At 47.9% G+C, this 57,671-nt stretch carries 44 protein-coding genes and 1 riboswitch (2 of these 45 cut by a window edge); of the genes, 33 read left to right on the forward strand and 11 right to left on the reverse strand.

The features are described 5' to 3' along the window. From NLBNIHML_RS18555 to NLBNIHML_RS18615, 13 genes are all read left to right on the forward strand, one after another. Nucleotides 1–267, forward strand: the final stretch of a protein-coding gene (locus NLBNIHML_RS18555) for a Gfo/Idh/MocA family protein (RefSeq protein WP_494352481.1). The gene continues 792 nt to the left of window position 1, outside the view; the window shows 267 of its 1,059 coding nt (coding positions 793–1,059); its start codon lies beyond the left edge, outside the window; its stop codon occupies nt 265–267. 830 nt (nt 268–1,097) lie between these two features. Next, nucleotides 1,098–2,510 carry an alpha-L-fucosidase gene (locus NLBNIHML_RS18560; protein ID WP_494352482.1) on the forward strand — a complete coding sequence of 471 codons (1,413 nt, stop codon included), beginning with the start codon at nt 1,098–1,100 and terminating at the stop codon, nt 2,508–2,510. A 379-nt stretch (nt 2,511–2,889) separates the two neighbouring features. Then, nucleotides 2,890–3,867: an ABC transporter permease gene (locus NLBNIHML_RS18565; RefSeq protein WP_339239074.1), complete on the forward strand. Its 978-nt coding sequence runs from the start codon at nt 2,890–2,892 to the stop codon at nt 3,865–3,867. A 15-nt stretch (nt 3,868–3,882) separates the two neighbouring features. Continuing rightward, a complete protein-coding gene (locus tag NLBNIHML_RS18570) occupies nt 3,883–4,791 on the forward strand; it encodes a carbohydrate ABC transporter permease (RefSeq protein ID WP_413374484.1) in 909 nt (302 codons plus the stop codon). 128 nt (nt 4,792–4,919) lie between these two features. Continuing rightward, nucleotides 4,920–6,557: a type 2 periplasmic-binding domain-containing protein gene (locus tag NLBNIHML_RS18575; RefSeq protein WP_339239076.1), complete on the forward strand. Its 1,638-nt coding sequence runs from the start codon at nt 4,920–4,922 to the stop codon at nt 6,555–6,557. 178 nt (nt 6,558–6,735) lie between these two features. Continuing rightward, the gene (locus tag NLBNIHML_RS18580) at nt 6,736–8,955 is read left to right on the forward strand and encodes a helix-turn-helix domain-containing protein (protein WP_342571593.1); all 2,220 of its coding nucleotides are present in this window, start codon (nt 6,736–6,738) and stop codon (nt 8,953–8,955) included. 50 nt (nt 8,956–9,005) lie between these two features. After that, nucleotides 9,006–11,318 carry a glycoside hydrolase family 3 N-terminal domain-containing protein gene (locus NLBNIHML_RS18585; RefSeq protein ID WP_494352483.1) on the forward strand — a complete coding sequence of 771 codons (2,313 nt, stop codon included), beginning with the start codon at nt 9,006–9,008 and terminating at the stop codon, nt 11,316–11,318. Then, entirely contained in the window at nt 11,315–14,422 is a 3,108-nt protein-coding gene (locus NLBNIHML_RS18590) for an alpha-mannosidase (protein ID WP_494352484.1), read from the forward strand. The genes NLBNIHML_RS18585 and NLBNIHML_RS18590 overlap by 4 nt, the downstream gene beginning before the upstream one ends. 17 nt (nt 14,423–14,439) lie before the next feature. Further along, nucleotides 14,440–15,315: a sugar phosphate isomerase/epimerase family protein gene (locus NLBNIHML_RS18595; protein ID WP_494352485.1), complete on the forward strand. Its 876-nt coding sequence runs from the start codon at nt 14,440–14,442 to the stop codon at nt 15,313–15,315. A 12-nt stretch (nt 15,316–15,327) separates the two neighbouring features. Then, nucleotides 15,328–16,200, forward strand: coding sequence for a sugar phosphate isomerase/epimerase family protein (locus tag NLBNIHML_RS18600; RefSeq protein ID WP_494352486.1), 873 nt, complete (start codon nt 15,328–15,330; stop codon nt 16,198–16,200). A gap of 187 nt (nt 16,201–16,387) precedes the next feature. Further along, on the forward strand, nt 16,388–16,615 hold the full coding sequence (locus tag NLBNIHML_RS18605) for a hypothetical protein (RefSeq protein ID WP_062837704.1): 228 nt from the start codon (nt 16,388–16,390) through the stop codon (nt 16,613–16,615). 79 nt (nt 16,616–16,694) lie between these two features. Beyond that, complete coding sequence (locus tag NLBNIHML_RS18610; RefSeq protein ID WP_494352487.1) at nt 16,695–17,255, forward strand: hypothetical protein; 561 nt, start codon at nt 16,695–16,697, stop codon at nt 17,253–17,255. Between the two features lie 167 nt (nt 17,256–17,422). Beyond that, on the forward strand, nt 17,423–17,851 hold the full coding sequence (locus tag NLBNIHML_RS18615; protein WP_339258317.1) for a VOC family protein: 429 nt from the start codon (nt 17,423–17,425) through the stop codon (nt 17,849–17,851). A gap of 101 nt (nt 17,852–17,952) precedes the next feature. Here NLBNIHML_RS18615 and NLBNIHML_RS18620 read toward each other — a convergent pair whose 3' ends face one another. Continuing rightward, nucleotides 17,953–18,810, reverse strand: a complete 858-nt coding sequence (locus tag NLBNIHML_RS18620; protein ID WP_494352488.1) for a hypothetical protein — start codon at nt 18,808–18,810, stop codon at nt 17,953–17,955. 223 nt (nt 18,811–19,033) lie between these two features. Here NLBNIHML_RS18620 and ytxJ point away from each other — a divergent pair, with 223 nt between their 5' ends. The 8 genes from ytxJ (at nt 19,034) to NLBNIHML_RS18660 (ending at nt 29,271) form a co-directional block, all read left to right on the forward strand. Beyond that, a complete protein-coding gene (ytxJ, locus tag NLBNIHML_RS18625) occupies nt 19,034–19,573 on the forward strand; it encodes a bacillithiol system redox-active protein YtxJ (protein ID WP_494352489.1) in 540 nt (179 codons plus the stop codon). A gap of 245 nt (nt 19,574–19,818) precedes the next feature. Beyond that, the gene (locus NLBNIHML_RS18630) at nt 19,819–19,929 is read left to right on the forward strand and encodes a potassium-transporting ATPase subunit F (protein ID WP_494352490.1); all 111 of its coding nucleotides are present in this window, start codon (nt 19,819–19,821) and stop codon (nt 19,927–19,929) included. Nucleotides 19,930–19,987: 58 nt separating this feature from the next. Then, nucleotides 19,988–21,667: a potassium-transporting ATPase subunit KdpA gene (kdpA, locus tag NLBNIHML_RS18635; protein WP_494352491.1), complete on the forward strand. Its 1,680-nt coding sequence runs from the start codon at nt 19,988–19,990 to the stop codon at nt 21,665–21,667. Between the two features lie 208 nt (nt 21,668–21,875). Continuing rightward, a complete protein-coding gene (kdpB, locus tag NLBNIHML_RS18640) occupies nt 21,876–23,876 on the forward strand; it encodes a potassium-transporting ATPase subunit KdpB (RefSeq protein ID WP_494354725.1) in 2,001 nt (666 codons plus the stop codon). 99 nt (nt 23,877–23,975) lie between these two features. Next, nucleotides 23,976–24,536, forward strand: coding sequence for a potassium-transporting ATPase subunit KdpC (kdpC, locus tag NLBNIHML_RS18645; RefSeq protein WP_494352492.1), 561 nt, complete (start codon nt 23,976–23,978; stop codon nt 24,534–24,536). Between the two features lie 92 nt (nt 24,537–24,628). Next, nucleotides 24,629–26,968 carry a histidine kinase gene (locus NLBNIHML_RS18650; protein ID WP_494352493.1) on the forward strand — a complete coding sequence of 780 codons (2,340 nt, stop codon included), beginning with the start codon at nt 24,629–24,631 and terminating at the stop codon, nt 26,966–26,968. A 4-nt stretch (nt 26,969–26,972) separates the two neighbouring features. After that, entirely contained in the window at nt 26,973–28,568 is a 1,596-nt protein-coding gene (locus tag NLBNIHML_RS18655; RefSeq protein ID WP_494352494.1) for an ATP-binding protein, read from the forward strand. A gap of 1 nt (nt 28,569) precedes the next feature. Continuing rightward, nucleotides 28,570–29,271 (forward strand): response regulator, encoded by a 702-nt coding sequence (locus NLBNIHML_RS18660; protein WP_494352495.1) that lies wholly within the window; start codon nt 28,570–28,572, stop codon nt 29,269–29,271. Nucleotides 29,272–29,386: 115 nt separating this feature from the next. Here the strand turns inward: NLBNIHML_RS18660 and NLBNIHML_RS18665 are convergent, their stop codons facing one another. Continuing rightward, a complete protein-coding gene (locus NLBNIHML_RS18665; RefSeq protein ID WP_047841509.1) occupies nt 29,387–30,688 on the reverse strand; it encodes an alpha-glucosidase/alpha-galactosidase in 1,302 nt (433 codons plus the stop codon). A gap of 204 nt (nt 30,689–30,892) precedes the next feature. Here NLBNIHML_RS18665 and NLBNIHML_RS18670 point away from each other — a divergent pair, with 204 nt between their 5' ends. The 6 genes from NLBNIHML_RS18670 (at nt 30,893) to NLBNIHML_RS18695 (ending at nt 37,205) form a co-directional block, all read left to right on the forward strand. Continuing rightward, complete coding sequence (locus NLBNIHML_RS18670) at nt 30,893–31,720, forward strand: AraC family ligand binding domain-containing protein (protein WP_339258333.1); 828 nt, start codon at nt 30,893–30,895, stop codon at nt 31,718–31,720. A gap of 77 nt (nt 31,721–31,797) precedes the next feature. Beyond that, a riboswitch (cobalamin riboswitch) is annotated at nt 31,798–31,990 on the forward strand. A gap of 110 nt (nt 31,991–32,100) precedes the next feature. Continuing rightward, nucleotides 32,101–33,096 (forward strand): nickel ABC transporter permease, encoded by a 996-nt coding sequence (gene nikB, locus NLBNIHML_RS18675; protein ID WP_494352496.1) that lies wholly within the window; start codon nt 32,101–32,103, stop codon nt 33,094–33,096. Further along, nucleotides 33,097–33,930 carry a nickel transporter permease gene (gene nikC, locus NLBNIHML_RS18680; RefSeq protein ID WP_494352497.1) on the forward strand — a complete coding sequence of 278 codons (834 nt, stop codon included), beginning with the start codon at nt 33,097–33,099 and terminating at the stop codon, nt 33,928–33,930. A gap of 14 nt (nt 33,931–33,944) precedes the next feature. Then, nucleotides 33,945–35,537 carry an ABC transporter substrate-binding protein gene (locus NLBNIHML_RS18685; protein WP_494352498.1) on the forward strand — a complete coding sequence of 531 codons (1,593 nt, stop codon included), beginning with the start codon at nt 33,945–33,947 and terminating at the stop codon, nt 35,535–35,537. Then, nucleotides 35,537–36,334: an ABC transporter ATP-binding protein gene (locus tag NLBNIHML_RS18690; RefSeq protein ID WP_494352499.1), complete on the forward strand. Its 798-nt coding sequence runs from the start codon at nt 35,537–35,539 to the stop codon at nt 36,332–36,334. Before NLBNIHML_RS18685 ends, NLBNIHML_RS18690 begins: the two co-directional genes overlap by 1 nt. Further along, complete coding sequence (locus tag NLBNIHML_RS18695; RefSeq protein ID WP_494352500.1) at nt 36,324–37,205, forward strand: ABC transporter ATP-binding protein; 882 nt, start codon at nt 36,324–36,326, stop codon at nt 37,203–37,205. Before NLBNIHML_RS18690 ends, NLBNIHML_RS18695 begins: the two co-directional genes overlap by 11 nt. Nucleotides 37,206–37,373: 168 nt before the next feature. Here NLBNIHML_RS18695 and NLBNIHML_RS18700 read toward each other — a convergent pair whose 3' ends face one another. Together NLBNIHML_RS18700 and NLBNIHML_RS18705 are read right to left on the reverse strand one after the other, a co-directional pair. Further along, the gene (locus NLBNIHML_RS18700; RefSeq protein WP_494352501.1) at nt 37,374–40,280 is read right to left on the reverse strand and encodes a DUF5704 domain-containing protein; all 2,907 of its coding nucleotides are present in this window, start codon (nt 40,278–40,280) and stop codon (nt 37,374–37,376) included. A gap of 478 nt (nt 40,281–40,758) precedes the next feature. Continuing rightward, nucleotides 40,759–42,039: an S-layer homology domain-containing protein gene (locus tag NLBNIHML_RS18705; protein ID WP_494352502.1), complete on the reverse strand. Its 1,281-nt coding sequence runs from the start codon at nt 42,037–42,039 to the stop codon at nt 40,759–40,761. A gap of 1,123 nt (nt 42,040–43,162) precedes the next feature. On the opposite strand from NLBNIHML_RS18705, the gene NLBNIHML_RS18710 reads away from it, so the two are divergent. Then, a complete protein-coding gene (locus NLBNIHML_RS18710; RefSeq protein ID WP_494352503.1) occupies nt 43,163–44,005 on the forward strand; it encodes a hypothetical protein in 843 nt (280 codons plus the stop codon). Between the two features lie 411 nt (nt 44,006–44,416). Here NLBNIHML_RS18710 and udk read toward each other — a convergent pair whose 3' ends face one another. Genes udk through NLBNIHML_RS18735 form a run of 5 tightly spaced genes read right to left on the reverse strand, consistent with a single transcriptional unit; the run spans nt 44,417 to nt 47,507 of the window. Further along, nucleotides 44,417–45,049, reverse strand: a complete 633-nt coding sequence (udk, locus tag NLBNIHML_RS18715; protein WP_017691162.1) for a uridine kinase — start codon at nt 45,047–45,049, stop codon at nt 44,417–44,419. Between the two features lie 19 nt (nt 45,050–45,068). Then, a complete protein-coding gene (locus NLBNIHML_RS18720; RefSeq protein WP_494352504.1) occupies nt 45,069–45,242 on the reverse strand; it encodes a hypothetical protein in 174 nt (57 codons plus the stop codon). A 7-nt stretch (nt 45,243–45,249) separates the two neighbouring features. Next, entirely contained in the window at nt 45,250–45,831 is a 582-nt protein-coding gene (locus NLBNIHML_RS18725) for a VanZ family protein (protein WP_494352505.1), read from the reverse strand. A 31-nt stretch (nt 45,832–45,862) separates the two neighbouring features. Then, the gene (locus NLBNIHML_RS18730) at nt 45,863–46,987 is read right to left on the reverse strand and encodes a DUF4179 domain-containing protein (RefSeq protein WP_494352506.1); all 1,125 of its coding nucleotides are present in this window, start codon (nt 46,985–46,987) and stop codon (nt 45,863–45,865) included. Then, nucleotides 46,971–47,507, reverse strand: coding sequence for an RNA polymerase sigma factor (locus tag NLBNIHML_RS18735; protein ID WP_339239107.1), 537 nt, complete (start codon nt 47,505–47,507; stop codon nt 46,971–46,973). The genes NLBNIHML_RS18730 and NLBNIHML_RS18735 overlap by 17 nt, the downstream gene beginning before the upstream one ends. Nucleotides 47,508–47,837: 330 nt before the next feature. Here NLBNIHML_RS18735 and NLBNIHML_RS18740 point away from each other — a divergent pair, with 330 nt between their 5' ends. The 4 genes from NLBNIHML_RS18740 to NLBNIHML_RS18755 all read left to right on the forward strand — a co-directional run bounded on the left by NLBNIHML_RS18740 (nt 47,838) and on the right by NLBNIHML_RS18755 (nt 53,224). Then, on the forward strand, nt 47,838–48,683 hold the full coding sequence (locus NLBNIHML_RS18740; RefSeq protein ID WP_311768645.1) for a PRD domain-containing protein: 846 nt from the start codon (nt 47,838–47,840) through the stop codon (nt 48,681–48,683). 138 nt (nt 48,684–48,821) lie between these two features. Continuing rightward, nucleotides 48,822–50,750, forward strand: a complete 1,929-nt coding sequence (locus tag NLBNIHML_RS18745) for a beta-glucoside-specific PTS transporter subunit IIABC (RefSeq protein ID WP_494352507.1) — start codon at nt 48,822–48,824, stop codon at nt 50,748–50,750. A gap of 50 nt (nt 50,751–50,800) precedes the next feature. Next, nucleotides 50,801–52,258: a glycoside hydrolase family 1 protein gene (locus NLBNIHML_RS18750; RefSeq protein ID WP_472475120.1), complete on the forward strand. Its 1,458-nt coding sequence runs from the start codon at nt 50,801–50,803 to the stop codon at nt 52,256–52,258. A gap of 6 nt (nt 52,259–52,264) precedes the next feature. Next, nucleotides 52,265–53,224, forward strand: a complete 960-nt coding sequence (locus NLBNIHML_RS18755; RefSeq protein ID WP_494352508.1) for a 2-keto-3-deoxygluconate permease — start codon at nt 52,265–52,267, stop codon at nt 53,222–53,224. Between the two features lie 101 nt (nt 53,225–53,325). Here NLBNIHML_RS18755 and NLBNIHML_RS18760 read toward each other — a convergent pair whose 3' ends face one another. Next, nucleotides 53,326–54,009 carry a type 1 glutamine amidotransferase domain-containing protein gene (locus NLBNIHML_RS18760; RefSeq protein ID WP_339239112.1) on the reverse strand — a complete coding sequence of 228 codons (684 nt, stop codon included), beginning with the start codon at nt 54,007–54,009 and terminating at the stop codon, nt 53,326–53,328. Nucleotides 54,010–54,391: 382 nt separating this feature from the next. On the opposite strand from NLBNIHML_RS18760, the gene NLBNIHML_RS18765 reads away from it, so the two are divergent. After that, nucleotides 54,392–54,856: a hypothetical protein gene (locus NLBNIHML_RS18765; RefSeq protein ID WP_339239113.1), complete on the forward strand. Its 465-nt coding sequence runs from the start codon at nt 54,392–54,394 to the stop codon at nt 54,854–54,856. A 138-nt stretch (nt 54,857–54,994) separates the two neighbouring features. Here NLBNIHML_RS18765 and NLBNIHML_RS18770 read toward each other — a convergent pair whose 3' ends face one another. Further along, nucleotides 54,995–57,671 carry the 3' portion of a DEAD/DEAH box helicase gene (locus NLBNIHML_RS18770; RefSeq protein ID WP_494352509.1) on the reverse strand. Its footprint extends 353 nt past the window's final position, so only the last 2,677 of its 3,030 coding nucleotides appear in the window; the start codon falls outside the window, past its right edge; it ends in the stop codon at nt 54,995–54,997.

Below are 57,671 nucleotides of genomic sequence, written 5' to 3' on the forward strand. Positions count from 1 at the left end.
CTATATGGTGACAAAGGCGGTGCCGAGCTGGAGCCGGAAATTTCGATTATCGGCGAGAAATTCAACACCATTTTAAACATGACTCCACAGGTGGATTTCAAATCATTCGACTTTATGGGCTCGTTCCGCAATGAAATCAACCATTTTATCGATAGTACACAGGGCCGCAAAGAAACACTTAGCCCAGTTGAAGACGGCGTCGAAGTAATGAAAATGCTCTGTGCCATCTACGAATCAGCCCGTCAGGGACGCGAAATTACGTTGTAAATAGTGGTATTGCATCGCGTGGATGTGGGTGCTCCATGTGGCTACTTCACGTTGATACTTAACTAATCCCATGGCATTAAAGGTTGTGAGCATTTCGCTCCCTTCTCAATGATGCCCCCCTCCGGGCGAGGTTCGGAGTCGTCCTCTTAGCTTGCTGCTGGAGCAGAGTGGGGAGCGAGTGCTAACGAATCTGATCCGTCTTATTTAAGGATATGGAGCGTGAGCAGAAACCTAAAGAACCTGAGACACGCTATATGAGAATAAACAGCAGTTTACAGCATTATTATCAGCTAATTTCGGGAAATAACGTGTCTGACGTTCCTTACAATTTAAAAAGAGGATCAAAAGGCTAAATAAGACGCCCTGAGTTCCTTAGAAAGTTTCCTGCGATTCGCGAAGGTGCCAGTTTATATTCCTCTGGAGGCAAGCGGAGAATGTGGGATTCATAGGAATTGAAGATGGCACCGCAATCGAAATAACAAAGTTACTACGCCCCATAATAGTTAAACATACCGTTTACGCCATAACGAAGAGTGCAGAACCAATCTGAAGAAGCGAAAACAAAAGCTTCGGAAAATCCTACCACACTAAAAATGACAGGATTTAATATGTCCTTTTTAGTTGAACTAAACGTTTACACGATAACGGAGAGGGCAGAAAAAATCTGAAGAAGCGGAGCGCTCGCCTTTATCCCCGGATTTTCCCTCTAGGAAAATAATCAAAGAAATCTGGGGATAACAGCGATCGGAAGATTATTCTGACCGCGTAGTGGCCGAGTGTAAACCTATGTGTTCAGCGTTTGACATGAAATCCAAAGGAGATGAATCAGGATGAGCGAAACCAAAGAAACCGTACTGGAGCAGGAAGAGCAGATTGTCGAAGCCGGGGTGCACAATTTTAGCAAAGAGGAAGAGTGGATCAGACCAGAGGAACCGCTGCTGAATGAACGGTTGGAGTGGTTCAAGGACCAGAAGCTGGGGCTGATGATGCACTGGGGGCCGTATTCCCAGCTTGGTCTCGTCGAGTCCTGGGCGCTGAGTGACGAGGATGGCGATTGGTCGCGTGATGACATCGACTGGACGGATGACATGGAAGACTTCAAACGGGAATACTTCGATCTCAACAAAACCTTCAATCCGATTCGTTTCCAACCCGAGGAATGGGCACAGATGGCGGCAGATAACGGGTTCAAATACTTCCTGTTCACCACCAAGCACCATGACGGCTTCTGCATGTGGGATACCAAAACGACGGATTATCGGATTACGGGTAAGGATACCCCTTTTCATACCCATAAGTATGCGGACATCTGTCGAGCATTATTTGACGCATTTCGGGCTAAAGGGCTGGGCATCTCAGCGTATTTCTCCAAAGCGGACTGGCATACCCCGTATTACTGGGCACCCGGTATGGAGCGTGGGCGCCATATGTGGCGCGGTCCCTCGTATGATCCCCATAAGTATCCATGGCTGTGGGAGCAATTCGTAGAGTTCACACATGAGCAGATCATGGAGCTGCTGACGAATTACGGACGGATCGAGTGTCTGTGGCTGGATGCCGGCTGGGTGCGCGAAGGTCGCCATGGGCAGGATATCAGGCTCGGAGAAGTCGTGGAACGTGCACGTCAGACCACACAACCGTGGCTCCTGTCCGCAGATCGCACCGTGGGTGGGCCGTATGAGAATATCGTTACCCCCGAGCAGACCATACCGGAACATCCGATGAACATTCCATGGGAGAGCTGTATTACCGTGGGCAACTCCTTTGCCTTCGGATTCGATGATCAGTACAAAACGGGAAGACAGCTGGCACATATTCTACTCGAAGTCGTGTCCAAGGGTGGTAACCTGGCGCTGAATGTAGGACCACAACCCGATGGGCGTCTGCCCAAAGGGGCAATTCGAGGCATCAAGGGCCTCGGTGAATGGCTGGGTACTCATGGAGAAGGGGTCTATGGAACCCGGATCTGCGGGCCATATTTTACGAAAGATTGGGCCTTCACGCAGAAGGAAGAGATCAACACCGTATATGCCTTCCGTTTATACCGAAACGAACATGAGAGCGTACAACCACAGCTAGTCATTCCTTATCTGGAAAAGGTAGAGCGGGTCGAACTCATCGATAGCGATGACGTACTTACGTATCAGCATACGGAAGACGGACTTCTCGTGGAACTTCCACAATCGGTTACAACCAGTGCATTACCCATCACACATACGTTCAGATTGATCACAAGCGCATAGAGATTTTTCCCGTGTGTTCCCCTTCTCGGTGCTGAATCGTTAACTTTTTGAACATGCATGTACAGAACGCTATGTCAATTCCGGGGGAGATCTAACCACCTCCGGGATTTTTTTATTCATACATAAGGAACATAATTTCCACTCAAAACAGCTCGTAATCGCTTGCTATACAAGGGTTTATGGAATAAAGAGAAGTCGGAGAAAATTGCAAATTGATAAAAGTTTACCGTGCGATGTACTATCAAATCAAGAAAGCGCTACCTGATATGAATGTTTACATCAATTATGTTTTACAAGGAAATAAGATCAGGAAAAAGGATATTTAAGGGATGTAAATGTAATGTATTATTACACTTGAGGTGTAGAAGGAGTGACGCAAATGAGTCGAGTTACGGAAAGCATACCCGCTAAGTTGGAACTCCAGCAGAGGAAACATGTGGAGCCCAAGCGGCAGCATCCATTCATCAAAAGCCTCAAGAAGCACTGGGAGCTCTACCTGCTCGTGCTGCCTCCCGTGTTGTATCTGTTGATCTTCAAGTACATCCCTATGGTGGGTGTCCAGATCGCCTTCAAGGACTTCAGTGTAGTCAAAGGAATCTGGGGAAGCCCCTGGGTTGGCTTCAAACACTTCGAAGCCTTCTTCCAGTCTCCAAACTTCTGGCTGTTGATCAAAAATACGATAGGCATCAGTTTCTATTCCTTAATCGCGGGTTTCCCCATTCCAATCCTGCTGGCGCTGGCGCTGAATGAGATTCGTACGGGTTACTTCAAGAAGACTGTGCAGATGGTCACTTACGCTCCGCATTTTATCTCCACCGTTGTCATGGTATCCATTATCATTCTGATGCTCTCCCCACATGTGGGCGTGGTAGACAAGCTGTTCACACTGCTCGGCTTCCCAATGACCAACTTCATGGGCATTCCGGAATACTTCAAATCAATCTACGTCTGGTCAGGTGTGTGGCAGGGAATGGGATATTCATCCATCATATATATCGCAGCTCTTGCTGGTGTTGACCCATCTCTGTATGAAGCAGCGAAGATGGACGGCGCATCAAGACTTCGGAAAATCTGGCACATTGACCTTCCAACACTCGTTCCAGTCACCGTCATCATGCTGATTCTGAGTCTGGGCAGCATTATGGGCGTGGGCTTCGAGAAAATATACCTGATGCAGAATCCGCTCAACACAAGCGCTTCAGAGGTCATCTCCACGTATGTGTACAAGGTGGGTCTGATTGGTGCGAATTTCAGTTTCTCCTCGGCAGTAGGGTTATTCAACTCCATTATCAACCTGATTCTGCTGGTTATCGTCAACGGCATATCGCGCAAAGTATCCCAGAACAGCTTGTGGTAAAGGAGGAGCTTATTCATGTTCAACCTGATTAATCGGAACCGGATCAAGGACCCGCTCGGTGACCGCATTTTTATGACATTTAACTATATCTTTCTGTTTGCCATACTGCTAACGGTGTTTTATCCGCTCTTGTATATCATCAGTTCTTCGTTCAGCTCTTCACGGGCCGTCACATCCGGTCAGGTGTGGCTGTTCCCGGTCGATTTTAACATCAAGGCTTATATCTCCATATTCAAAAGCCAACAGCTGATGCTCGGTTTCTACAACACAATCATCTACACCGTGGTGGGCACGTTCATTAACGTGGCACTGACCGTCATGCTGGCGTATCCCTTGTCACGCAAGTCATTCTATGGACGAGGTGCCATTATCATTTTCATGATGATCACGATGTTCTTTGATGGCGGTCTGATTCCCACCTATCTCCTGATGAAGGACTTGCACCTGCTGGATACACGTTGGGCGATGTGGTTGCCCGGGGCGCTCGCGGTGTTCCAAGTCATTGTAGCAAGGACGTTCTTCCAATCTTCCATTCCGGAAGAGCTTGGAGAGGCCGCAGAGATGGATGGTTGCCGGGATATCCGGTATTTGATCAGCGTGGTTCTTCCTTTATCAAAGCCTATTCTGGCAGTCATGACACTCATGTATGCCGTAGGTCACTGGAATGCGTACTTTGATGCACTGATCTACCTGCGTTCTGAGAAATTGTTCCCTCTCCAGTACGTGCTGCGCAATCTGCTTATCCTGAACGCGGCTGATCCGGCGATGCTTGCCAATACCAGCCAACAGTTGCGGGATCAAGGGTTTGAGCAGGTGTTGAAATATGCACTGATCGTTGTCGCGAGTATCCCCATTCTGATCATGTATCCATTTGTACAGAAGCATTTTGTTAAAGGAGTCATGGTTGGTTCCCTCAAAGGTTAATCCTTGTGAGTTAAGCCCGGTTGCCTCTTGAAAGGAGGTGGAAGGAACACGCCGGCTTCCGGGAGTGATTGGATACGTGTGCACTACAACCAATGGTTTGCCGTTATGAACAAAAAGGAGGAGTCAGATTGAGAAAATCTTGGATTTCGATGTTGTTTCTGGTCTTTGCTTCGATGGCTTTGTTGTCCGCATGTAGTTCATCCGAGGAATCGGGTGGAAGTAGCGACGGTAGCGGGGAGAGCGGCGGTCCTGTAACCATGACCTTCTTTGCTCCGCAAGGCAAAGCGTCCATGGAAGAGAATGAATTTACCCAATTTATCGAAGACAAGTTCGACGTTACCCTAAAATGGGATCTGGCCCCTACAGACGCCTTGCAGGATCGCAGACAATTGCTGCTGGCCAGTGGTGATTATCCGGAAGTGTTTCTTCACGGCAAGTTCACCACTTCAGACCTTCAAACCTATGGAAAACAGGGCGTGTTCCTTCCGCTACAAGATCTGATTAAGGAGTATGGTCCGAACCTGACCAAGATTATGGAAGAGAAACCATATTTCAAAGAAGCCATTACGGCACCGGATGGCAACATCTATGCACTGCCGATCTTCAATGAATGTTACCACTGTACGTATGCACAGAAATACTGGATCAACACAGAATGGCTCGATAATCTGGGTCTGAAAATGCCAACAACAACCGATGAACTGTACACCGTTCTGAAGGCGTTTAAGACACAGGATCCCAACGGTAACGGGAAAGCGGACGAGATTCCACTTACGGGTGCACCGAACAAGTATGTATGGAATGGCAACATTGATGCCTATCTGATGAATAGTTTCATATACAATGACAACGACAAATACCTGATCGTGAACGATGGCAAGGTGAGTTTTGCCGCCAATCAGGAAGGATGGAAGAAAGGGCTGGAGTACATGAACAAGCTGTATGCAGATGGCCTGATTGATCCAGCTTCCTTCACGCAGAACGATCAGGCGATTGGACAACTGGGCAACAAAGAAGGCGATGAGGTGGTCGGCTCCATTACAACGGCGCTGGTCAGCTATCTCGTAAATACCTATGACAAAGACATCACTCGTCACCAGCACTGGGATATTGTCCCTCCATTGAAAGGGCCGGATGGCGTGCAGACAACAGGCGCCACGCAGAGCGTCGGTGAGTTTGAGTTTGCCATTACCAACAAAGCGACAGAAGCACAGCAGATTGCCGCTATCAAAATTGTGGACTACATGTTCAGTGAAGAAGGTGCACTATACGCGGAGTATGGACCTACCGAAGGCAAGGGCTGGAAAAAGGCAGATGCCGATGAGAAAAACATCAATGGCGAGCCTGCCAAATACAGTTACTACAACCTGCCTGAGCGTGATCCAAACGTTGTTGTGAATGAGAGCTGGTCACAGATCGGAGCGCATGACTTGTCCAACACATTCCGTAATCTGTTTGCCGAAGGGCAGAACCCTTTGGAAGCAGAGGGTTATGGTACACGTCTGGCTCAAGCTACCAATGTGTATGAACCCTATGCACCAAAAGAAGTATATCCTGCGAACGTGTTTATCCGTCCAGAGGATACGGAATCAGCTGCACAATTGACTACGGCCATCAAGGATTATGTGCAGACGAATATGGCACAGTTCATTATCGGTAGCAAGAGCATTGATAAGGAATGGGATGCATATGTCAAAGGTTTCGATGGTCTTGGGCTGAGTAATTACCTTGAGATCTACCAGCGCGCCATTGAGAAGAATCAATAATTGTTGAAGGATTCCATATAGAGGCTGTCCCGTCTGTCACCCGTGACCGGGACAGTCTTCTCCTATGACAACCCCACGTCATCCGATATAATGTACTGAATATTTATGGGAAATTAGCGATCAGCACAAATGATTGTCGTCATTCAGCATGAACAGTAATGGTGGGGGGATCTCGGAGATGAACAACAATTGGTTTAGACGTTTGCTGTTATCGTATCTGCCTGTTTTCTTTATTGTGACGACCATTCTATTCTTTATTTTTTTCCAGGTCTTCAATGAACAGAACCGTAGAGAAGCGCTTAAGGCCAATGAATTCCTGGCCTCACAGGTCACACAATATCTGGACAACTCTCTGCGCTCCATTGATTTCAAGGTACTGCGTGAGATTTTGACCAACCCTAACTTGAAGAATTATTTCTCGGTATCTGGCAGCGATGATGTGTATGCCGGCATTCAGGCGGTCCAGGTGGTTGATGAATTGAAAATAGAGTATCCGCTGATTGATTCGATATATCTCGTTCGATATGGAGATGGCACGGTCTTCAGTAACGGGAAGGCTGTTCCGATTGAAGAGTTCCCGGATGCAGACTTTATTGCAGATAGCCGGACGAGGGATGAACAAAAGTGGGCAGGGGCACGAGCATTCCGGGCTTTCCCTTCACAAGCAACGGAGCAGGTAATTACGATTGTGCGAAGTGTAGGGAACGGCAAAGGACTTGTAGTCACCAACGTGGATCTGAGTACCCTGAGGAAGTCCATCATGCAGATGTATGATCCGGAATTTACGTTTGTGAACATCTTCAACCGTTCGGGCGGCAATCTTTGGGATAGCAGCAGACCAGAAGGGATTACAGCTTCCACTAAAACCACGTCGGGAGAAGTCTTCTCTGAATTTACATCGAGTTATAGCGGCTGGAAGGTGCAGACGGGACTCAATAACGGCAAAATCGTCAAATGGGCTCTGCAATTTTATAATATCTGGTTTGCCTTTGCTGTAGTGGTTGTGTTGATTGGCGTGGTGTGGGTGATCTATGTGACCCGCAGAAACTACAAGCCGATTCAGCAGATTGTCACGTTAATTCAGACCGTCTCTTCGCAGAAGCAATCCGGACTGAACTATGGCAAAGAGAATGAGTTCCGCTTCATCCATGCCACGCTGGAACGCATGATTGATCAGACGAGACAATATCAGGAGGAGCATGAAGAGAATCTGATTTTGCAGAAAAGGATGTTCTTTCAGGAGTTGCTGGAAGGCACACGAGACTTTACGAGCACGGAGCTGACAGCAGAGATGAAGAAGTTCAAACTGCCTGAGCTGGAGCATCGTTGGGCCGTCATGGTAATTGAAATGGATCGGTATGATGCATTTGCGACGGAGTATCATCATCAGGACCAATCCCTCCTGAAATTTGTGTTGTCCAGTATTCTGCAAGAGAGTGCACGCCATGAAGGAACGGAAGTATGGGCTGAATGGATCTCCGATCAGCGTCTGTACGCCATCCTCTGGATGCCGGATATGGAACAGGCCGAGGAGATGGAGCATCGATTGCTGGCTGGTTATCTGGATAGAATCGATCAGTATCTCAACTTCACCGTAACCATTGGGGTGGGTCGAGTTGCTGTCGATATTCGGGGATTGAGAGCTTCATTGAAAGAAGCTGTGCACGCGCTGGAGTACAAGGCTGTACTGGGAATAAATCGCATCATTCCGTGTAGCGATGTGCCGAATTCGACCAATGATGTGTATGAGTTCCTGAAAACCATCTCACTGCTGGTACAGGCAATGCGTTTATCGGACGATGTCTGGGAAAAGCATTTTGAAAGACTGTTTGAACAAATCAGTGAGTCCGTCTTGTCCCGCCAGGAGATTATGAATACGATCCAATTGTTATTTCAACATTACAATCGGGAGTTCGCCGAACTTCCACGGGAGTACCAGGATTCGTGGGCCGCTATATTCACCCCGCTTCTCCCAAGGCTTGAGGGCTGGGAGACGTTAGATGATTTGCGTGAGCTGTGCTGGGAAGGGTTCCGGGAACTGGCCCTACAGATGAAGACGCTGCAATGTTCGCGTAAACACAGATCTCATATTCTAGAGATTCGCAAATACATCGAAGAGCATTACAATAATCCCGATCTGTCGCTGAACTACCTTAGTGATCGATTCGATATTAATCCGAAGTATCTGAGCAAGCTTTTCAAGGATGAGATTGGGGAGAAGTTCGTGGATCTGCTCATTAGTCATCGCATCGAAAAAGCCAAATTGCTCATGCAGGAGACCGATAAGGCTATTCAGGAAATCAGTGAAGAAGTGGGATATACCAACTATAATTCCTTCAATCGGGCTTTCAAAAACGTGGTGGGTGTAGCGCCAAGTGACTACCGTAAGGCCATGTGATGTAAGTGCACGAGCCTAACTAATTCCGAACGCATAAGGAGAATGTGCATATGGACTACAAAGATGCTTCGCTTCCCATTCAGGAGCGGGTTCAGGATCTGATCGGACGGATGACAACGGCAGAGAAGATTGGACAACTCATACAGCCAATGGGCTGGAAGACGTATGTGAAGGCAGCAGATGGCACAGTACAGGTCACGGAAGAGTTCGAAGCGGACATGGAACAGGGCGGAGTCGGTTCTCTGTATGGTGTGCTTCGGGCCGATCCATGGACTGAAGTAACGCTGGAGACAGGTCTGACACCACGACAAGGAGCCGTTGCCACGAATGTCATCCAGCAGTATGCCTTGGAGCATTCCCGACTGGGCATTCCCATTCTGTTCGGGGAAGAGTGCTCCCACGGTCATATGGCGATTGGGGCGACTGTATTTCCGGTACCTTTAACCGTGGGCAGCACGTGGAATATGGAATTATACCGCAAGATGTGTGAAGCCATCGCTGTGGAGACCCGGAGCCAGGGGGGAGCGGCAACGTATTCCCCGGTGCTTGATGTCGTGCGTGACCCGAGATGGGGACGGACGGAGGAATGTTTTGCCGAAGATCCCTATTTAATCGGTGAATTTGCTGTAGAAGCCATGAAGGGACTACAGGGTGACCGCCTCGATTCCAACCAGACGATTGTAGCTACACTCAAGCATTTTGCAGCTTATGGCAGTTCAGAGGGGGGGCGTAATGCCGCACCAGTGCATATGGGATTACGTGAATTGCATGAAATAGATCTGTTGCCGTTCAAAAAGGCAGTGGAAGCCGGGGCCTGCTCCGTGATGACCGCTTATAACGAGATTGATGGCGTACCGTGTACGTCCAGTACGTATCTGCTGAATGACCTGCTGCGCGAGCAGTGGGGTTTTGATGGATTCGTCATTACTGATTTTGGCGCCATTCAGATGCTGGTCCATGGACATAACACCGCCGAGAACGGGGCGCAGGCCGTAGCACAGTCCCTTCAGGCAGGTGTGGACATGGAGATGTCCGGGTACATGTATCGCAAACATCTCGGTCAGGCGCTGGAGCAGAGACTGATCGAAGAGAAAGATCTGGACTTGGCTGTGTGGCGGGTGCTGGAGATGAAATTCAGACTCGGGTTATTTGAACAGCCTTTTGTAGATCCTGACTTTGCAGAACGGGTCATCGGATGTGAAGATCATGTGCGGCTGGCGAGGGAAGTTGCGCAAGAGGGGATTATTTTACTGAAAAATGAAGGGGCGACATTGCCACTCTCCAAAACTGGCACGAAGCTGGCTGTCATTGGTCCGAATGCGAACCATATCTATAACCAGCTTGGGGACTACACCTCGCCACAGCCGAGAGAACAGATCGTCACCGTACTGGATGGCATTACGCGCAAGCTTGGCGCGGATTCGGGTCAGGTATTGTACGCACCAGGTTGCCGGATTAAAGGCGATTCCAGAGAGGGCTTTGCACAAGCGCTCGCCTGTGCGGAACAGGCCGATGTCATCGTGATGGTGATGGGTGGTTCCAGCGCCCGCGATTTTGGTGAAGGCACGATCGACTTGCGGACAGGAGCGTCTGTGGTAACGGATGACCCATGGAATGATATGGAGTGCGGCGAGGGCATTGACCGGGCTTCCCTGAATCTCATGGGTGTTCAATTGGAGCTGGTGCAGCAGGTACATAAGCTGGGGAAACCGGTTATCGTGGTCTATATCAACGGCCGTCCCATAGCTGAACCTTGGATTGATGAGCATGTTCACGCCATTGTGGAGGCTTGGTACCCAGGACAGGAAGGTGGTAACGCGATCGCAGATATTCTGTTTGGCGATGTGAATCCATCTGGCCGTCTTACGGTTTCCATTCCCAAGCATGTTGGGCAACTTCCGGTCTATTATCATGCCAAACGCACGCGTGGCAAGCGGTATCTGGAGATGGATCTGGCGCCGCAGTATCCGTTTGGCTATGGACTGAGCTATACCGAATTCAAATACGAGAACGTAAGAGTAATGCCAGAAGTGATCGGGCCAGAAGATGAAGCGCAGGTGATGGTTGAAGTCACAAATACCGGAGCGGTTGCGGGAAGTGAGGTTGTACAGTTGTACATCACGGATGTGTCGGCTTCAGTCACCCGGGCTGAAATGTCATTGAAGGGTTTTCGTAAAATCCATCTGGAGCCAGGAGAGACCCGGACCGTTACATTCCCTGTGCAAAAAGAGCACCTCGCACTGATCGACTCCCGTCTCCAGTCTGTTGTGGAACCAGGTGAATTCAGACTCATGGTTGGCCGCAATTCTGCTGACTGGACCGCTTGCAGTCTGCACATTCAGAAGGTGGGGGTGGAGGTATGATTCGAATTCAACGATTCATTGAGGACATGAACCGGTCGCAGTGGCTGGATACGATCGAGCTTCCAACGTGGGAGATGCAGAAGGCCAGATACATTCGGCCAGGGGAATACGAGTATGAGCAGGCGGACAAGGCAATGCAGAGCTTGAATCCGCTGAACAGCGTACACGGAACGACGTATTTTCTGAGTAAATGTATGGAGATTCCAGACAGTTGGCAGGATCAAGCCATTGGGTTGATTTTTGAGACTGGAGGAGAAGGGTTACTGAAGGTGAATGGCTTGCCTTATCACGGACTGGATCGGAATCACGGATTCGTACCTCTTCCGAGAAGTCGAGTAGGCAATGCGCCGCAGTTGGAGATTGAACTCTACGACCCGATCCCGGAGCCACATGATCCACTCAATCGACAAGCCGTGATTCAACCGCCTATTCAGGGCATTCGCACAGCCCTGGTTCATATCAATCAGCCCTTGCAGAGCCTGATGTACAGCGTGACGGTACTCGCCGAGTCGCTCCGGGCATATAACGAGAAGGAGCCCAAGCGGATGGCACTTGTTCAGGCCATTCACCAGGTGATGGATGAGATGTACAATAATCCGGACCGCTGGACGGATGCGGCATGGATACAGAATTTTGAACATGGACTGGTACAGTCAGTGCAGCAGGAAGACCCGGAGGAGTATCGAAGTGGCTTCATGCATCTGGTTGGACAATCCCACATTGATATTGCCTGGCTGTGGCCTGTACGAGAGACGGTTCGCAAGTCCAGTCGCACGTTCTCGACCATGTGTACCTTGATGGACACGTATCCGGATTTTGTGTATTCCCAGAGCCAGCCGCAGCTGTATGCCTTCGTCAAGGAGCATTACCCGGAGCTGTACGAGCGAGTTAAAGCACGCATTGCTGAAGGTCGCTGGGAGTTGGTCGGGGGCATGTGGGTGGAGCCGGATCTGAACATTCCGAGTGGGGAGTCGCTCGTCCGGCAGATTCTGTATGGACAGAACTTCTACCAGGCGGAGTTTGGCAGACGCTCCAACATCGAGTGGCTGCCCGATACCTTTGGCTACTGTGCTTCCTTGCCGCAGATGTTAAAGCTTGCGAATATTCCTTATTTTATGACGACCAAGCTGAATTGGAATGACACCAACGCGTTTCCTTATGACCTCTTCGACTGGGTAGGCATTGATGGAACTTCAGTGCTGGCCTATCTGAATCATGGTGTGAATGAGCATACGCGGCCCAAAGATGTGGATGAACATTGGCAATCGTACAAACAGAAGGATGTGCATCCTGAGCAGATGTTGCTCTACGGACATGGCGATGGTGGCGGCGGTGTGACGAATGAGATGGTGGAGTTTGCAGAGCGATCCCATTTGATGGTCGGGCAGCCAATCAGCAAATTCAGCACGGCAGGTGCTTTTTTTGAAGACATATCGTCCAATAATCCAACGTTGCCGAAGTGGCACGGGGACTTGTACCTGGAGTTACACCGGGGAACCTATACGACCCATGCGAGGAACAAACGTAGCAATCGAAAGGCAGAGGTATTGTACCGGGAAGCGGAGATCTGGGGGCAATTTGCCGGAGCTTGCGCTGCACACACGAAGAATGATCTGGATGAAGGCTGGAAGCTGATCATGCTTAACCAGTTTCATGATATTATTCCGGGAACATCGATTCCTGAAGTATATGTAACGTCCACCGAGGAGTACACGAAGGTATTTTCACTCGGTACATCCGCACTGCGAGAAACGCTGGATATCCTTGCGGAGAACATTGTAACCGATGAAGTTGAGGGTCTTCCCTACATTATATTCAACAGCCTCGGTTGGGAACGTGGAGAAAATATCACCATTACAGGCGATGAACACCTCGCCGGGATGGCCGCATTCGATCGTCAAGGAAACCGTCTGGCCAGTGATCTGGAGCAAAAAGAAGACAAGTATACGCTGCTTGTGCATGTTCCATCGATTCCTGCTTTTGGGTATACAACCATATGGCTGCGCGAGGCACCGGATGTTATCCTTCCAGGAAGGGAAGAAGAACCCTTCCCTTCCACATGGGAAACTGAATTTTACACACTTGAGTTCAATGACTTGGGAGAGATCACCAAGTGGTATGACAAAACGGTAGGACGCGACTGGCTGAAGCCCGGTGATCGGGCGAATGAGTGGCAGTTTTTCCACGATAAGCCGACGTACTGGGATGCCTGGGATATCGATCCACGGTTTGAATCCCAGCGGGCAGGTGCGGTGCAGTTGGTCTCCAGAGAGGTTGTACAGCGCGGAGCTACGCGAGATGTGCTGCGTTATGTGTGGAAGCTGAATCAATCGGAGATCAGCCAGGATATTATTTTGCATCACCACCAGCGGCGTGTTGATTTCCATACGAAAGTGAACTGGAATGAGAGTCATAAGCTGCTCAAGGTGGCATTTCCGGTGGATCTGGTGGCAGCGAAAGCAGCCTATGAGATTCCGTTTGGAGCATTGGAGCGTCCAACCCATAACAACACCAGTTGGGAGCAGGCGCAGTTCGAGGTCTGCGGGCATCGCTGGGCGGATATCTCAGAAGGCAATAGTGGTGTCAGTTTGCTGAATGATTGCAAGTATGGATACGACATCAAGGATCGGACGATTCGCCTGTCCCTGCTTCGTGCACCCAAATGGCCGGATGAACATGCTGATCAGGGCAACCATGAATTCACATATTCGTTCCTGCCACATCAGGGGGATTGGCGACAAGCTGCTGTCGTTCGCCGCGCAATGGAGCTTAATCATCCGGTGGAAGTTGTTGCAGTGAGTCCGTCTTCGGGTCACTTGCCGTCTGAACACGCTTGGGTTCAGTTCCATAGTGAGCATGTCATTCTGGATGCAATCAAGCCCGCAGAAGATGGCTCGGGAACGGTGCTGCGTTTCTACGAATCTTCAGGAGGTCGGGAAACGGTACATGTCGAATGGGTTAAAAGGGAAATTAAGGCGTCTGTCATTAATCTGCTGGAGGATGAGATCCATCCGTTGGCTTGTCCGAACGGTACATTCGAACTGACATTTAAACCGTATGAAATTAAGTCAGTGAAACTTGTTCCAGTGAATCCAAATACGTAATCTTCAGGAGGTATGACATGAAATTAACGAATAAGATCGGTGTCATCGTGGATAGCTTTGGCGTAGGTGTACGGGAAGGGTTGAACAAGGCGAAGGACGTAGGTGCAGAAGGTGTGCAGATATACGCCGTCAAGGGAGAGATGGACCCTGAAAATTTGTCACCTGCGGCGCGCAGGGAGCTGAAGAGTTACATCGATTCATTGGGCCTCGAAATTTCAGCCCTGGTTGGTGACCTTGGCGGACATGGTTTTCAGGTCAAGGAAGATAATCCGTGGAAAGTGGAAAAATCGAAGCGGATCGTGGATCTGGCCCTCGATCTGGGTACCAACATCGTCACGACACATATCGGCATTGTTCCACATGACCCTTCATCGGAAGTCTACGCTACGCTGCATGCTTCTTGTGAGGAACTGGGTCAGTACGCCAAAAGTGTTGGCGCTTATTTTGCCATTGAGACAGGTCCGGAAACGGCAGCTGACTTGAAAGGGTTCCTGGATACACTGTCGACCAACGGGGTATCGGTGAATTTTGACCCGGCAAATATGGTGATGGTGACTGGAGATGATCCGGCGCAGGGCGTTCGTCTGCTTAAGGATTACATCGTACATACCCATGTGAAGGATGGTGTGCGGTTGAAGGAAGTCGACCCACGAGACGTATACGGAGCGGTCGGTTATGCGCCTATGGATCACGATAAGATCGCTGAGATGGTCTCGTCCGGAACGTTCTTTCGTGAAGTGCCACTGGGCGAAGGTGGTGTTGATTTTGACGGATACTTTGCAGCGCTTCAGGAGATTGGTTACACCGGTTATCTGACGATTGAGCGCGAGGTAGGTAATCAGCCGGAGGAGGATATTCGCAAGGCGGTTCGATTCATTCAACAATATCGATAGGGAGCTGAGCAGATGAAAGTGGGCCTGAGCACGTACAGTTTGTTGAACGATTTGAATTCCGGTGAGATGACGGTGCTGGATGTGATTGACTGGATTGCGGCAAACGGCGGAGAGCATATGGAGATGGTACCTTACGGTTACACCGTGGAGGACAATCACGATCTGGCGGATGCGATTCGGGAACGGGCAGCGTCTGCAGGTATTGAACTGTCCAACTATTCGATGCCAGCCAATTTCGTTCAGGAGACGGAAGAGGCGTTTGAAGAAGAGATGGCCCGGGTCAAAAGGCATGTGGATGTCGTACACCGGATGGGTGTAAAACATATGCGTCATGACGTCACGGCATTTACCCTGCCGAAGGAGAAGATGACCATTGCCTGGTTCGAGGAGCATCTGCCTCTGATGGTACGGGGAAGCCAGATCATTGCGGACTATGCAGCGCAGTTTGGGATCACCACAACCATTGAGAATCACGGCTTCAGTGTGCAGGCGAGTGACCGGGTGCAGCGTGTACTGCATGCGGTGGATCGTCCCAACTTCAAGACAACACTCGATATTGGTAACTTCATGTGTGTGGATGAGAACCCGATCATTGGTGTCATGAAAAATCTGCCGTACGCTTCTCTGGTTCATTTCAAAGATTTCTACTTCCGTCCTTATGATGAGCATCCGGGTGAGGGGGAATGGTTCACGACAGCTTACGGCAACTTCCTGCGTGGGGCCATCGTTGGGCAAGGGGATATTCCGATCCGCAAAATTGTAAAGCTGATCAAAGACTCCGGTTATGATGGCCACATTACGGTGGAGTTCGAGGGCATGGAGGAATGCAAATCTGCATCCAAAATTGCCATGGACAACCTGCGTCGCTTCTGGGAAGAGGCGTAACGAACATTATGGAGAGCAATCAAGGGCCGCGTCCAGACGTGGCTCTTTTTCTCATACTACAGCAAGTGAAAAAGCCTATCAGAATATGGTTCTGCGCAAGGATTAAGTTACGAGCATCCCAAGTGTGGTATACTGAATATATTCAGCCTGATAATAACTGGCTATGGATAGGAGAGGTCACTGATCTATGCAGGTATTCGAGGACTGGAATCAGAAGGTAAAGAAGACGTTTAATGCTACGAACCCAGAGGTAGTATTGACGGTATCGGAAGCTGGAAGTTTGCTTGGATTGACCAAAGACCAGATGAAACTGTACGTGGACAAGAACAAACTTACGAAGGTCCCGATCATGAGAAGTGTTCACCGATACCTCTTATTGAAAAGTGAAATAGATAACATCGTTCAAGCACGATAACTTCATAGGATTGAACACAACCATTTGACCGACAGGCTTCGGGAGAGTGGTCTTTTTTTTATCGGAAAGGGGACAGAACGTGCTGAAGAAAGTGTCAGACTGGTTCTATCAGAGGGTAAACTGGTTTTGGGTTGTAGCTGCGGTTGTTGTATTTGCCTGCTTTATTGCATTTATACTGCCTTGGCAGGCGGCAAAGTCGGAGGAAGCCACAGGTGGCGGGCAGTCCCCGGATTCCTCTTTTTTGTACACGGCGGATGATCTATATCAGATGGCTGAGCAGTATGGTGAAGCAGGGCGGAGCGCCTATATCCATGCACGGTTCACATTTGACCTCATATGGCCGTTGGCCTATCTGTTCTTATTGGTCGTTCTGTTATCCGTACTCTATCGTGTGCTTCCGGTAAAGAGTCGCTGGCGCTGGGTGAATCTCATTCCAGTCTTAGGTTGGGCTATGGACATGTTTGAAAATGTAGGTGCATCCCTGATCATGTATCGTTATCCTGAACGTACGCCTGTGGTTGCTGAACTCACTCCGATATTTACCTTGTTGAAATGGTGTCTGATCTATGCCAGTTTTGCAGCACTGGTTCCGGGTGTTCTGATCCGTGTTCTCTACTATATACGCAAGCGAAAGAACTAGTGGAGAGAGGGATGGATTAAGAATATGTTGGTAACCCTAATCGTGTAAAAGTCGCCAGAGATGAGTGCAGAAATATACGCTTGTCAAAGGACAACCTGTTCATATATACTCATGTCGCAAGTGGCGTGAATTGTATAATTACATGAGCCCAAGGAGATGAAGAACGCATGTCGATCAGCTTGAATGTGTATGTGATAACAGACGGTAATGGACGTGAAGCGGTAGATTTTTATCAAAAGGCATTTGGAGCGGAAGTGCTCGCACTTCAAACATTTGGTGACGGTCCATCTGACCCGAATCATCCCATCCCGCCAGAAGCGAAAGACCGTATTATGCATGCTTCTTTGCAGATTGGCAGCTCGGTATTAATGTTGTCTGACACATTTCCAGGCATGCCGTACACTATAGGTAATCATGTTAGTATTACTGTGAACACGGATACTGTGGATGAAGCCAAAGCTATTTTCAGCCAACTGGAAGATGGCGGCGTAGTGGAAATGGCGATACAAGAGACGTTCTGGAGTCCAGCCTACGGCACGGTTGTCGACAAATTCGGCGTACATTTTCAAGTCAGTGCTAAACCGGGACAAGCTTAAGGGCGTACTCTTCGCTAATATAGCCTACAAACGGCAAAACCTCCGCGATCTGCTTTGAGCAGTTCTGGAGGTTTTTTTGTTTTTCCCTATACGGCGTGGGATTACCCTTCCTTCTGAATCTTGGAAGGGTTGTTGATTTTATAGGGAACCGGGTTACGTGTCAGCTTTTTCTTGATGATTTTGGCTTCAAACGTGATAACGTCTCCCACTTCGAGTTCTTGTTTCTTAACGGTGGCACTGTGGCTCGACCAGGCTTCCCCAACGTCAATGACGTCTGGCTCCGTGATGGTAACTGCTTCATAGATGATGACTTCATCGTCATTGTCAGAGAAGTGATTCGGCACAGTGGTGAATTCTTTGACAACGGCGCTCATCTTCACTTTGCCTTCTGGCAGATCAATCTTAACGGTCTTGGCCTTGCTCGCTGTTTTGGTCTTGGGTTTGGCTTCACCGGATGCCCCGGACTGAGGTCCAACATACGCTTCTACTAATCCATCCGGATCACCCTTCATCCCCGAGGAGAAATCATCGGTGTCCGTGTCGTCCGAATCATCCAGATTAGCCGGAATTTCATCCGGGTTAACCAGCATATCTTCTGGAGTTGGCGTAACATCAGCAGAGACTGGTGCGATTGTATCCGAAGTTGACGATTCTGTGCTGCGATCTGGCCCCGCAGTACTTACGCTTCTGGCGCTGTAACTGGACGCTTGCATTTCCTTTAGATACGACGGGTGAATGCAATGTTTTTGTCCATTATCCAGTTGAATGACGGCTGCCATGTGATCAACATATCCAATGATGGTGCACGGCATATTTAATCCGTTTCCTTTATAATAGAACGTTTTGAGTTTGGTTGCTTTACCGGAAAGCAGGCCCCACTCCTGACATTTCTCAATCAGTTCATCTTCATTATCCAGCGTGATAAAATCCTGTGGTTCAATCATAAACGCGTATGTCATATGGAATTTCCGCCCTTCCAATCCATTCTTCATGTTCATCGTTTCCAAATTACAACCAGTGTATCACAAATGAGCATTTTGCTTAAATCCAATCACTGAAATCTGTACCTCAGAGACGAAGATTATCTACGCCTGCTCACAGAGGCCTATGCTATAATTTGATCAGAATGTAAGGTGGGAAGGTATAGCCTTGATATACATATTTCGTGAAGGGAAGATCTGTATGGATAAAAAGGTAAATCATCAAGCCGTATGGCTTGCTATAGGTGTTGCCCTGGGAGTCAGCATTGGTACGGCTACACAGCAACTTGGACTTGGGATTGCTTTTGGCTTGGCGCTTGGCATTGTCATTGGTTCGGTGGTTAGCAAACGTGTGGGTTCGGACCAGGAAGATATGCTCAGCGAACATGTTCGAGAATTGCACAAACCGGGTGATTGGCAAGAGGCCCTTCAACGCTCGCAGGATCATCCGGTTCTTATCCTGAAGCACAGCACAACGTGTCCGATAAGTGCGAGAGCGTACAGAGAATTTATCGCGTTTGTAGGCACCAATGCGTCAGATCCCAAACATCCCATGGATTACCGCATCGTCAAAGTGATTGAAAATCGCTCTTTGTCCCGCCATATTGCGGAAGAGACAGAGATTCACCATGAGTCACCACAGGTACTTCTGCTCGATCAGGGGCAAGTTGTCAATCATACCTCCCATGGCAAAATCACGAAAAAGAGATTATTGCAGTGGGCACAGCATCCGTTTGGATAAATAGATACCCTTCAAAGACCCGTTCTTTTCAGCCCATAGCTGAGAAGTGCGGGTCTTTTTTTACGCTTTTTTTACACCTGTGAAGGCAATTCTTTACCCCTTTTTTACAGCGTTTCATATTACGATTTTACATGTAGCAGGTGCAGAGAACGGTAGAGGGAGGGAGGGCCGCATGGTGAATGATGCCACGATGATTGGATTGGTTGTGCTGCTGTTTGCGGTGTTCTGGGGATTTGTGAAATTCTGTGAAAAGGCTTGAGGGTAGAGGGGGGAACGGAATGATTGCCATCGGCATAATTGTGCTCGCACTGGTGATGTATCTCGGTTATGTGCTGGTGAAGCCAGAGAAATTCTGATGCTGACACTGTACGTAATGCGGAACAAGGGAACGTCGAATAGGGAGGAAATGCGGATATGGGTATCGGTGTAGTGCAAGTAGCGGTAACGCTGCTGATCATCCTGCTGCTGGTGAAGCCGGTGGGAAAATATGTAGTAAACGTGTTCGATGGACAGCGAACGGGAATGGATCAGTTTTTTGGCCGGCCGGAGCGATTGCTCTATCGCGTGATGGGGGTACGGGAGAATGAGTCCATGGGGTGGAAAAAGTACCTCACGGCCGTTCTCCTCTCCAACTTCGTAATGTTGGTGTTGATGTTTCTAGTACTGCGACTGCAAAAATATTTACCGCTCAATCCGGATGGGATTGACAATATGCCAGCGGCGCAGGCATTTAATACAGCCGTTTCGTTCATGACCAATACGAACTGGCAGTCTTATACGGGCGAGAACGCCCTGTCGTACCTGTCACAGATGCTGGCCGTGACATTCCCGATGTTTACGTCGGCAGCGACGGGATTCGCGGTAGCCATTGCGTTCATTCGCGGGCTGGTAGGCCGCCGGGATGAACTGGGGAACTTTTACGTCGACCTTGTACGGTCGATTACACGTATTTTTTTACCGCTGAGCTTCATCGTGGCCCTGTTCCTCGTGTTCCAGGGTGTGCCTCAGACGCTTGCGGGAGCGGTGAACGCCACCACGCTGGAAGGCGCCCAGCAGACGATTACACGTGGACTGGTCGCCTCACTGGAGTCGATCAAACACATTGGCACCAACGGTGGTGGCTGGTTTGGAACCAATGCTGCGCATCCCTTCGAGAATCCAACGGCCCTGAGCAATTTGGTGCATATCGTCTGCATGATGCTGTTGCCAACTGCGTTAGTCTACGCCTTCGGCTTGATGGTCAATAACCGGAAGCAGGGTTGGGCCTTGTTCGCAGCAATGAGTTTTCTTTTCCTTGTGATGTTGACCACGGTATTTGTCTCCGAATATCGCGGTGTGCCTGCGCTGGATGCAGCAGGTCTGCAGGGCAATATGGAAGGGAAAGAGGTCAGGTTCGGCATACCCGAGTCTGCTTTATTTACGGCAGTAACGACAGCGGCTACTACAGGTTCAGTCAACAATATGCACGAATCGCTTACCCCGCTTGGAGGTCTGGTGTCACTCGCCCAGATGATGCTTAATAACGTGTTTGGCGGCAAAGGGGTAGGGCTGATCAACGGACTGTTGTACGTGATTCTGGCTGTGTTTATCTGTGGATTAATGGTGGGGCGTACACCGGAGTTCCTAGGCAAAAAAATCGAGGGCAAAGAAGTGAAACTCGCATCCATCGCCTTGCTCATTCATCCTTTGATTATTCTTGCGCCAACGGCACTCGCACTTATGCGGCCTGAAGCTATTGCGTCCATCTCGAACGGGGGCATGCATGGCCTGACCGAAGTTCTCTATGCTTTTGCCTCGGGTGCAGCCAATAATGGATCGGCCTTTGCCGGACTGAATGCCAATACAGACTTTTACAACATCGCGATTGGTATCGTTATGTTGCTGGGAAGGTACGTTTCGATGATCGCCATGCTCGCTATCGCGGGTTCACTTGCTGTGAAACGGGTTGTACCTGTAACCACAGGTACCTTGCGGACACACACACCTCTCTTTGCTGGCATTCTGGTTATGATGATCGTTGTTGTCGGCTCACTTACGTTCTTCCCTTCGCTTGCTCTTGGACCGATTGCAGAGCATCTGGCGATGATTCAATGAGGGATGTGACAGGGGGACTACAGAGGAATTGGTGTAAGGACGTAATGTATGGAGGTGGCAATGTACGATGAATGCAGTCGAACGAAAGAAGGAACAGACGATGCAACACATGGATACAGAAATGTTTAGAACGAAGGGCAATGAGCCGGATAACAATCGCGGTCATATTCAACATGATCCCGGATCGAAACGGTCGTTAAGCAAAGATATGATACTTCAGGCTTCACGGGATGCGTTCAAGAAGCTTAATCCAGTGGTCATGATCAAAAACCCGGTTATGTTCATTGTCGAGGTAGGTACATTCATTACGCTCTTGTTATGCATCAATCCCGATCTGTTCACCGCATCCGAAGCGGGGCGCGGTTACAATATCGCCGTATTTTCCATTTTGCTGTTCACACTGCTGTTCGCCAACTTCGCGGAGGCACTAGCTGAAGGTAGAGGTAAAGCGCAGGCGGATACGTTACGCAAGACGAAGTCGGACACCATGGCCAATCTGGTACAGAAGGATGGAACCATCCGACACGTGTTTTCGACCCAATTGAAAAAAGGAGATATGGTACGTGTGGAAGTTGGTGAACTGATCCCGACGGACGGTGAGATTATGGAGGGCTTGGCCTCTATTGATGAATCGGCTATTACGGGAGAATCTGCCCCGGTTATCAAGGAAGCAGGAGGCGATTTCTCTTCGGTTACCGGAGGTACTCGCGTCGTATCGGATTACATCGTCATGCGTGTTCAGACCGATCCGGGGGAGTCATTCCTTGACCGGATGATCTCTCTGGTTGAGGGTGCACAGCGCCAGAAAACACCTAATGAAATCGCGCTGACAACCCTGCTCGCCGTATTAACCCTGATCTTTCTGATCGTCATTCTGACAATGGTTCCGATGGCGAATTACTTGGGTATTCGACTGGATCTGGCGACCCTGATCGCATTGCTCGTCTGCTTGATCCCCACCACCATTGGTGGATTACTGTCTGCTATTGGTATTGCCGGTATGGACCGTGTTACGCAGTTCAATGTGCTCGCCATGTCGGGTAAAGCGGTGGAAGCAGCCGGGGATATCGACACATTGATTCTGGACAAAACGGGGACGATCACATACGGAAACCGCATGGCATCTGAGTTTATTCCCGTTCAGGGCATTACTTCGTCAGAGATGACGCAAGCTGCTTTACAGGCTTCTGTGCGAGATGAGACCCCGGAAGGGCGTTCTGTTGTAGAACTGGCAGGCAAACAAGGCCAAAGCTGGCCTGAGACGGAGTATGCACATGCAGAAAATGTGGAATTCACGGCAGAGACCCGGATGTCCGGTCTCAATCTGAGTAGCGGAATGAAGATCCGCAAAGGTGCGGTGGATGCGATCAAAAGATATATTGCTTCCGAAGGAGGCCGTATACCGGGGGATCTGGATGAGATCGCAAATCGAATTGCAAAGGCTGGGGGTACGCCGCTTGCTGTAGCTATCGATGAACATATCTACGGTGTGATCTATCTGAAAGACACTGTGAAGCCAGGGCTGAAAGAGAAGTTCGCTGAGATGCGCGCCATGGGCATCAAGACCATTATGTGTACAGGCGACAATCCGCTCACCGCAGCGACCATCGCGCTAGAAGCGGGCGTGGATGATTTTATTGCCGAAGCGAAGCCCGAGGATAAGATTGCGGCGATCAAAAAAGAGCAGCAGGAGGGCAAACTCGTCGCCATGACGGGCGACGGTACCAACGATGCTCCTGCTCTGGCGCAGGCCGATGTGGGCCTGGCGATGAATTCGGGCACCATGGCGGCCAAGGAAGCGGCCAACATGATTGACTTGGACTCTGACCCGACCAAGCTATTGTCGGTCGTCTCCATTGGCAAGCAGCTGCTGATTACACGCGGTGCGCTCACAACCTTTTCGATATCCAATGATATCGCGAAATATTTTGCCATCATCCCAGCCATGTTTATTCTCGCCATGCCGCAGCTTCAGGCACTGAATATTATGAATCTGGCTTCACCGCAGTCTGCGATCCTGTCGGCGCTCATCTTCAACGCCATTATCATCCCGCTACTCATTCCTATCGCAATGAGAGGGGTCAAGTATCGGGCGATGTCAGCGGAACGGCTGCTTGGTCGCAATGTGTTCATCTATGGTGTAGGTGGTGTGATTGTACCTTTTATCGGCATTAAGCTCATCGATATGGTTCTGTCGGGGATTCTTTGAGAAAACGATGTGATCTTGAAACCCTGAACTAAAGAGTGATACACCGCAACGCTTATCAACATTATTCTTTTATCCTAATGAATTCAGGAAGTGATTTGTATGAACATGTTCTTACCCGCCGTACGGCTATCCGTCGTGCTGATGGTGATCTGCGGTCTAATCTACCCGCTTGTAACGACTGGCGTAGCCCAACTTCTCTTCCCTGCGCAGGCGAATGGCAGTCTGATTACGCAAAATGAGAAAATTATCGGCTCGTCACTGCTGGCGCAGGAAATCCAATCGCCGGGGCTGTTCCAGCCCCGGGCATCGAATGCCGGTTATGACCCAACGGCTTCAGCCGGTTCGAATCGTGCCGTAGCTTCAGAGGAGTATATTAGCGAGATGAAGGAAAAGATGGCTAAGCTTCAGCAGGAAAACCCCGGATTAAAGCAAATTCCTGCTGATCTCGTGACGGTTTCAGGCTCTGGACTTGATCCGGATCTCTCTCCCGAAGCCGCTGAGGCACAGATCCCGCGTATTAGCGAAGCTACTGGGCTTAGTGAACAGCAGCTTGTACAACTTGTACATGAGTATACGGAAGGCCGTCAGATGGGTATATTTGGGGAACCTCGTGTGAATGTAACGGCTCTGAATCTGGCGCTGACAGCCGAACTGAACTAACGAGTTAACATATTAGCCTGCTCACGACATATCGTGAGGGGCTTTCTCCGTTTTTTTTAATCCTATTATAAAGGGAAGGGGAAGAGAGACGGATGGAAGACAGCTTCAAGCGCAAGTCACCGGAAGAGATGCTGAAGATGATTAAGAAGCTGCAGCAGGGTACGCTCAAAATCTACATCGGCCCCGTCAGCGGATCGGGCAAAACGTATCACATGTTACGTGAAGGAAATGCGTTGCGCGACCAGGGCGTTGATGTGGTCATCTGTGCCGTATCGACGATGCGCAGACCGGAAACGGTAGAGCAGCTTGGCACACTCGAACGGATTCCAAGCATTCACTGGTTGCGCCAGAGTGATGATGCAGAGATGAAGGATCTGAACTTGGATGCACTCCTGGGGCGTAATCCGGAGGTGGTGCTGGTGGATGGTTTGGCACATCACAACCGGGAAGGCGCCCGACATGCTACCCGGCTGGAGGACATTCAATTCTTGCTCCGACACAATATCAGTGTCATGACAACGGTGAATGTGTATGAGTTGGAGGGTTATACCGAGCTGGCACGGCAGCTCACAGGTATCGCAGCAGAACATACCGTACCCGCGGATACACTGGAACTTGCGGATGAGGTCAAGCTGATTGACGTCACGCCGGAAACGATACTGAGCCGTCTGGCAGAAGGTCACTTGAAGGGGCGTGAGGGAGAAGCTGTATTTCGTCAAGGCAATCTGGGTATTCTGCGCGAATTGGCCCTGAGATTGGTTGCAGAAGGGGTGAATGAATCCCTGCGTGAGCATCGGGAGGAGATGGGAATTACGGTGACAACAGGCATCGCGGAACGGATTCTGGTGTCCACGCAATATCATTGGAATGGTTCGATCTATATCCGGCGGGGACAACAGATTGCCAAACGACTGAATGGTGATCTGTGCGCCGTGGTTTTTCGGAATATGAAGCAGCCATTAACCAAAGAGGCAACCGTATTTCGGCGGAATATGATCAAGCTGGTGGAGAAGTTTGGCGGCCATATGGAGGAGCTGTCTGTATTACACCGTCGGAACATCCCGTCTACACTGGCACGTTACGCAATGGAGCATCAGATTACCCGGATTGTGATGGGACATTCCCGGCGTACGCGCTGGCAGGAACTGTGGCAAGGGTCCGTTGTTAATTCGCTGCTACGCAGATTACGTGGTGTGGATCTGTTTCTGGTTGCTGATCGAGCGGCCCGGGAGGGTGAACGTGTGGTCCCGGCCAAAGTAAACGAAGTGGAGTCACTGACATACCGCAGACTAAGTGAGCAGGAGATGAAGGAACAGATTGGCCAGATCCAGCGGGGTACATTCAAAATATATATCGGAGCCGCACCCGGTGTAGGCAAAACCTACATGATGCTGCGGGAAGGCAATGATTTGCTCCGTAAGGGCATCGATGTGCGGATTGGCTTGTTGGAGACACATGGACGGGCGGAAACCGTGGAGCAGATAGGTCATTTATCTGTGATCCCTCGCGTGCAGCGAGTTTATCAGGAAACTCGTCTGGAAGAGATGGACACAGAGGCCATTCTGCATCTTTGCCCAGAAGTGGTGCTTGTGGATGAACTGGCACATACGAATATACCCGGGAGTGTCCTGCAAAAGCGTTATGAAGATGTCCTGCTCCTGCTGAATGCAGGCATCTCGGTGATTACCACAATGAACGTACAGCATCTCGAAAGTCTAAATGATGCCGTTGAACATATTACAGGTGTTCGTGTCCGCGAGACCGTACCCGATCGGATCATTCAGATGGCGGATGAGGTGCAGCTGATTGATGTGGCGCCCCAGGCCTTGCGGCAGCGCATGAGGGAGGGTAAAATCTATGCAACTGCCAAGGTCGAGCAAGCCCTTGCGAATTTCTTCAAAATCGGTAATTTGATTGCTTTGCGAGAACTTGCCCTGCGCGAACTGGCGGACGATGTCGATGAACGGCTTGAAACACAACAAGCTAAAATTGCACTTCGAGGACCTTGGCGCAGACAGGAAGCGGTCTTTGTATGTGTAAGCAGTGATCATCATGCCGAGCGGCTGATCCGGCGTGGATTCCGCATGGCTTTCCGTCTAAAAGCCATCTGGCACGTACATCATATCCACATCGGTGAATCCATGAGTGCCGAAGTGAAGTGCCATCTGGACGCGTTGGAGCAACTGACGATTCGGCTTGGCGGTCAATTTCATATCCATCACAGTCCAAGGTTGCGCGAAGTACCTGAGATTTTGGCAAGAAAGGCATCGGAGGCGAGAGCAACCCAGTTGGTAGTCGGGCAGGCAAGACGGGTGTGGTGGCTGAATGGCTACCGCGGCTCAGGTTCGGTGGTCAACCGACTTGTACGGTTGTCGCGGCATCTGGATGTATTAATCGTTGCAGATTACGATGAGGAACGGAGCGGGATGTGAATAGATGTTGTCTGAACGAATAAAAAAAGAAATGCAGGCATCCCATGGAAAACGGGTTCCGGCATATGTATGGGTGACCCTCGGGGTGACGCTGCTAACTTTGCTGCTTCATGCCATTGGCATGAGTGGTGATCTGGTTAACGTAGCGCTTGTATACCTGTTTCCCGTTCTGGTGAGTGCTGTGTATTGGGGAATGGGTCCCGCTGTATATGCCGCGAGTTTTAGTGTCATTATGTTTGACTTCTTTTTTGTCCCGCCATATCTGAGCTTTACGGTCGAGGATTTGAGATATCTCATCTCTTTTGTCGTGTATCTTGCGGTGGCGATCCTGACAGCAAGTCTTGCAGGTCGGTTGCGACAACAACTGGAGATGGTAAAAGCACGTGAAGCCACAACTAACTCCCTGTACGCATTGAGTCGTCAGATGACAGCCATTACCGATCTGAATACGCTACAGGTGAATATAGCAACCCAGGTTTCGCTCACCTTGGGCAAACCAGCAGCGGTGTATCTTCCCGATGGTCAGGGGGACCTACTGGTTACAAGCTCTTCTTCACCCGCATTAGAAGGGGAAATGGATAGCTGGGGGGGTGGAGAGTCGGAGATTGCCATTGCCAAATGGGTGTATCATCACGGACAGATCGCAGGTAAGGGATCATCCGCTTTACGGGAATCTCCCGGACTATATGTGCCGCTGCGTACAGAGGAGCAGATACATGGCGTGCTCGCCGTGAGTATGGACGCTGGCGAGTCTCATGAGCAGCAAGAGCAGCTTCGTCTGTTGGAGGCGTGCGGTGGACTGGCGGCAGGTGCCATTGCCCGAGTGAAGCTGGCGGAAGAGGCCCGATTGGCGCAGATCACTGCTGAATCAGAGCGTATACGCACAGCGCTGCTGGACTCTGTCTCTCATGAATTGCGTACGCCCCTAACTGCCATTATCGGCTCGGCTACGGGATTGTTGGAGAATGATACTCTTTTTACACCCGAGGATCGGAGAGAATTAACAGGCAACATTCGGGATGGGGCCTTGCGCATGAATCGTCTTGTCACGAATTTGTTGGGTATGGTTCGGCTGGAGAGCGGCATGTTGCAACTGAACCGGAAATGGTGTGACGTGGGAGACATAATAAGCGTTGTACTGACACAAGTTCGGGAATTCAGTCCGCATCGCAACATTCAAGTTGAACTGCCTGATGATCCGGCCTTCATCTACGGAGATGAAGTCTTGCTGGAGCAGGTGCTGGTCAATATCGTCAGCAACGCCATCAAATATTCGCCCGATGAGAGCCAGATTGTTATCATTGTGACGAGTAATAAGAGTCCAATTCAATTGACGATCCGGGTAGATGATCAAGGTGTCGGTATACCGGAAGCGGAAAGAATACGTATATTTGATAAGTTCTATCGCTCAGAGTCTACTCGGCATGTGACAGGAACAGGGCTTGGTCTGGCGATCTGCAAAGGCATTGTGGAAGTCCACGGAGGTACCATTGTGGCAGAGCCGAATCCGGGCGGGGGAACGAGAATGCGCATAGAACTCCCCATGGAGGCCCACGGATCGCGGTTTCCCTATTCAGAACAAGGAGAGGTTGAAGAATAAGATGAATGCACCACTAGGGGCTCGCATACTGGTGATCGATGATGAGCCGCAGATTCGCAAATTGCTCAAGGTCACTCTTCAGGCACATCAATTCGAACTCCACGAGTGTGGGGAGGGCGCAGAGGGTGTTATTCAGGCGAGTATTGTACATCCGGATCTGATCATCCTTGATCTGGGTTTGCCAGGCATGTCTGGTATGGAGGTACTTCGCCGCATTCGCGAATGGTCACAAGTGCCCATTATCGTGCTGACAGCGAAGGATCAGGAGGGAGACAAAATTGCCGCGTTGGATGGTGGTGCAGATGATTATGTGACCAAACCATTCGGGATGGGTGAGTTGGTCGCCCGTATTCGGGTGGCGCTGCGTCATGTAGCCAAAACGACGGATGAGCCGATACTGCGCTTCGGATCACTCACAATTGATCTGGCCCAAAGGCAAGTCGAACTGGAGGGGACTTTGGTCAAATTAACACCAACGGAATATGAGATGCTGAAGGTGCTCGCCTCGAATGCGGGGAAGATCATCACCCAGCGTCAGCTTTTGCAGCAAGTATGGGGAGGGCATCATCATGAGTCCGACAGCCATTATCTTCGGGTATATGTGGGACATCTGCGCAAGAAATTAAATGAAGATCCAACCAAGCCCCGGTATATTCAGACGGAGCCTGGCATTGGTTATCGCTTTTTGCTTCCTGCCGAATAAGGTTTAAGGGGGCGAGACATTTCATAATAGTGATGTGATGCACGCCTCAGTGGATGAGCGTTATTGAAGAGCAAAACACCGTCCCCTTTGGCTGCAAAGGAACGGTGCTTTTATATTATGACGTGTATTTTGGCAACCAATCGCCGTGAGCTTCAATCAGCTCATCACACATCGCTACGATGTCATCGATAGACAGCTCAGCAGCCGTGTGTGGATCAAGCATGGCCGCATGATAGATATGTTCCTTTTTGCCGGTGATTGCCGCTTCAATGGTCAGCAGTTGCGTGTTGATGTTTGTCCGGTTCAATGCCGCGAGTTGTGGAGGCAGATCCCCAATGTAGGTAGGACTGATTCCTGATCCATCGACCAGACAAGGTACTTCGACACATGCCTCACGCGGGAGGTTCGTAATCAGTCCGTTGTTCATGACGTTGCCGCCAATCTTGTACGGGTTATTCGTCTCCATGGCTTCAATAATATGCGATGCGTATTCACGGCTGCGGGTATGTTCAATATTTTCGCTGGCAAACAGCTTGGTACGCATTTCTTTCCAGCCTTCAATCTGGTTCACACAGCGGCGTGGATACTCATCCAGTGGAATGTTGAAGCGTTCAATCAGCTCCGGGTAATTCCGCTTGATGAAGTAAGGGTGGTACTCGGCATTATGCTCGGACGATTCCGTTACATAATAGCCAAATCGCTGCATCAATTCATAACGAACCATGTCGTCATGCTGTTCTTTCTGCTTTTCCTTCGCCAGACGTTTAATCTCGGGGTACAGATCCTGCCCGTCTTTGGTAACTTCGAGCAACCACGCCATGTGGTTGATCCCTGCAATTTTAGCAACAACACCTGTCTGATCGATCCCCAGTGCATCAAACAGATGTGGTACACATACCTGCACACTATGACACAAACCTACGGTTTTGATCCCGCCATGCACATTCATGACGTTGGTAAGTACGGCCATTGGGTTGGTGTAATTCAGGAACCATGCATCCGGACAGACTTCCTGCATATCCCGGGCAAAATCCAGCATAACCGGAATCGTCCGCAAGTTACGGAAAATCCCTCCTATTCCGAGTGTATCTGCAATCGTTTGACGCAGTCCGTATTTCTTCGGAATCTCGAAGTCCGTAATGGTACATGGATCATATCCACCGACCTGGATGGCGTTGATGACATATTTGGCTCCGCGCAGTGCTTCCTTACGGTCATGATATACGTTCACGACGCAACGACTTCCAAGTGAACGGGCCAGACTGGTCAGCAAACGCTCGGAATCGCTCAAACGTTCAGCATCGATATCAAACAATGCCAATTCAAAGTCCTGCAGTGCTTCGGTCATCATGACATCACCCAATACATTTTTGACAAAGACGGTGCTTCCCGCACCGAGAAACGTAATTTTGTTCATCTTAAATTCAGCCTCCCTGAAAAATGTTGTACCCCAACTATAGGCCGATTCGGCACATATAACTATGGCTCAACCCCTCTCAAACATGGCATAATCCCATTTTTGTTTCCGTTTTCAACTAATATTTATGTTCTTTAGCTGTTATAATTTAATTAGGCATATAGATGGTGAGCCTCGGAAGGAAACAAGAAGGGAGGGCATAAAATGAGAAAAATAGAGATGAATGTGGTAGCCACGGACTGGACACAGATGGAACTGGTCTTGTTGTTCTTCGGGTGGGAGGCGTGTGAACCCGCCCATTATTGGGGACCGGGTGTACGTGATTCCTATATTGTGCATTACATCCATGAAGGACGGGGCATCGTGTACATGGGGGACCAGGAATACAAGCTTAGCGAGGGACAGGGTTTTATCATTTTCCCGGATACGCTTATTCATTATGAGGCAGATCCCAAGGAGCCCTGGACGTATTCGTGGTTCGGCTTCAAAGGTGTACAAGCCAAAGCATTCATGCAACGTGCCCAACTGAGCCCGGAGCGCCCGATATATGATGTCCATGATACGATTACGATGGAACAGTTGTATACGGAGATGGTCCAAGCTTCCACGCGACCGGAAGGTGATGTGTTGAACCAGAGTCTCTTGTACCGCTTGATGGCAGAATTAATCTCTTCTTCACCTGTGAAGGAAGAGGTCGGGCAGCTCCTTTCAAACAAAGAAACATACATCCGGCAGGCGGTGCAATTTATGGAGAACAGGTACAGTCAGCGAACTTCCATACTGGATATTGCCCAAGCCGTGGGGCTGGATCGCACGTATCTATCGGGATTATTCAAAGAGCGATATGGCATGTCGCTACAGTCATTTTTTCTGGAGTACCGTATGAATCGTGCTGCCCAACTTCTTCAGAATCCAGGGCTGTCGGTCAGTGAAGTGGCCCATTCTGTCGGTTATACGGACCCATTATTGTTTTCCAAGATGTTTAAGCGTGTGACGGGCGTATCTCCGAAGGGGTCGAGAATTCGCGATTAGACGCACCTAGTGTTTCAAATTTGAAAGAAAAGTTTTGATCATTAAACGTTGTCCCGCTATACTGATACAGAAGTGTAATTGAATATGTGGAACTTGGTGCTTTGCCCGTCAGGGTGGAAGCTTAATAGGGAAGTCCGGTGTAATACCGGCGCGGTCCCGCCACTGTAACAGAGGAGTCAGGTAGCGATAATCCACTGGTTTAGACCGGGAAGGAGCTGCAAGTGACGATGATTCTGGAGCCAGGAGACCTGCCAGGTTTAACAAACACAGTAGTACCCTACGGGAGATAGGAAGGTGTTTAGAGAGCATGATTTTTTCTGAAAATCTGTTTGTTTAAGGCGTCCTCATCCAGTAACACGGAGAGGGACGCTTTTTTTGTTATGAACGAAGAACATCATGGCACATACATAGAGTTTTGGGGAAGGACGTTAGAGCAATTGAGCAGATATATCGTTAAACGATTATTACAACTGGTAGTTGTGTTGTTCGGCATCACGTTCCTGACGTTCCTGCTAACCTACCTGTCTCCTGGAGATCCAGCCAGACTTATGCTTATGTCTACAGGGGTAACGCCATCCGATGAGCTGGTCAGGCAGGTGAGGTCTGAGCTTGGATTGAATGAGCCTTTTTTCTACCGATACGGGACATGGTTGGGACAGGTGGTAACTGGAGACTTCGGTACATCATATAAATACAATCGTCCAGTACTGGACGTGCTGATGGCACGGCTCCCGGCAACGCTTTGGCTAACAGGAAGCGCTATGCTTCTGGTTATTCTGGTTTCCTTTCCACTGGGGATGCTGTCGGCTGTCTACCGTAACCAATGGCTTGATCACGTCATTCGTCTGTTCTCTTTTGCCGGATTATCGATGCCCAGCTTCTGGTTAGGTATGTTACTCATGTTGGTCTTCGGTGTACAACTGAAGCTGCTGCCAGTAATGGGCAACTCCGGATGGTACAGCCTGATTCTGCCTGCATGTACTCTCGCGATTCCACTTGTTGCCCAGTACAGCAGACAGATTCGTGCGATCCTGCTTGAGGAGACAAGCCAGAACTATGTGATCGGAGCCAGATCCAGAGGTGTGAAGGAATCGATCATTATTTTGCGTCATATTCTTCCCAATGCCCTGCTGCCGATCGTTACCCTTATGGGTATGACAACAGGTGCTTTGTTAGGTGGTGCAGCGATTGTGGAAAGTTTATTTGTGTGGCCGGGTGTTGGACAGATGGCTGTAGATGCGATTTTCACAAGGGATTATCCGCTGATTCAGGGATATGTCATCTGGATGGCGATCATATATGTCACCCTGAATCTGCTGGTTGATGTATGGACTCATCTTCGTGATCCCCGAATCCGACTGGAAGTGGATATATAGATGAGAGCCTTCAGACTGGTATTACTGCAGAATCGCTGGTTCACCTTCCTGCTGTCTCTGACCGCCTTCTGGATTATTCTTGCCATGGTTGCACCGCTGCTTGCACCACACGACCCACTTGCAACGAACTTTGCCAAAGTATTGCACCCATCCAGCATTGAATATCCCCTTGGAACCGATCAGCTGGGTCGATGTGTATTATCTCGTCTTCTGTACGGTGCTCGTACCTCGCTGCTGCTCACCTTTATGATGATTGGCATCGTGTTTGTGCTAGGTGTAGCGATTGGAGTCATCGCCGGTTTCGCTCGGGGGGTAACGGATATGGTGCTCATGCGCCTGTCTGATACCTTAATGGCATTTCCGGGCCTGATTTTTGCGATCGCTGTGGTGGGGATGCTTGGGCCGGGATTGTTCAATACAGTGCTGGCACTGTCGGTTGTCTGGTGGGCGAAGTATGCAAGGATGGCCAGAAGCCTGGTGATTTCCCTTCAGCAAAAGGAATATGTGGCTGCCGCTGCTTTCAGCGGAGCACGTAAGATACAGATCATTGGCAGGACGATCCTGCCTAATATGATGTCTCCAATCATCGTCATGGCGATGATGGATGTGGGTGGTATGATGCTGTCGATCTCGGGGTTGTCCTTTCTTGGGCTTGGCGCGCAGCCACCGAACCCCGAGTGGGGGGCCATGTTAAATGAAGGCAGAAGATATCTGCAGACTGCACCATGGCTTTTAATATATCCGGGTCTGGCGATATTCAGCACCGTCATTATTTTTAATTTACTGGGAGACAGTCTGCGAGATGTGCTTGATCCCAAGAAAAATACAGCTTAACTGGAGGAACCGGAATGAAGGGGAATTTTCAAAAATCAATGTTGCTCACCATCGTATCCATGTTCGTTGTGTTCTTGCTTGCAGCTTGCGGCACTGCCAATAATCCATCGACCTCGTCTGGTGCAACGGAGAAGTCAGCGGCTACGGACAAGGGTACGACAAGTGCACTGACTCATCTGAATGTGGCCCTGTTCTGGCTTGGCAGCAGTCTGGACCCGGCAGAAGAATGGAATGGCTGGACGCTGACGCGTGCAGCGATTGGGGAGACACTGATCCAGTTTGACGAGAATATGAAGCTGGTCCCTAAAATTGCAGATACTTGGGAACGAGTGGATGACACGACTTGGCACTTTCATATTCGGGAAGGTGTAACTTTTCATAACGGAAATAAGGTAACTGCCGACGCAGTGAAAACATCGATTGAACGCTCCATTGAGTTAAACGAGAGAGGACAAGCGACTGTACCCGTAGCCTCAATGACTGCTGAAGGACAAGATCTGACGATTAAAACGAAAGAGCCTTATGCGTCCCTGCTTGGTAATATTGCCGAGCCACTGTTTGTCATTGTGGATACGAGTGCAGATACATCCAAATTCAAGAGCGAGCCTATCGCCACGGGGCCATTTATGGTGACAGGTTATACGCCGGATCAGGAGATCCAGGTGAAAAAGTATGACGGGTACTGGGGCGGTGCGGCAGATGTAGACACATTGACGTTGAAATATATTAAGGATGATAGCACACGTGCCCTTGCCCTGCAGTCTGGAGAGATTGATGTAGCCAGTAACGTGGGACGTAGCAATTTGACGCTATTCCAGGACAAGAGTCAATACACCATTGATGAAATTCCTAGCCTGCGTACCCAGTTTGTATGGTTTAACACAACCAAACCGCTACTGAGTGATCAGGAGGTTCGCCGAGCGATTTCTTATGGTGTAGACCGGGAGATGTATGCCAATACGCTGGTGGGAGGTCAGGCGGCCAAAGGTCCATTTACCTCGGCGCTGCCTTTTGGATATGACAAGATCAAAGGATATGGTTACGAACCGGAGAAAGCCAAACAGTTGCTGGATGGGGCTGGCTACAGGGATGCAGATGGCGATGGCATTCGTGAAAAAGATGGCAAGAAGCTGTCGCTACAGCTGATTCTGAACTCCGCTTACGAGTCTGATTCGATTGTGGCTGCTGCAATGCAGTCCCAGCTTAAAGAGATTGGCGTTCAGGTGGAGATGACCTCCTATGAGGATCTAACCGATCATCAGAAGAGCGGAAATTACGACCTCGCTTTGACCAGTATTAATACAGGCATCACGGGTGACCCGCAGTATATTCTGGATTTCTACTTCATGACGGGTGCGGAATGGAATGTGGGCGGATATAGCAATCTGAAGCTGGATGAGGTAATTACTCGCCTTCATTCCGAGTTTGACGTGGAGAAAAGGTATGCCCTTGCAGCAGAGGCACAGCAGATAATTCTGGATGATGCAGCCTATATGTTTTTGACCTATACCCCGATTAATATTGTAAGTAAAAGTACCGTGCACGGCGCGACGATGTATCCCATCGACTTCTATCTACTGGATCGTAATATTAAGGTTGGGCAATAATGGAGCCCTTGCTTAGTGTCAATCATCTGTCCGTAACCTACAAGGGGGATTCTCTGGCTCTACGGGACCTGTCCTTCTTCATGAATAAGGGAGAGATTATCGGGATTGTAGGTGAAAGTGGTAGCGGAAAGTCGACCCTTATTCGGGCTTTGCTTGGCTTGTTACCTGAAGGTGGTCAATACACCGGGGGAGTGATCTCTTTTCAAGAAAAAGTGCTATTGCGTGATTCACAGTCTGATTGGGGCGGAGTACGCGGAAAACGGATCGCTATGGTGTTTCAGGACAGTGGATCGTATCTTAATCCCATTCGCAGTATCGGCAGTCAGTATATTGAAGCGATTCGAACTCATTTTACCTTGTCCAAAAAAGCAGCTTATACTCTGGCTGAGAGTATGCTCGCGGACATGGGACTGGATGATCCCGAACGGATTATGCGTTCCTACCCTTCGCAGCTTAGTGGAGGCATGAAACAGCGCACAGCGATTGCCATGGCGGTTACGATGGAACCAGAGCTTCTGCTTGCGGACGAGCCGACGAGTTCGCTGGATGTGACGACACAGAATGAAGTGATGAACCGATTGAGCGAACTTCGTTCCCGTCAAGGGACAGGCATGATTATCGTAACACATAACATTGCCGTTGCAGCGCATATGGCAGACCGAATTGGTGTGATGCAGGACGGTATATTGGTTGAGATGGGAGATACTTTCCGCGTCATATCCGATCCTCAGCATGAATACACTCGCAAGCTGCTGAGTGCTGTACCTGAATTGGAGGGAAATGTTCATGGCTCATAAGGGGTTACCGATTCTGGAACTGAGAAATCTGTGCAAAACCTATGAGTTAAAGGGACACAGGGCAGTGGATGCACTGAAATCTGTTCATTTGCAGCTGTATCCCGGGGAATGTCTGGGAATTGTCGGGGAGAGTGGTAGCGGGAAGAGTACACTGGCGAGATGTGTAACCCATTTGGAGCGAGTGACTTCAGGGCAGATTCAATATCGTAAACAGGATATTACTCGATTGAATGGGAAGGCGTTACGCCAGCAACGAAAGCAGATTCAGATGGTCTTTCAGGAGCCTTCGGCTATCTTTAATCCGCGAATGAAGATTGGAGCTTTTATTCGGGAGCCACTCATTAATTATAAAGTAATGAAGGGCCAACAAGCGGATCGGGAAGTGCTCAGGCTGTTGGAACGGGTAGGATTATCTGCCGCTACGGCGGATAAATATCCGCATGAACTGAGCGGGGGAGAGCAGCAAAGAGCAGTCATTGCTCGTGCGATTGGAGTAGAGCCGGACATCATCCTGTTCGATGAAGCCACCTCGGCACTGGATGTTTCCATTCAGCAGCAGATCCTGGATTTGTTGGTGGAGTTGAGAAAGGAAACAGGAATCTCATCTATTTTCATATCGCATGATCTTGCAGTGGTGCAACAGATTAGTGATCGGATTGCCGTCATGTACCAGGGTGAAGTGGTTGAGGTTGTGGAGAGTTCACAGCTGACCAGTTCAGCGAATCATCCCTATACCCAGAGCCTGATGGCCTCGGTGTTGTCTGTGAGAGAAATGAAGTGTAAGATTCAGGAGCGGGACGAGGAACGGGAGCAAGAACAAGAGCAGGAGCAGGAGAAGGTGGAGGTTTTTCAGAAGGTTCTTTCAGGATAATACCAATGGCGGCTTTTCGTTATGGGCTGATTAGATTATATCAAAAGAATGATGCGAAAAGGGTTACCCCAGAAGTCCACAGATGACTTTTAGGGTAACCCTTTTGTGGTATAACAGGAACGTTGTGTGTAGTTGGGACGTGATTGTTTTTTATTGGGTGATCCCAAACTAGTGTGGTACCTGGGATTGGAAATCATTCCGGCTGGACTGATCAGCATGGTAAAAGACAATATCACCATCCTTCAGAGGCCAGGTTCTGCCTTGGACGTCTGATGGCGTTTTGTTGAAACCTTCCATTTGCCACTGATTCATCAATGGTGCATGAATGTATTGCAGATGGGGTGTCTCTGTATTTCCATTTCGAAGGCTCTCCATATTGAAGTTCACCACGATATAACCATTCTTCAGAAAAATATTCGATTTCTCATCCAGCTGATTCTGTCGGGCGAGGGGCTCCAGATCAATACCTTTTGGTACGGCATATACATCCGCAGGCAAGCTGTACTCCCCGTACCAGCGCTGGATTGCTGCATTAGCCCGGTCTACATTGACCCCGGAAGGAATGTCCGTTTTGGGTCCAATGAGTGTCCGAATTGGAGCAGACAGGATCATCCAGTCATAACGACCCACCCATGTTTTTTGATGGGAAGTCTGATCGACCAGTTGAACCATATGTTCCGCCAACGTACGCTGGTTGCGTTCTTCCGCTGACAGTTCATAAGTATACTGATAACGTGCGGTATCGCCTAACTCTGTGCCGGGAACATTCCGAAGACGTGAGTTCAGGACAACAAATCGTTTCTCCAGATCCTGTGCCGATCCAATGCGAATCAGGCGTTCCTGGCCTCGATGATAGTACAGATCTACTTCTTGCCGGGAAGAACCGTCTTTACTCACAAAAGCAAAAGTGGGTGTAATTCGAATACCATCCTGTTTGCCAAACATATTGCCCTTGGTCTTCAGATCGAACTTGAAATGGTATCCTGTCTTTACAGTTGCGTTAGCGAATCCCTGCACCGGATGGCTTCCTGGCCGAATGGGTAGAACAAATGGAGCCAGGTTGCCTCTCGGAGCACCATCAATGCTATTCATCCCTGCCCAGTAGCTAAGGTTCGTCGGGTCGGGACTACCCAATCGCTTGCGAAATACATTTTCCCAGTTGTAATCAGAGATATCCGTGACATGAAAATCATATAACCTACCGATGACATCTACCGGTACGGTGTCTGCTGCAACATGATGGGCCAGATTGGTATTGGCGTCCTGTTGCTCGGTATAGTTTGCAGGTGCATTCTCTGCAATATTGCGGAATGTAATATAGTATTTTCCCTCGTCTACCCATACAGGGAGATAGAATGTGGTATCCAGTTGATTGACCGGAATATCGACCCATGTCTTGGCAGGGATAAACTGACTCCGGTCTGCGTTGTAGACATCAAACGGGAATTGCACCTGCTTAATTCGAAAATATTTGGCATAGTCCCGATTCCCATAACCGGGATAACTTGCTGCGTCCAAGTGCTGTCCCGATGTGGGAATTCGCACAATGAACGGACGTTCCAGAATGAGTGCAGCGCTGGTTGGATCCGGCACGGTTTTCTGATTATGCGGCTGATCATCCGATACCCAGGCGTAGTTGACGACAGGGGTATGTACGGTGACGGTGTTGATGCCGTTAATCGGTAATATTTTATTGGCACCTCCGTTCACGTTACCTGGTAGCAGATCATAATAGATCTCACCAGAGCTTGTGGTATTTGCTTTATTCAGCAGGGAATTGCTGATCATATTACCCGGTTTGTACAACACATCGCGACCAATCGTCGTTGGATTAGGAATGTTGGATGGCGTTGGGCCATCTTTGGTTGCTTCCACATCATTCATAATGGTTGTGTTGTTGAATTTCACTAGATCATTATTCACTTTACTTTGAGGCGTGTTGGATTCAGCCATTCCTTTTAACCGTGATGTATCATCAGGCACACTGGGAGGTTGGTTCAAACCACCTGTTAATTTGGGTGGAGTATATGAGATAGAAGTGGTTTGCCCTGGTCGTACATGGCTTTCTACGGATTCATCATTTTTAGACTCCAGTGTTGGTGGTGTGTAACCTGATGGATTCATCGTAACGGTCTCACCGGGCAAAGCGTAATTGTTCATGGTTGCTTTAGCGATCTTGTATACTTCCAGGTTATTAATTTTCCAGTAGGAGTAGTCTCTTGTGATTTGGAAGTTGTATGGCTTGGGTACCGTGTCGTTCGCAGGTACAGGTGTCCCTGGTCTACAACCATCATCATCACATTCTTCTGGTCCAGGTACTGTCCACTCTCTGTCGTACGAGATGGTGACATTACAGTTGTATGTAACTTTACCGCTCATTTTCGCCCAGGCTTGTTTAAATAGATAATTGTCAGCAAAGGCATTTGTGTAGAGTGACTCGGAAGTAGGTATTCCTTTTAATACATTGAATGTCTTATTATCTCTGTTATCTGACTTAATCACTCCGTTGGCATTTGGATCGAGATCATTCATGCTCATGATGGTTCCAGCTGAAGGTGGTCCAATCGTTGGTGTGCAACCTCCACCACCGCCCCCGTTACCGTCACCATCACCTCCAGGGCCCGGATTTTCTTCAACGCCAATGTTGGTTGTGGTAGTTAGCTCAAAATCATCCTTCTTCCACAATACGGTGATGGTTGTTGTTCCTCTGCTGACGGCTTGAACTAATCCGGAGTTACTAACGGTAGCGACACCAGGATTGGATGATTCCCATGTCGTTGTACCCCCGCTGCCGGTATTTACATTGGTCTCTGCTCCAAAGTTTCCATCACCATTTTTCGTTTTGACGGTTGCATTCAATTGTTTGGACTGGTTCAAGCTAAGTTGCCCGCCAGCGGTAAGATTGATCTCTTTGGTTATTTCAGCTAAAGCACTCCAATAAAGATCAGTTCTGAAAATGTAGTCCGCTGACCATTTCGGAGGGTTATACTTTCTAGATGCAGTAGGGGCAATAGCACCCCCGATTTGCATTTGGAATTCGGTGCTCAAGCCATCAAATTTATCTACAGAAATCAAAATTGGATCTCCAATTCTATAATAGCTAGTGTTGTCCATGTAGTGCGGTTTCTTTGATCTTTCAGTTATTGTAGATGAAGGGAGCTGCTCATTATTTTTATCCTTGTACTCCGTTGGTTTGTATACATCTTTATCGAGATCTAATCGTACACATACTCTGGATGATTTAGGGAGGTTAGTTGAAGAATCATTAAGTAGGTTAATGTCGTTACATTGACCTTCTACTCTCCAATCTAAATTATCGAGTTGAAAGATATAGATACCAAGATTTGTTTTTGCTTCTCCTTCAAGAGGAATAACTTTCTTCTGTGACTTAGCTGGTCCTGAGGGTTCCATGTGAAATGGTTTAACTTCTTCTTTAGTGCCTGGCCCCCCGCCAGCTTCAATGGTGGAAAAGGGGGCTAACAATGCACTTATTGTAAAGGCTACGATAAGAAATCGACTTATATTGCTTTTTAATGCCAAAATTATCCCATCCTTATTTATTATCGATCACACTGAATGTAACTCCCTCTTTAGTTGTAAGTGTAATTGCAGAAATCAGAGATTTATCAAAATGTAGTAGTCCATCGCCCCAGAATACAGGATCTTTGACAGTGAAAACTCCTTTGCTTTTGAGAAATTCAATATTTGTCGGTATTCCAAATGAAACACTGGCTTTAGTTTTTGGGGAAAGAAGAGGGTCAATAGCACTTGAGTTTAATAAACTTCCAGCTTGTAACTGATTCATAGATGAACTTTTAATATTTAATTCAAATTCGACATATGAGTGATAGGCCCCTCGTAAAGTTGTAATTACTCCTTCATCAACAAATACGGGATAATAAATGCTACGTTTTGCTCCAACTGCATAAGGACTAACAACAATCCAATTGTGGATTTTGAGATCAGAATAATTTGTTAGAGTAACAAGGTTTTCATTTCTTATTTTTGAAAAGTCCTCTGTTACAGAATTATAGTCAATGTTAGGATTAACCTTTTTCTCAGGCGTTTTTTTGTAAGATGGCGCAATAATACTCAAATTCGTCCCCGTCAAACCCACTGCTCGCAGCTCATTCAGCCCCTGAAAATCAGCAGGTTTTGTCTTCGCAACTGCTGCATAACGTGCGATCAATACAGCTACTTCAGCTCGTGTTGTCGTACGATCGACGCCAAATGTTTTATCGTTTGCTACACTCATCAGTCCCGTTCCCAGTGCAACAGCGACTGCATTTTTTTGAGCGCTTGCGAGTTTACCTGTGAAATATTCCTTTGCAGGCACAACGGTGTTGGTCACATCAGAGAGTGCTTGTTTGTACTCAGGATCAACCACGGTTAGCCCTTGCGTCAGCCAAGTAGCCATCTCCCCTCGTTGAAGAGCACCTTGTGCATCCAATTTTCCCTTGTAATGAGAAGGGCTGATAAAACCTTTTGCAATAGCAGTAGAGACACCACTTTTTGCCCACTCAGGTATGTCCGTGAAATTATTTTGTTCCTGAGTCGATGCATTGGGCTGGTCGGATAAACGGCCCAGGATACTTGCCATTTCAGCTTTGGTAACCGGTGAACTTGGTTTAAATGTCCCGTCAGCATACCCCTTGAGATAACCTTGTTCCACGGCCGAATTAATCGCTGACGATGCCCAGTGTGTAGCCGGAACGTCTTTGAATGTAGTTGTAGCTTGTGCAGCTTCTACAGGATTGCCAATGACTCCAAAACCTACGATCCCCCCTGTTAATATAGCCAATGCCGTTGCGCCGGAAATCATCATTTTTTTCATGAATCTTACTCCTCTCCATTGTCGTTTGTTGTCTTTGGTATGTACGATTTAGGTTACTAGATACTAAATTTGTAATATTAATGAATATTCTAACATGTAATACTAGGCTGTTGGTATGATTTATCAATATGTTTTCTCCTTTCCACACCACTCTTACTAATTCTCCAGACCTATATTGCCTCAAAAAAACACAAAAAAAGGCCACGAATCCGCAGATTCATAGCCTTATGCTTTAAGGTCTCTAACATATGTAGTTCCTTCATAAACCATCAATACATCAAGAATACTCGATTTCCAAACATTTGAAAAGCCCATATTCTTCTTACTCCAAATAAATTCAGGCAAGGGAATTTCGTTAGGTAATAGGTGCCATCGTAGGAAATTAGCAGGAAAAATAATATCAGTCGAAAAGCCTATATCCGTTCCTGTTTAATTTATACTATATTAGGATGTATCTTCAAATTATATAAATGGGAGTAAATGTATGTTCATACTGTGTGTGTACTCAATACGATATCAAATAGAACGAATAGGGGAAGTAAAACATTGTTTCCACCTGAATGCGTAAACAATGGGAACATTTCCTCGTTGGAGATCCGTCTAGACTCGTTTTTTTAATTCTAAAGAGAAATGATTTTGAACTTTATAAAGTCATGGACTAATGATGAAGAGATATTTGACGATTGAGCGTATGATGTGAATGCGATGCGAGAGCTTTTTAACAGGCTACTTTAGTAATTAAAAGCCAATAGTATCGACTAGAGAATGAATTTAATGATCGAAATATCTATTAAGAAAACTGGCTATATTTTAAAAATTTAAAAACTACCGTCTTTCAAGGATCGATTCACTAATTAATATGTTGTTTAGTTTATTGATACTACCACCATAATGGTGTGGTTTGACTTGTCTGAGCTTTAATACGCCTCTGTATATCTATGATGGATCAAAAACTATCTCGGTATATAAACTAGATGAAAAATGTTCATTAACTAGACTTGTCATAACTTTTTAGTGAATATACTTAGGGAATTCACTTTAAATATAACTAAATTTGATTTCTTTTCCATATGATGATACTATTAATTTGTAATTAATACAAAATTTCCTTAAGGAGGAAAATATGCTTAAAAAGAAAACTCTTATTTCTGGTCTCTTGTCGTTATTTATGTTTTTTAGTCTTCTAACATCAGTTGGTGCTCAAGCCAGCAATGAAGTTGATGAGGCAGTTATTCCTGCATTATCTGATGCCTTTTCTGCTGACGAAAGTACATTAAATAATCATTTAGAGAAAATGGGATTTAATTCTACGGAAATTTTTAATTTACCAATTGATATGAAAAGAGACATTTCTAGTAAAGATGGTAAGAAAGTAGCTTCTCAAGATGTTGATCTCACTATTAATACTACTGATGAACAAGGAAAATCAGTAAATAAGCAAGCTTTCACTGAACAGGTAAGAGCTGCTGCTGCCAGCGGTCCGACGGTATCTGGTTATGCTGTGTATGGTGGGACATCTAATAATGGAAAAGAACGCATTTATCAAGTGTATGCGACATATAAATGGAGCAGTAGCCCATTCAATTTTTATACTGACAATCTAGCTATGGCTTGGCAGTCAAACGCTACTCCTACGGGTTCTCCTAATGGGCAGCATACGGTTTATGATACGAATGGTAAAAAAGCTGGTAGTTACTCTAGTAAAGTGAGTAAGGAAGAAGTTAGTGGTACTGCTTGGCTTGTGGATATTAAAGCTGGAGGTAGCTATAACGTTCAAGATGGCTGGGGACGTCAGGAATTACGTTATCCTACTTCTTCCCAAGGGATTACCACAGCAATTGCAGTAGGTTATTCGCATAGAACACTTCCTGGATTTACTACAGGGGTAGGCTTAAGTTTCGGTTATGTCTCTTTTACTGGAACAGGTAAAGTTGACTATACTGGTCGATTTAACTTTACTATTTAAATTAAGGCCCAAAAAAATAAAAGCAACGCAAACATTAAAAATGATTGCGTTGCTTTTATTTTTTAAAAAGTCATATAGTAGCAGTACCTTCCAAATAGATCCTCTATATGTAATGAAAATTAATAGATGGTTTCTTTTTAATATCTATGTACCATAGGAGAAAGCAATGAATAAAAATATGTCTAAGAGATCATTTGCTTAAAAAGTAGAAGAACTCCTATTCAAAATATAAATATATTCAATTATTTCTTTCTATAACAATTTAAAGATTCAAAGATTATATTATATAAAAAAACCAGATTGAGTTCTATTGCAATCTGGTTTTTTTGTGCTGGCTAAATATCATTTTCTCAGGTTATCTTACTAAACCATTAAGATCCAAATCCGCCAAGCTAATAAAAAAGTTGCAAATTAAGCCCCATTCCAATTTTCCCCAGTGAGATATTTCTCGGTGAGGATGGATAACATCTGAATACCTACTTCATTATGTCCGCCTTCTGGAATAATGATATCGGCATACTTTTTGGATGGCTCGATAAACGCATCGTGCATCGGTTTTACCGTTTCGAGATATTGTTTGTACACGGATTGGATCGTGCGTCCGCGCTCTTCAATGTCCCGCAGTACTCTGCGCAGAATGCGCACATCGGAGTCGGTATCAACAAATACTTTAATGTCCATCAGACTGCGAAGATGTTCGTCAATCAGCACATGCAATCCTTCTACAATGACAATATGGTTCGGTGCCAGTTCAACCGTCTCATTGGCAGCACGATTATCTATGGTGAAGTCATATACGGGAGCATACGCCGCTTGGCCTTTTTTCAACAAAGTGAGATGCTCAATTAACAGATCATTATCGAATGCAAATGGGTGATCGTAATTGGTGAGTCGGCGTTGCTCAGGTGTGAGCTGCGACTGGTCTTTGTAATAATTGTCTTGGGATATAAACGTGACTTTACCTGATCCCAGACGGTCGATGACGGAGCGAGCTACCGTCGTTTTACCGGAGCCGGTTCCTCCGGCGATACCAATAATGAGCATGGTTGTTCCATAAGCCTCCCTAAAATGGCAGCATGATGAATGGATAAAAGCGCATCAGAAATCCTTCGTTCATGGCCTTTATCCACATGTCTGTCTCTGAATACACAATTCCTTCATTGTACCATAGCAGACGGCTTTTTTCATCTTGGTGTATGGACCATGTTTTGCCTTCAGGGGCTTTATGCTCGTTCATATTCATTTTACTGCATATCTTTGGATGATGCTCCCCGTGGTGTCTCCCATAGGGCTAGCAGGCGCTGTCCGATGGAACTTTTTGTGAACATATTCAGGATGACATAACCAAGAACACATCCTGTTGTATTGGCTATCAAATCGTTCAGATCGGTGCTGCGACCGTTGCCTAAGGTTGCTCGGAGCAGCAACTGTGTTATTTCGATGAGGAAACTTACGCTCAATCCTGCGAATGCTGCTGTTCGTATCGAGTGAATCCAAGGCTTGATGAAAGGAAGCATGAACCCCAGTGGCATAAACAGCACAATGTTGAGGAGAAAGCTTGGTGCATCTGCAGTCAGAAGCGGAATCCATTGAATGCTCTCATACGATGGGGTCTGATTGGCATAGATTCCGATGTTCACGTCGATAGGGAAAAATACAAAGTGCATAACGCCCAACATATATATGGCAAATGCGAGCATCGACACATATTGTCTGACCGTATATCTGGTTTTGCTCACCCTGGCATGGAGCATCAGGGCGAGCAGGACCAGAACGAATAATGGACCAAGTACGATGGGAGATGAGATTGAATATTGGATGGACATGCGATGGCTCCTTCACAAGGAAATGATCAGGCTATTGAAGCTGAATCTTCATTTCCATTCCCTTGATGAATTGAGTGTCTTTAACCTCTTCCGTAAAATCATCCTTGATCTTGAAAGGTTTCACTATCAGATATTTTACATCCTTGGCAGTTGTGGCATATATGCGTTCCGATTTCAGTTGGTTCGCCTCGTATAGACCTTCGCCGCTGAGAGCGGTTAGCTGCCGCCCCTGATCATCATAGACGGCGAATCCGATGTGACGCAGCTGTTCTTCCTCTTTTGCCGTAAGTGTACTCTTATCGTTCAACCCAATCACGGTAGTTAAGCGGGTGGTGACAGGGGTAACCTCCGCTTCCCTTACAGCGGCTGTATACACATCGTTGGTCATGGCTGTGTTAGGCAGAACCTGATAAACGTTTTCTGTTGATTTGGCAAAAGGAACCGTTAACTCGAACTCATGATCGATGCCCTGCAACGTCAATTGAACCTTCGCCTCGAACTGATCCGGCAATTGTGCCGTTCCCTGATCGGAGGAAATGACCTGCTCAAAGAGCAGTGTATTCGGCTGCGTTTCTCCTACCGAACTATAGAACATACCGCTATCCGAGAGGGACCCGTCGACTTTGAAAAAGACATTCTCAATACCACTGCTCAGTTTCACAATGTCCTTGCCATTGTCATATTCACTCTGATTCAGATTCGGTGCAGTGAAATGAACCAGGAATGCAGCACGGGTACCATCATAAACCGTTTCAAGGACTTCCAGCTTCACATCCTGGTAAGCGACCTTGCTATTAACAGGGGTAGTCAAGCCGTCGTTGCCCGCTGTTCTTAGACCCATATCGGCTTCGATTGAGCTGAAGAGGCTTCCTACAAGTGGGATGTTACGCAAGGAGGCGGCCATGGCCGGTGACACAAAGCCGGATGCAAATACGGTCACGCCCAATACTCCGGCTGCGATCGTCGCAGCTGCCGCCTTGTTCCATCGCTTGTTCCGGCGACTGGAGCGCAAATTTTGTTCGGTTTTTAATGTGTTTGGGGAAGCCGGCAGAGAGTCCAGTGTGGCATCAATCCGGTTACGCACAAGTTCAGACATCAGAGGACGCTCCTTCGCGTGGTTCTTTAATTCCTGATCGATATTAAACGGGTTTGACATGTAAGTTTACCTCCCGAAAATTTTTGAATTTCTGATATAACTCCTGCCTTGCCCGAGTAAGTCTCATTTTCACTGCACTTTCGGAAATATTCAGCGCATCGGCGACTTGACGCAGGGATAGGTCCTCAAAATAATGCAAAACGACTACAATTCGTTTCGATTCCTCCAGTCGGTCTACTGCTTCTCGCATATCGACCTCATCGTAGGGACTAGAATGCTCCCGCTTTTCTGAAGGTACCTCCGCATAAGCGGTGGATAGAGAGCGGCGGGACAGGATCGTGTTGCATTCATTGATGAGGATCCGAAACAGCCAGGTTTTGAAATACCGGGGTTCCCGGAGCGTGGGCACCGATTTATATGCGTTCAGAATGGTCTCCTGAATGGCATCGGCCACGTCCTCCTCTTTTCGCAGCATGGATTTTGCTGTATTGTACAAAGCGTTCTCAATGTCTCGAATAAGCCGGATAAAGGCTTCACGATCTCCTTGGATGGCCTGGTTAACGAGATCGGTTGAATCCATGGATAACAGCTCCTTTCGTATTGGGAGGAATGAAGTCAGCACTTGGCTGGTTTTGATATGAATTAGACTGGCGGGCGGGGCATATGGTCACATTTTCTTTTTATAATTTTTAAAAAAGAGCGTTGTTATATATGACGTTCGGTTCTCTACGATCCCTTCAATGCTAAGAAAGGTTGATTTATCCTGAAGATTGCATGATTGACTTTTTCAAAAACAGCACTATAATAAACTTATATTCATAACACGGACTGTTACTGGGGAAACCAGGCATGACCGAATTCGATTGCTTAACTGTAATCGCTTTCGGTCTTTTTTTATTTTTGTTGGGGGGTGAGAACATTGAAGGTTATCAAGAAAGTAAACAATAACGTGGCCATTGCTATTAATGAACATAACGAAGAGGTATTTGTTGTAGGTAAGGGTGTAGGATTTCTGAAAACGCCTTATGAGCTGACGGAGACGGACTTGGTGGAAAAAATATTCGTAGCTCCGAAGAACATTCGGATGTATGATCTGCTGAACAGTATTCCAATTGAGGATATTTATCTCGCGGAGGAAGTCATCAAGCTGGGCAGTCAGATCCTGAATAAAACATTTAACCCGAATCTGCTTCTCACCCTGTCTGACCATATCAGTTTTGCATTAACCCGAACCAAAGAAGGCATACGTATCAAAAACCCACTGGAATGGGAAGTGCGGACACTCTATCCGGACGAGACCCGGGTGGGAGAGGCTGCGCTGAAGCTGATTCAGGAAAAAACGGATATCGCTCTGCCGACAGCCGAAACAACACTGATTGCTCTGCACTTTGTCAATGCACAGGTGGGCTCTGGAGAGATGAGTGATACCACCAAGGTAACCACAGTTACGGGCGAGATCCTTTCCGTGATCAAGTATGCGCTCAAAATTGACTTTCAAGAGGATTCCATCCATTTCATGCGCTTTGCCACACATATTCGATATTTCATTCTGAGGCAGATGAGCGGTAAATCGCTCAAAGACGAGAATGAATCGCTTTTCCTGATGGTGAAGGAGAAGTTTCCGAAGGAACTCGCTTGTGTGGAGAAGATTGCGGATTTCCTGAAAAATAATTATGGCTGGACCTGTTCGGATGATGAAAAATTATATTTGATTTTGCATATTCAACGATTGATCTCAAATGAACCAACGGAATGAACTAGTGAAGGAACTAACCGAATAATCCATATTGGACTGTTACTGATTCGATCAGGCATGACCAAGCGTAGGGAATGACGATTCCCCGGCTTGGTCATTTTTTATATATCCAATTTATTGATGTAGAGGAGAAGAGTCATGAACAACAAAGAATTGGCTAAAAACGTACTTGATCTCGTTGGCGGCGAGCAAAATATATCGGGTCTGACACACTGTGCAACCCGTTTGAGATTTGTACTGAAGGATGATCACAAAGCAGACCTCAAGGCGCTGGATCAGCTCGAAGGCGTGCTTAAGGCACAGAATTCCGGGGGGCAGATTCAGGTTGTCATCGGTGCCAGGGTAGATGCAGTCTACAGTGAAATGAAAAATCTTACCTCTGACCATATTGGCGAACTTATGGAGTCTGCAGATAGTGGACCGAAAAAGAGACGTAACCCCGTCAATGTCGTGCTTGAAACCATTGCAGGTATCTTCACGCCTGTTCTGCCAGCACTCGTTGGTTGCGGGATGATCAAATGTTTAGCCACCGTTATAACTGCCATGGGTTACTTGGAAGGTTCTGGATTCCTAACGATCATTAACATGATCGGGGACTGTATTTTCTACTTCATGCCATTCTTCCTGGCAGTTAGTGCAGCAAACCGTTTCAAAACGAATCCCTATTTGGCGGTAGCTCTCGCTGCGGGACTCATGCATCCAACCATTTTGAACGCTGCGGCTCAGATTGCTGAGACGGGTGTAAACCGTATTGATTTTCTCGGCTTGCCGATTCTGTTGATGAAATATTCCTCTTCCGTCATTCCAATCATTTTGGCGGTATGGATTATGAGTTATGTGTATCCAATCGTCAATCGAGTGATTCCCAAGTTTCTACAGGTCCTGCTTACCCCAATGATTGTTTTGTTCATTATGATTCCAGTGGAACTAATCGTGCTTGGTCCAGTAGGTTCATATATCGGTGACTGGTTGACTAATGGCATTAATTCATTGTTCTCAACCGCAGGTGTCCTTGCTGGTGCGATTCTTGGATTTTTCAAACCGATTATGGTCATGTTCGGTATGCACTATGCCATCATGCCTATTCAGGTTCAACAAGTGGCTACACTTGGTGCAACCGTACTGTTACCAACGGCACTGGCAGCGAATTTGGCTCAGGCTGGAGCAGCCTTCGGTGTGTTTGTACTGACGAAGAGCAAAACGATGAAATCAGCGGCTGCTTCGAGTGGATTCACCGCGTTGTTCGGAATCACCGAGCCGGCGATCTATGGTGTAACACTCAAATATAAACGTCCTTTTTTCGCAGGTTGTCTTGCAGGTGGATTAGTCGGTGGATTCTACAGCTTGGTGCATACCACAGCGAATGCTATTTCACTTCCAGGTTTATTGGCAATTGGTACGTATTCATCTGATCGTTACATGTATGTTGTTATTGGTTGTATTGCTGCAGTTGTACTCGGTTTTGTCTTCACGCTGATGGCAGGCATCAAGGAAGATGCAGAAGGAGCCAAGTTGAAGCAGCAAACCACTGGTGGAGTAAATAGCAATCCAACCGTTGCTGCCACAGAGGTAACTCCAGAGTCAGTATTATCACAGACATTCACTTCTTCTGACATGCTTATCGTTAGTCCGATGACAGGGGAGATCAAACCGATCTCTGAAGTGGAAGATCAGGCATTTGCCCAAGAGTTAATGGGTAAAGGTATTGCGATTGTTCCGACAGATGGCAAGGTATATGCTCCATTTGACGGAGTAGTCGAGGCCCTTTATCGTACCAAACATGCCATCGGATTGAAGGCGGCGAATGGTGTCGAGATCCTCATTCATATCGGGGTAGACACCGTCAGCCTCAAAGGCAAATATTTTACCGCTCATATCGAACAGGGACAGACCATAAAGGCTGGCGATTTATTGGTGGAGTTTGATCCAGAAGGTATCACGACAGCAGGTTATAACACCATTACATCCATTGTGGTGACCAACATGCAACAGTATGGGGACGTGCTGACTACAGCGACCAGCGGCCCGATCCGGGAGAGTGAAGCGCTGATCAAGCTAATCCCATAGAACGTTAAATAAACCATTTAAACAACACGTAATAACAGGAGGAAACTAAAATGACTCATTCTAATTTTCCAAAAGATTTTTTGTGGGGCGGGGCGCTTTCTGCCTGTCAGGCTGAAGGTGCTTATAATGTCGATGGCAAGAGCCTAACCATTCCAGAAGTGATGAAGTTTAATGAGAAGAACGACCGCAAGGTGACCAAGCAGATCAGGGTGAATTGGGAGATGATTGAAGAGGCCCGGAACGACCCGGATACGGTTAAATATCCAAAGCGCCGGGGGATCGATTTTTATCATAACTTCCGTGAGGATATCGCATTATTCGCCGAGATGGGCTTCAAAGTATTCCGTTATTCCATTTCATGGGCCAGAGTATTTCCAGGTGGCGACGATGCTGCTCCGAATGAAAAGGCACTGGAGTTCTATGATCAGGTTATTGATGAATGTCTAAAACAGGGCATGGAGCCCCTGATTACCATCAGCCACTTTGATACACCGATTGTACTGATGGACAAGTTCGGAGGATGGTACAACCGCAAGTTGATTGATCTATATGTAAACTATTGTGATGTGCTGTTCAAGCGCTACAAGGGCAAAGTGAAATATTGGGTGACGTTCAACGAGATCAACATGAGCGTGAAGGCATCGGCCAAGACGCTGGGAATCATTGATTATGATGCGCCGAATTATGAGGAAATGCTGTTCCAAGGGCTGCACCATCAATTTGTAGCAGCGTCCAGAGCAACCAAGATGGCTCATGAGATTGATCCGAATAACCAGATTGGAAGTATGGTGGCTTATTTTACAACGTACCCGTACACATGCAAGCCGGAAGATGCACTTCAGATGCAGCAGGATGATCAGATGAAAAATCAATTCTATCTGGATGTGCTCAATAAAGGCGAGTATCCTTATTATAGTAAAACGTATTTCAAAAATAAGCAGATCCAGTTAAACATTGAGGACGGCGATCTGGATAATATTCGCGCACATACAGCTGACTTCGTGGGGATGTCGTATTACAACTCCATGATTTCCAGTAGTGATACCGAACAACTTGAATTAACAGCCGGGAACGTACACAGTGTCTACAAAAACCCGCATTTGCCTGCAAACGAGTGGGGTTGGCAAATTGATCCCATTGGCCTGCGGTATACGTTGAATCTCGTCTATGATCGGTATCAAAAACCGGTCTTCATTCTGGAGAACAGCTCAGGCTTCTACGACAAGCTGAATGAGGACGGAACGATCAACGACCCCTACCGAATTGATTTTCTGAGCAAACATATTGAACAGATGGGACTCGCCATTGCGGATGGGGTCGAAGTATTGGGTTACACGATGTGGGGACCCATTGACATGATCAGTTCAGGGACTTCCGAGATGAGCAAACGGTACGGATTTATCTACGTGGATCAGGATGATTACGGCAATGGTACGCTGCAAAGATATCGGAAGGATTCGTTCTTCTGGTATCAGAATGTGATCCGTACCAACGGAGCAGAACTGTAACAGGTCATGAATATTCTGGGCCGAATCAAAAAAATTCCCGGCGGCTTGCTGATTGTTCCCATGCTGGCCGCCGCGGTCATCAACACGGTGTTTCCATCGTTGTTTCAGATCGGAGATCCAACGACAGCACTATTCACATCGAAAGGTACCATGGTGCTGATTGGCATGATTTTGCTCGTGTCCGGAACACAGCTCAATCTGTCACAGCTTCTGGTGACCTTGAAAAGAGCAGGGGTACTTTGTATTTCACGTATTCTTATCAGCTGTCTGTTCGGCTGGGCGTTTGTACACTTTTTTGGCATTAGTGGGGTTGGAGGCGTGTCTGCGGTAGCTTTCATTGCTGTTCTGACCAGTTGTAATCCGGGTTTATATCTGGCCTTGATGAATACGTATGGAGATGATGTGGATCGTGCCGCGTTTGGCATTCTGAATCTGATTGCCGTACCGGTTATTCCCGTTATGATATTGAATTCGGCAAGTGGGGTCGGTATCGATTACCTCAGTGTTCTTGCTACGCTGGTGCCTTTCTTCATCGGCATATTGCTTGGCAACCTAGACAGCAACATTCAGAAGATGTTCGCTCCGGGAACACTGATTCTGCTGCCTTTCCTGGGTACAAGCTTTGGGTCCAATATTGATCTGCGTATTGCATTTCAATCCAGTCTATCCGGTTTGCTGGTCACGGTGTTATTTTTGCTGATCTGCATGCTGCCGCTCACTGGAATCGATCGTGCGATATTAAGACGGCCAGGTTACGCAGCGGCTGCGACATGTTCGGTTGCTGGGTTGTCCATGGTCGTGCCATCGATGGCGGCAGAATTCAATCCGGCGTATGCGCCTTATGTGGACACAGCCATCGCTCAGATTGCGTTTGCCGTGATCCTGACATCGGTGACCGTACCTTATATCGTGAAGCGACTGGCTAGAGGAACAGCGACGGAAGCTTCGACAAAAGCAAATCATTAAAAAACAGCATGTGTTCTGTCAGGTCATGACGGATCACATGCTGTTTTGCTTTTACATCTATATGATCTCCTGGGGGGAGGAGAGGGATCGATCGGTTTATTTTACAGACCCAGCAATTGTTTAACACTTTCAGCTACCGCTTTGCTGGATTGCGGATTCTGTCCTGTGACCACGCGGCCATCTGTTGTGACATAAGAGCTGAAGGCAGCAGCTTTATCGTACTGTGCGGCACGTTCTCTCAAAGCATCTTCCAGCAGGAAAGGAACATATTCGGTTTGTTGTGCCAATGCTTCCTCTTCATTCGTGAAGCCGGAGACGGTTTTGTCTTTGATCAAGAGCAAGCCGTTGGACAACTTCACGTTCAGCAGGGCTGTAACCCCGTGGCACACACCGGACACAACGCCACCTTTTTCATAGATTTCACGAGAAAGCTCTTGAAGTTCCGCATTGTCCGGGAAATCCCACATTGTACCGTGACCCCCTGTGAAGTAGATCGCATCATAATCACTTGCATTCACTTCGCCAGGTTTCAACGTGTTCTTCAATTGGTTCATGAATGTTTCGTTCTCGAAATAGGCTTTGGTGCTCTCATCCAGGGAGTCACCGAGACTTTTCGGATCAAGAGGTACGTTACCCCCTTTAGGGCTAACCAGATCGATCTGAACATTGTCATTATGGTCAAACTCTTCAATAAAGTGAGTTGCTTCGCTCAGCCACAAGCCGGTAGGTTCGTCCTTCGTTGCGTATTTATCTACGTTTGTTAGTACAACCAGTATCTTTTTCATATAAAAACCTCCCGTAAAGTGTATAACATCATTTATATTAAATATCACAAAATTAAATTGTGTAAAATATATTATTAAACATAACATAACCATGTTCTAAAGTAAAATCATGAACGTATCTTCGATCTCCATTGTTACTTTCAAGCGTAGGCGTAAAGAACAATCTAGTCGTAGTAAATATGCTCTCAAGAATGCACGTTTACTTATAATGTTCTTTTTAATTTACTCAATTTGTAAGCGGAGGTAGGCATGTGTAAGGGTTATCAAAATTAATTCAAATTTGATGTTAATTTGATTGAACAACTAGTTCTTTTGATTTAGAATGGCGGAAGATACCAACAAAAAATTGGTACATATTACATAGGGACTCGGAGGAACACAAATGAAACGTTCAGGTAAATTTTTCGCTTCAACAGCAGTTGCTGTTGTCGCTGCAGTCTCCATCGTCTCTTCAGCCTCGGCAAGCACAATCTCTAATTCGAATATCTCTAGTATTTCTATGGCTAATATTCAAAGTATGGATATCGAAACTGCTTTGATGTTGGTTCAACAAGAACGCACCAAATTATTGGATGCCCAATTGCAGACACAAATTCAGGAAGTACAGAACCGTAACAATTATATTGCAGATTTGAATGCACAATTGTCGATAGCTCAACAAAACGGGGATGAAGCAGCTATTCAGAAGCTGAAAGGCCAAATTGATGCTGCAAGCAATTCCCAACAGATGGACATGCTTCGTCTGCAGTCCCTGTCCAACAAGCGTAATGAAGCATTTGACGTAATGACAAACTTTATCAAAAAAATGCAGGATTCAAGATCATCCATCATCGGTAACATGCGTTAAGAACGAATGATTAACTGCAACAATACAAAAAGAGCGGAGCCGGAATTTTAATTCCGAAACTTCGCTCTTTTTGTGTTTTTTATTTGTTTTATCTCTCTGAAATCCGGGTTTGGTCTGTACTATAAATCTTCTGCCAGGTTACCCCGACCAGTCACGACGCCGAGTGAACAGATCCTTCAGCTCGTCCGTCGACAGTTCCGTAATCCAGTTCTCGGAGCTTGTGATGATGTTATCGCTAAGTTGTTGTTTGCTCTCCAACATCTCGTCGATCCGCTCCTCCAATGTACCGAGAGAGATGAACTTATGCACTTGTACATCTTTGGTCTGACCCATCCGATAAGCCCGGTCGGTGGCTTGATTCTCCACAGCAGGGTTCCACCAGCGGTCAAAGTGGAAGACATGATTGGCTGCGGTCAGATTCAATCCCACGCCGCCGGCCTTGATGGACAGAATGAAGACGGACGGCTGCTTGTCCTCAGGCAGTGTTCGGGATTGGAATTCCTCAATCATGCGGTCCCTTGCCGTCTTGGAGGTGCCCCCGTGCAGATACAGCACAGGTTCCTGCAACTCCTGACGCAGTACCTGTTGCAGCATCTGTCCCATACCGATGTATTGGGTGAAGATCAGGCATCGCTCGCCCTCATCCCGCAATTCACGGACAAGCTCCATCAGTCGTTCCAGCTTCGCGGAACGGCTGATCAGCATCGCCATATCCTGCGGGCTGTACACATCATAAGAAGATGTTAATGTGCCGTCCTCGGGCAGTTCCTCCGGCAAAGCTTCTTTTGTCAGCAGCAGAGGGTGGTCACACAATTGTTTAAGCTGAGTTAGTGCCGACAGAATCGCACCTTTGCGTTTGATACCTTCCAGCTCTTTCATTTTATCCATCAGGGCTTGCACGGACTGGTCATATAATGCACTCTGCTCACCCGTAAGGTGAATGTATGTCTTCATCTCGTTTTTGTCCGGCAGATCAAGCTGGATATTCGGATCTTTTTTCTTGCGGCGCAGCATGAACGGTTTCACGAGCTGTTGAAGATCTTGCATCCGCTGCTCATCCTTGTCTTTCTCGATGGCACTGATAAAGCGAGTCTGGAATGCCCGTGCACTACCCAGATATCCTGGATTGGTAAAATCATAGATTGACCACAGCTCGGACAACCGATTCTCGATTGGTGTGCCTGTCATGGCAATGCGGTGTTTTGCCGGGAAGCTGCGGACGGCCAAGGATTGTTTGGTCTGGGCGTTTTTGATATTCTGCGCTTCATCGAGGCAGATGCATGACCACGTATATGTCTGCAACATTTCCTGATCGAGTGTAGCCGTAGCAAAGGACGTGATGATAATGTCCACTTGTTCCGTTTGCTCCCGGAATTCTTCCCCGCTTAATCGGCGTGCTCCGTAATGCAGGCTGACATGAATGGAGGGTGCGAAGCGGCTAATCTCCTTTTGCCAGTTGCCCAATACAGAAGTTGGACAGATCAGAAGTGCCGGAGCCTGTCCCGGCTTACGTGGTTCATGTTCTTTGATGTGTAATAGATACGTAATGAACTGTATGGTTTTCCCGAGACCCATATCATCGGCAAGACATGCCCCAAGGCCGAATCTGCGCAGGAAACCAAGCCATGCAAAACCTTCCTTCTGATACGATCGCAGCTCGGCATGAAGCCCTGTAGGAATGGGCAGGGAAGGCGCACCGCCTTGTCCGCCTCCTAGTTGTGCAATGACCCGATTCAGGTGCTCATTCAGTTCCACTTCCAGCCGAATGTTCTGATCATCCTGTGGTTGCTGCTCTTCCTCGGCTTGTTGTCCTTCCTTCCATTTCTGGTTGCGATATTCCCGCTGTTCATTGTGCAGCAGATGCAGGTGCAGAATATCCTGAAATGAGAGTCCTTGTTCCCGATCTACACCGCCCATAGCACGACGTATCTGTTCCAGCAGGTCGGGGTCGAGAGGAACCCATTCTCCACGGAAGCGAACCAATCGTTCATTACGGGCCACAAGATCGGCGAACTCATCTTCGCTGAGATCCGTGTCACCAATCGCAATGCGCCAGTCAAAATGAATAATTGAGTCCAGTCCGAAGAAGGACTGTCCCCGCTCACTGCCTTCCTCTGGCTTCACCTTGGCGCGCAGCTTAGGCTTCTTCTTGCGGGCTGCTTCCCACCAACCCGGGAGCAGGACTTGCCAACCCGCTGCCAGCAACCTGCCGCTATCCTGTGTAAGGAACTGCCAGGCTTCCTGATCTCCCAAAGGATCACTCAGCACATCCCGTCTGCCGCTAATGGAGCTTGCAAGACGTGGCAGATGTGCACGAAGCTGATCTAGCCATCCGGCGGAGCGATCCAGAATGAACGGTGTCCATACCTCTGGCCATTCGCCTTCAAGTCTGCCGCGTGAATCCAGCATGACGGGCACCAAGATGGCGGCATCCAGCTTGTTCTGCAACACCAGTCGCAGCCGCCAAGCTGGCTCATCCTCGTCCGGCTCCTGCAATTGCAGCATAGGTCTGAATGGTGCGGCATCCGCTTTCCAGCCAATGGATACAAGCCAGGACTGAGCGTCCATTCCGGCTGTCTTGGGTAGAGTACCGCGCTCTGGGAACAACTGCGGGAATTCACGCCGCAGATCGGTCGCAGCTTCCTCGGAACTGTACCATCGTTGGAAAACGAAGGCAGAGTAAGCCGCCCCTAGCCCTTCCGCGTAGCTCTCGTCCGTCTGTTGAATCGCTTTGGTAAGCGATGCCCGATCCTGCTTTTTCAAGCTGTCCGGGTCCCAGGTCCACTGAAGTTGTCCTGTGCGATAGGCTTCAAAG

It is taken from the genome of Paenibacillus sp. JNU01 (assembly GCF_059130585.1).

What these genes read in the sequence shown, in the direction of transcription:
- NLBNIHML_RS18560 (WP_494352482.1), top strand. Translation starts at nt 1,098, where the DNA reads ATGAGCGAAACCAAAGAAACCGTACTGGAGCAGGAAGAGCAGATTGTC.
- NLBNIHML_RS18565 (WP_339239074.1), top strand. Translation starts at nt 2,890, where the DNA reads ATGAGTCGAGTTACGGAAAGCATACCCGCTAAGTTGGAACTCCAGCAG.
- NLBNIHML_RS18570 (WP_413374484.1), top strand. Translation starts at nt 3,883, where the DNA reads ATGTTCAACCTGATTAATCGGAACCGGATCAAGGACCCGCTCGGTGAC.
- NLBNIHML_RS18580 (WP_342571593.1), top strand. Translation starts at nt 6,736, where the DNA reads ATGAACAACAATTGGTTTAGACGTTTGCTGTTATCGTATCTGCCTGTT.
- NLBNIHML_RS18585 (WP_494352483.1), top strand. Translation starts at nt 9,006, where the DNA reads ATGGACTACAAAGATGCTTCGCTTCCCATTCAGGAGCGGGTTCAGGAT.
- NLBNIHML_RS18590 (WP_494352484.1), top strand. Translation starts at nt 11,315, where the DNA reads ATGATTCGAATTCAACGATTCATTGAGGACATGAACCGGTCGCAGTGG.
- NLBNIHML_RS18595 (WP_494352485.1), top strand. Translation starts at nt 14,440, where the DNA reads ATGAAATTAACGAATAAGATCGGTGTCATCGTGGATAGCTTTGGCGTA.
- NLBNIHML_RS18600 (WP_494352486.1), top strand. Translation starts at nt 15,328, where the DNA reads ATGAAAGTGGGCCTGAGCACGTACAGTTTGTTGAACGATTTGAATTCC.
- NLBNIHML_RS18605 (WP_062837704.1), top strand. Translation starts at nt 16,388, where the DNA reads ATGCAGGTATTCGAGGACTGGAATCAGAAGGTAAAGAAGACGTTTAAT.
- NLBNIHML_RS18615 (WP_339258317.1), top strand. Translation starts at nt 17,423, where the DNA reads ATGTCGATCAGCTTGAATGTGTATGTGATAACAGACGGTAATGGACGT.
- NLBNIHML_RS18620 (WP_494352488.1), bottom strand. Translation starts at nt 18,810, where the DNA reads ATGACATACGCGTTTATGATTGAACCACAGGATTTTATCACGCTGGAT.
- ytxJ (WP_494352489.1), top strand. Translation starts at nt 19,034, where the DNA reads ATGGATAAAAAGGTAAATCATCAAGCCGTATGGCTTGCTATAGGTGTT.
- kdpA (WP_494352491.1), top strand. Translation starts at nt 19,988, where the DNA reads ATGGGTATCGGTGTAGTGCAAGTAGCGGTAACGCTGCTGATCATCCTG.
- kdpB (WP_494354725.1), top strand. Translation starts at nt 21,876, where the DNA reads ATGATACTTCAGGCTTCACGGGATGCGTTCAAGAAGCTTAATCCAGTG.
- kdpC (WP_494352492.1), top strand. Translation starts at nt 23,976, where the DNA reads ATGAACATGTTCTTACCCGCCGTACGGCTATCCGTCGTGCTGATGGTG.
- NLBNIHML_RS18650 (WP_494352493.1), top strand. Translation starts at nt 24,629, where the DNA reads ATGGAAGACAGCTTCAAGCGCAAGTCACCGGAAGAGATGCTGAAGATG.
- NLBNIHML_RS18655 (WP_494352494.1), top strand. Translation starts at nt 26,973, where the DNA reads ATGTTGTCTGAACGAATAAAAAAAGAAATGCAGGCATCCCATGGAAAA.
- NLBNIHML_RS18660 (WP_494352495.1), top strand. Translation starts at nt 28,570, where the DNA reads ATGAATGCACCACTAGGGGCTCGCATACTGGTGATCGATGATGAGCCG.
- NLBNIHML_RS18665 (WP_047841509.1), bottom strand. Translation starts at nt 30,688, where the DNA reads ATGAACAAAATTACGTTTCTCGGTGCGGGAAGCACCGTCTTTGTCAAA.
- NLBNIHML_RS18670 (WP_339258333.1), top strand. Translation starts at nt 30,893, where the DNA reads ATGAGAAAAATAGAGATGAATGTGGTAGCCACGGACTGGACACAGATG.
- nikB (WP_494352496.1), top strand. Translation starts at nt 32,101, where the DNA reads ATGAACGAAGAACATCATGGCACATACATAGAGTTTTGGGGAAGGACG.
- nikC (WP_494352497.1), top strand. Translation starts at nt 33,097, where the DNA reads ATGAGAGCCTTCAGACTGGTATTACTGCAGAATCGCTGGTTCACCTTC.
- NLBNIHML_RS18685 (WP_494352498.1), top strand. Translation starts at nt 33,945, where the DNA reads ATGAAGGGGAATTTTCAAAAATCAATGTTGCTCACCATCGTATCCATG.
- NLBNIHML_RS18690 (WP_494352499.1), top strand. Translation starts at nt 35,537, where the DNA reads ATGGAGCCCTTGCTTAGTGTCAATCATCTGTCCGTAACCTACAAGGGG.
- NLBNIHML_RS18695 (WP_494352500.1), top strand. Translation starts at nt 36,324, where the DNA reads ATGGCTCATAAGGGGTTACCGATTCTGGAACTGAGAAATCTGTGCAAA.
- NLBNIHML_RS18705 (WP_494352502.1), bottom strand. Translation starts at nt 42,039, where the DNA reads ATGAAAAAAATGATGATTTCCGGCGCAACGGCATTGGCTATATTAACA.
- NLBNIHML_RS18710 (WP_494352503.1), top strand. Translation starts at nt 43,163, where the DNA reads ATGCTTAAAAAGAAAACTCTTATTTCTGGTCTCTTGTCGTTATTTATG.
- udk (WP_017691162.1), bottom strand. Translation starts at nt 45,049, where the DNA reads ATGCTCATTATTGGTATCGCCGGAGGAACCGGCTCCGGTAAAACGACG.
- NLBNIHML_RS18720 (WP_494352504.1), bottom strand. Translation starts at nt 45,242, where the DNA reads ATGAACGAGCATAAAGCCCCTGAAGGCAAAACATGGTCCATACACCAA.
- NLBNIHML_RS18725 (WP_494352505.1), bottom strand. Translation starts at nt 45,831, where the DNA reads ATGTCCATCCAATATTCAATCTCATCTCCCATCGTACTTGGTCCATTA.
- NLBNIHML_RS18730 (WP_494352506.1), bottom strand. Translation starts at nt 46,987, where the DNA reads ATGTCAAACCCGTTTAATATCGATCAGGAATTAAAGAACCACGCGAAG.
- NLBNIHML_RS18735 (WP_339239107.1), bottom strand. Translation starts at nt 47,507, where the DNA reads ATGGATTCAACCGATCTCGTTAACCAGGCCATCCAAGGAGATCGTGAA.
- NLBNIHML_RS18745 (WP_494352507.1), top strand. Translation starts at nt 48,822, where the DNA reads ATGAACAACAAAGAATTGGCTAAAAACGTACTTGATCTCGTTGGCGGC.
- NLBNIHML_RS18750 (WP_472475120.1), top strand. Translation starts at nt 50,801, where the DNA reads ATGACTCATTCTAATTTTCCAAAAGATTTTTTGTGGGGCGGGGCGCTT.
- NLBNIHML_RS18755 (WP_494352508.1), top strand. Translation starts at nt 52,265, where the DNA reads ATGAATATTCTGGGCCGAATCAAAAAAATTCCCGGCGGCTTGCTGATT.
- NLBNIHML_RS18760 (WP_339239112.1), bottom strand. Translation starts at nt 54,009, where the DNA reads ATGAAAAAGATACTGGTTGTACTAACAAACGTAGATAAATACGCAACG.
- NLBNIHML_RS18765 (WP_339239113.1), top strand. Translation starts at nt 54,392, where the DNA reads ATGAAACGTTCAGGTAAATTTTTCGCTTCAACAGCAGTTGCTGTTGTC.